This window comes from Microbacterium sp. NPDC079356 (assembly GCF_049545465.1).
GTDB lineage: Bacteria > Actinomycetota > Actinomycetes > Actinomycetales > Microbacteriaceae > Microbacterium > Microbacterium gawkjiense.
In genome coordinates, this window is sequence record NZ_JBMWDN010000006.1 from 1 (window position 1) to 55331 (window position 55331).

Sequence of the window (55331 nt, forward strand, 5' to 3'; positions counted from 1 at the left end):
TCGTTCTGCTGATCACTCGTGAGCGGCACACAAACCTCCGGATCGATCATCGCCGGTGGTGCGTTGACCCGTTGAGATCGCCATCGTTTACGGCACGGCCGGCGCCGACGTGGATCAGCACTCAACACGCCGGGCGATGTAACCGCCGAAACCCCCCGCCGTAACGGCCACTGGCCGAAGCCCTCATCGGACGTTTTCGGTGGGTCGAACGTGAGTTCGGGAAGGGCTGCCATATGTGACCGCAAGGGGATCCCTCTGCGCGCCGCATGAGCTATTCGAGCAGCGTGTCACCCGGGTGGGTGCAAATGTTCGGCTGTACGAGCTCACTGTGGCGGCATGCGGTGGTGTCAGCTCTGGTCGCTCATGCCAGATGGCCGGTGGAGTTCGAGCGGGATCAGGAGAGTTTCTGTCGGCGGGAGGATGAGGCTCGCCGGCTCGACCCCGACGATAGCTCCACTCAGCATTCTCCTGTTTCGGGATTGACGGTCATCTTCCCGCACACCGATCCACCCTCCGGCGCCTCGTTGACAACCGAAGAAGTGACGGTGGTCCATGACACGGCGGTTCCCGCCGGGATTCCATCCTGATCCCGGAGAAGCACCTCGCGATCGCCGATGAAAGTACCGGTGTCGGGGTCGATGATGATGTCTACGCGAGTGCCCCATGCCTCCTCGACCCGCCCGATCGCGATCCCCGTTCGACCCTGAAGGGTGGCTTGATCACTGACGAAGGTCACGCCAGGGATCATGGCCGCGGCCTTATACATCGCAGCGCGCAGATCCGCAGGAACGTTCCCGATTCGGAGCCGGTCCGCCATATAGACGAGCGCTTCGGTGTCGGGTGAAGGGCCAGCGCCGAGGGTGACACGGTAGATGTAGTTGAGCAGACGGTACGGGTCTCGCGGAAGCTCGTCCAAGTCCGCGAATCCCGCCCCGGATGAGCCCCCGTAGAACGCGCCGCCCGGCGCTCGAAGGAGATCTCCAGCCTCGAACGTGTCCGACGACGACACCCCGTCCCACCACTCGTTCGCGATCTCCTCCGATTCTGGACCGAAGGTCGCCGCGATGGACTGCGGACCGCGCACCCATACCCAGTCGTCGGACGGATCCGCGGGACGGTAGAGGGTGTCATCGGACGCGTACTGGTACGAGGCCACGACGTCACCATTGCCCCCGCTTGACAGGTGCACTCCCACCGTCCTGACCTTTAGGTATTGACCGGGCTGCACCACCGGGTCAATCGAGGCGATCGCAGCGGAGCTGGCTTCATCGAGGACGGCTGCGGCAGCTGCATCCGCGCCCCCGCGCCACCCCGCAAAACCGACCACGTCCGTCAACACGAGCCCCGCCACGAGCGCCGCGGCGCCGACAGCGCTGAGCCCGCTGATCGCGAAACGCCGAGCGCGTTTCGGTCGGCGTGGCGTGCTGGTGTGCGGCTGGGCGTAGCCGGCGGCTGCGGCTAGGAGCGCGCCGCGCCCCCGGTTCAGCGCCGCTTCCGGTGGTGCGGCCTCGCTACGCGTGTTGCGCAGCAGCGTCAACTCGTCCATGTTCCTTCTCCATCTCGGGATCGGTCGTGCCGGCCGCGGTCCGCAGGATGCGGCGGGCACGGTTGAGTCGTGAGCGAACGGTGCCAATCGGCACGTCGAGAGCGCGTGCGACGCCCGCGTAGTCGAGGTCGCCCCATGCGTACAGCAGCAGGGTGTCGCGGTCGGACGCAGGCAGACCACGCAGCGCCGAAGCCAAGCGCCGCGTGAGCCGCGCAGCGTCCAACCGCGCACCCGCCTGCTCGATCACGTCGGGCGAGAGCTGCGCCGCGAGATCCGCAACCATGCCCTTCCACGCCCGCGCTTCCAGCCGCACATGCTTATGCATCAAGCGGGTGGCGATCCCGAACAGCCAGGGGCGAGCATCGACGACCGCGAGGTCGTACGCTGCTCTCTTCTCGAAGGCGACGAGGAACGTCTCCGACATCACGTCCTCGGCGCTGCCCTCTCCCAGCCGCTGCGCCGCGTAGCGGTAGATCACTGGCGCATGTCGATCGAAGAGCAGCGCGAACGCACCCGGCTCATCGGCCGAGCGTTCGATCACCTCGTTGTCTGTGCTCACGTCTGTATTGCTCATTTGTCCCGTTCGAGTTCACGATCCAGTACACGCGCTCGATCGGACGTCACGACGTGCCGGTAAGCACAGCAACGACAACAGCGACGCCACGAAGGCAAGCGCGCGAGAGCGTGGGCCCGAAAGTGAATCCGGAAGGCCGTGAATCCCGCGAATTCCGGTGATGAGTGCGCCGGACAGGGTCCGATGACACCGATCAGCACCGCCCGAAAGCCGGTCCATCAGCGTGCTTCGCGCGCATGCGGCACGTCGAGCAAACGGCTGGGCGCGTGCGACTCGTGCTCGGCCTCCGCGCGACGCGGGTCTCAACGTCGCGATGGGCGTCGTGATGGAGGATGTAACGGATCGGGAGGGTGTGGACAGTACAGGGCATGGATGCGACTGATCGGGCGCAGGGGACGCTGTGGGAGCGTGGTGCTGCCGGTGATGGTGGCGCGTTCGGTCTGATCTTCGATCTACATCGCGACCGTGTGTTCCGTCACGCCTACCGGATCCTGCAGGACGTCCACGATGCCGAGGATGCGTCCGCGGTCGCGTTCCTCGAACTGTGGCGGCGCCGCCGGCAGGTGCGATTGGTGGACGGGTCGCCGTTGCCGTGGCTGCTCGCGACGACCACGAATACGTGCCGGAACCTCGCCCGCGCGAAGCGCCGCTATCGGACCCTGCTCGACACGCTGCCCCACAGCGCAACCGCACCTTCGGCCGAGGACGCGGCCCTCGACGGGCTCGTCGCCGACGGCGAGCTCGCAGCCGCGCTGACCACGCTGAGCCGGGCGGATGCGGAGCTGTTCGCCCTGGTCGCGGTGGAGGGCTACTCGATCACGGACGCCGCCGTCGCGGTTGGAGTGTCGCCAGGGGCGGCGCGCACGCGGATGCACCGGATCCGGCACAGCCTGCAGCACCGGTTGGGTCACCACACCCTTGCCGGGTACCTCTCGAAGGAGGCGACATGAACACCATCCAGATGAGCCCCGAGTTCGCGACCGCGTTCCGTGCCCGACTCGTCGAGCACGTGAACACCACCGCCCGACCGAAGCGGCGCCGCGCGCTCCTCGCGGGCGGGATCACGCTGGCCCTGGTTCTCGGCGGCACGGCCGCGGCCGCCGCGACCGGGCTGATCCCCCTCCCCGGCGGAACCGAGATCACCGAGCTGGCTGAGACCACCTCCGGCACCTTCACCGGCACCGACGCGCTCGAACTCGGGGAGCGGCCGGCGGATACGACCGGGGTCGCGGTCTCGCTGACCTGCCTCACTCCTGGGACATTCACGTTCGACGACGGAGCATCCGTGACGTGCAGCACTGCGTCCGACAGTGCCAACCCGACCACGTACGTCGTCCCGGCAGACGCGGTCACCGGCAACCAGGTCGGCATGGTCACCGGACCGGACTCGGTGTGGTCGATGACCGCGACCTGGATGCTGGCGGAGACGACCGAATGGGCGGTCAACGTCGACGGGTACACCTACGGCGTCATCAACGAGAACGGTGAACCCGACCTGATCGCGGTCATGACCACCGACAACCAGCCGGGGTACGTCTGGCGGATGGACCTGGACGACGCCAACGGCACCACCGCCGCGGAATCGTTCACCTCACCCGAAGACGCCCTGCGATGGCAGGAAGAGAACGCCGGCACCGTCCATTACATCCCCGTCTACGAACCCGACGGCACCACACAGATCGGCGAATTCCAGGTCGGCGGCAACTAAGGGCACCCGCGCGACTGCGAACGGGGAAGCCCGACAACCGGTCGGCCCACGCATGCCCTCAGATATCGACTACGCCCGAACCCATCGAAGCGCGATGCGCACGTTTAGCCCGCCCGGTGAATTGAACGTCCATGGTGCCCTAACTGCCGCATCGGAACTGTCCGTATGAGGATCCTCTTGCGGGCAATGCGCGATCCAGGGAGGTCGCGTACGCGCGGAGACGCGCGCGATTAGGGCCCCGTTGCTACCTGCGCCGATCCATTCGGCGAGCTGATGGCTGACGAGGAGACGCGTGCGACAGCGGGGAACTGGAAGCCCGTTCGGAGGGAGCGTTGACGTGCCAGGGCCCGGGACCTTGGTCCCGCATCCCCGCCACAGCGAGACGTAGCTTGGAATTGTAGATACCCGCCGGGGGTATAGGTGGTGATCATGCAGGGGAGGGGCACGGTCCCCGTGAGGAAGAAGTGGTGTGCTGATGATGTGGGATGACGGTGATGGCGGCTACGACATGGGCTTCGGAATGGGCTGGGGTTGGGGTTGGCTGTGGGCTGTTCTCATCCTGATCGGGATCGGGCTGCTGGTGTACGTGGCGGTCCGGCTGAGCACTCGCAGTACGACATCGCCTGCAGCTTCCGCCCCTCCGACGACCGGTGAGGCGTCGCCTGGTCCTGCGGTGTCGTCGGCTCAGCGGATCCTCGAGGAGCGCTACGCGCGCGGCGAGATCGACACGGACGAGTTCAACGAGCGCTCGCGTGTTCTCAGAGGCGGATGAGACGCGCTGCCCGGTCATCACCGGGTCCACGGCGTTCTGAGACCCGCCGGATCATGCGTTGGCCGTGGGCCAGCGGTTGGTCGGCCGAGCGAGGCTATGATGACGACATGCCGAACGGGCAGCAGATGAGCGCGACGTCGAACGCGGCGGGGGCCGGCCAGTCCTGGTCACCCATCGCGTACACGAGCGAGAAGGACTTCCACGCCCTGACCGCCGGACCCGACGGCACCCTGTACGGGCTCTCCACAGATGAGCCTGCTGTGCTGACCAGCACCGACGGCGGTTCGACCTGGACGGCAGCGGGCGCGAACATCTCCGCGTACGCGCTCACTGTCGACGACACCGGCACCGTCTACGCCACCACCCCCGGCGGGGTTCTGTTCAGCGTGGACGGGGCGGCCACCTTCGCGCCCGTGACCGATGCGCCGGCGCTGTATCTGCTGTCGGCATCCCCCGACCACTCGACCCTGGTCGGAGTCGACGCCGAGGGCACCATCTGGACGAGCGCGGACGCCGCCGTATCGTGGACCGAAGTCGGCAGTGCGGACGGCCAGGCGCAGGCGGTCGCTCTCACCTCGTCGGGAGAGATCGCCGTGGCCGACGACAGCGGGCTCCGGCTCCTCGGCGGCGACCAGTGACCCGGGACCTGCGAGTCGGGAGGCGCACGTGAGCGAGCAGTCCGCGAAGATCAGCCTCGTCGGCTCGGTGGCGCTGGGCACCGGGGTGATGATCGGCGCGGGGATCTTCGCACTCGTCGGGCAGGTCGCCGGACTCGCCGGCGACTGGTTCCCGGTCGCGTTCATCGCCGGCGCCGCCGTCGCAGGTGTCAGCTCCTACGCCTACGCACGGTACTCGAGCGTGAACCCGTCGGCGGGCGGCATCGCGATGCTGCTGAAGGACGCGTATGGCCCGGGCGTGGTCGCTGGGTCGTTCTCGCTGTTCATGTACGTGTCGATGGTGGTCGCCGAGAGCCTCCTCGCCCGCACGTTCGGCACCTACCTGCTGCGACCCTTCGGGCTCCAGGACTCCGCCGTGCTGGTGCCGCTGCTGGGCATCATCGCGATCGCGGCCGCGGCTGTAGTGAACCTCGTCGGCAACCAGCTCGTGGAACGCTCCGCGCTGGTCACCGCGGTCCTGAAGATCGTCGGGATCGCGGTCCTCGCAGCGGCCGGTCTCATCGGTGCGGCCGCCACCGGCGCCGGGTTCTTCTCACACAGCTCCGACAGCGGCGACGGCATCCTCGGCGCCATCGCCGCTGTCGCGCTGTGCGTGCTCGCGTACAAGGGCTTCACGACGATCACAAACCAGGGCGATGACCTGGCACACCCCAAGCGGAACATCGCCCGGTCCATCACGATCTCGATCGTGATCTGCGCGGTGCTGTATCTGCTGATCACTCTGTCGGTGGGTGCGAGCATCGGGGCGTCCGGCGCGATCGATGCCCGCGACTACGCCCTCGCTGAAGCAGCAGACCCGGTGTTCGGCGCGTGGGGCGTGGGCATCACTGTCGCGATCGCGGTGATCGCGACCCTCTCCGGACTGCTCGCCAGCCTGTTCTCGGTGTCGCGCCTGTACGGGATGCTGCAGGAGATGAAGCAAGCCCCCTCCCTGCCGGCGCGGGTGCCGCACCAGCCGCTGCTGATCACTGCCGGGGCCGCGATCATCCTCACCGCGGTACTCGACCTGAGCCGCATCGCGGCACTGGGGGTCTTCCTCTATCTCACGATGGACATCGCCGTGCAGTGGGGAGTGCTTCGCCGGCTGCGCGACAAGATCAACGCGCAGCGCTGGCTACCCATCGCCACGATCGTGCTGGACGTCGCGATCCTCGCCGCGTTCACGATCAGCAAGGCGCAATCCGATCTGCCCACCGTCGCCGTCGCAGCAGGTCTCCCAGCAGTGATCTTCGCCGCGCAGGCCTGGGTCGTAGCCCGCCGAACTCGAAGGGAGACCAGCGATCGCTGACCCCGCACCCGATTAGACCGAGCCGATCGGCACGCGAGAAGGCCCGGATCCCGTGGACGAGTCTGGGACCGTGGATTCGAGGTCGGATGGCCGCCGTTGCGCCGCGTATCGAGATCCTCGCCGACACGCGCGGTCGCGCGTACACTGACGGCGCGCGGCACCCGAGCCCCAGCATCCCCCCATCTGGGGGCCATACACCTCGACTGCTGGTGTGATGTCGCGTGATGGTACCTTCGCCGACCGGATCCCTGACCCGCGAGACGAGGGGACCGCCTCACCCTGCCAACACCCCCGGGATACGCGCGGGGACAGAGTCACGTCCCGATCCTTCAGCGAACGGCTTGACGGGCTGGCGCCGTCCGTGGCGCCCCATTGGGGTCACATCATGGGCCGCCCAATTCTCCGAACCACGGTGATCGCGGTTGTCGTGTTCGGCTTCCTGTTGCTGTGGGCGTCGGTCGCGTTCAACTGGCCGGCGGCGCAGTGGATCGTGCTGATCGGGTATGTGTTGCTCGCGATCCTCATCACTATTGGGTTCATCCGCCGGAGGCGGCGGCCGCGCCATGCTGCTTCCGAGCTTTCGGCATCCGACGCATACTCGGATATCCAACTCGGGCGAAGCCCGATCACGCACTATCCGCGCGATGAAGCCAGCACCTCCCAGATCGGCGATCCTCCAGGAGATCGCTAGTCACCCGAGCGCGCAGTAGCCGGTCGTCATGCGTGCCAGTCCCGCTTCACGCGCCCGCGCCCGTCGCCCGCGGACGCGGTGTTTTCAGATAGCCCGCCCGATGCGATGCACGGGCAAGGTCCGCCGCGCGGGCCAAGCGACTGTCGGCGTGAGCATCACCCAGTCGAGCAGATTCGGTGCGTGGCGCGGCTCGCAGGGACCAAACTCCGACGCTGCCATAGAGGTGGGCCCCGTGGGGCTCGAACCCACGACCCGCGGATTAAAAGTCCGATGCTCTACCGACTGAGCTAGAGGCCCTCAGCATCCCAGCCTAACGGGGGAGCGGCGCGGCATCCGTCACTCGGTGCTCTTCGAACTGCCGAAGACGACCCCGAGCATGATGCCGAACGACAGGCCGAACCCGACGCCGAGCCCGATGTTGTCGAGGAACAGCAGTCCGACCATCATCCCGCCGAGCATTCCGAAACCGATCCAGAGGCCGAACGACATCCCGTTCATGTTCTTGTTCGCCATGCCTCGACGCTACGGACGGCGCCGAGCCGCGGCATCCCCCACACGAGGGAAAAGAAGGCGGCGCCGCCGGAGCCCGCAGAGCTTCGACGACGCCGCCGGTCGAGAAGACCGTGATCACATCGGGGGCATCAGCACCGTGTCGATGAGGTAGACGGTCGCGTTCGCGGTCTGGACGCCACCGCAGATGACGTTGGCGTCGTTGACCATCAGCTCGTCGCCCGAGCCGGTGACCTCGAGGTCAGCGCCCTGAACGGTCGCGTGCGTGCCGACGATTTCGTCGGGTGCGATCTGGCCGGGGACCACGTGGTAGGTGAGGATCGACGTCAGCGTCTCGGAGTCCGTCTTCAGACCCTCGATGGTCTCGGCGGGGATCTTGGCGAACGCCTCGTCGACCGGGGCGAAGACGGTGAACTCGTCACCGTTCAGCGTGTCGACCAGGTTGACGTCGGGGTTCAGCTGGCCGCTGACGGCAGCGGTCAGCGTCTTGAGCAGCGGGTTGTTGGATGCCGCGGTGGCCACCGGGTCCTGCGCCATGCCGGAGACCGATCCGGCGCCGTCCGGAACGGCCTCGGCGTAGTCCGCGCAGCCCGGGCCGACGAGGTTGGCGGCGGGGTCCATCGTGTCCTCGGTCATCTCGGGCGAGGGCGACTCCATCGGCTCCTGCGACTCCATGCCCTCGCTGCTGGTGCCACCCTCGGGGGCGGTGCTCGACGAGCAGCCGGCGAGAGCGAACGCACCGACCAGCGTCAGAGAGAGTGCTGCGGTCATCTTCTTCTTCGTGCTGAACATGTTGTCCTCCATGTGTTGGGACCGCCCTCTGCGGCGGCGATGTCTGGTCTTCGGAACCACGAGGCAAACGGATTGCACATTTCCCGAGATTCTTTTTCGCGGGTTCTCGCTGGCCCGATGCCGACGGTCACGAAACGCTCTCGATCCCGCGTCCAGCCGGGGTTTCGGGCCCCGGCATCCGAGTTCCTCGTCTCCGGGGTGGCATGCTGAGAGGCGATGGTTATCGACGGTGTTGACGTTCCCGACGACGGGCAGGCGGCAGATCACGCCGGCGACCTCCTCGTCCGCATCACCGACGGCGACCAGGCGGCCTTCGCAGAGCTCTACGACATGCTCTCCTCACGGGTGTTCGGACTGATCCGACGCGTCCTCGTCGACCCGTCGCAGAGCGAAGAGGTGCTGCAGGAGGTTTTCCTCGAGGTCTGGCAATCCGCTTCCTCGTTCGCTCCGAACAAAGGGCAAGGAAGAAGCTGGATCCTGACGATGGCTCATCGTCGGGCCGTCGACCGGGTGCGCTCGTCACAATCGAGCGTGGACCGGGATATGCGTGTCGGAGCCCGGGACGCGTACACACAAGAAGAAGGCATCGCCGAACAGGTCGAGATGAAGATCGAAGGACGTCGCGTCGTCCGCGCACTCCGGTCTCTGCCCGACCCGCAACGCGAAGCCCTGACCCTCGCGTACTTCGGGGGATACAGCCAAAGTGAGATTGCGACGCTCCTCGGAGCACCGCTGGGAACGATCAAGACACGCATGCGCGACGGACTGAACCGCCTACGACAGGAGATGGGGGTGACACTGTGAACGAGATGGAGTTCGCCGAACTCTCCGCAGGGCACGCGCTCGACGCGCTGTCGCCGGAGGACGAACGCGCCTACCAGGACGCACTGGCCGCCCACCCCGAGTGGCAGGACCAGGTCGACGCCGACGCACAGGTCGCCGGATTCCTCGCCGAAGGCGGGGGCGAAGAAGCCCCTCCCGCCGATCTGCGGGCCCGGTTGCTCGAGCAGATCAGTGGGATGCCGCAGGCCCCGGCGCGTGCTGCTGCCGCTGAGCCTGTCGCCGCGGAGCCTGCGGCCGAGTCCGCTCCGGCGGACGAGCCCGTCGTCGCCGGACCGCCGACCGAAGCGATCCAGGCCGTGCAGCGACGCAACTGGACCCGCGGACTCTTCGCGCTCGTCGCATCCGCCGCACTTCTCGTCGGCATCGGCTGGGGCGTCGGATCCCTCGTCGAACAGGCCCGCACGCCCCTCGAGGTGCAGGCGCTGGAGCAGATCGAGGCCGCGCCCGACGCGCAGACCGTGACCGGTCAGTTCACCGACGGCGGCGAGGCCGTGCTGCACTGGTCGGACGAGCTCGACAAGGTCGTGCTGACGACGGATGACGCACCCGAGATCCCCTCGGACCGTTCCTTCGAGCTGTGGTTCATCCGCGGCGACCAGCCGATCTCGGCCGGCGTGTTCGACCCGTCCGACGAGGTCACGGCGCTGCTGTCCGGCGAGTTCGAGCCCGGCGACATCGTGGCGGTCACGGTCGAGCAGAAGGGCGGATCGCCCGACGGCTCGCCCACGACCGACCCGATCATCACGATCCCCACGGCCTGAGCCTCTCGGGTCTCGTCCCCGCCCTGCGGGGTAGCCTGGAGCGATGTTTGACGCGTCCCGCGACTTCCACAAGCCGGTCCGCCGTTCCCCCGACTCGTTCGATCGCAACTTCGCCGCCGACGATCCCGCTGAAGCCAGCCGCGTGGCGCACGCCACGGCATCCGCTCTGCTCTCGCGGGTGCGCGAGGCGCCGCACGACGAGGTCATCGACCGGCTCGTGACCTTCACCGACGCGCACGGCATCGCGACCATCGCCGAGCTGTGGGCGCAGTCGCCCGCCCGGTCGCTGCCGGGCGCGCTGTGGCGGCTGTACCTGCTGCAGCTGATGATCCACGACGACCCGGCGACGTCCGCGCTGCTCTACGAGCGGGGACGCACGCGGCTCGCATCGGCCGATGTCGTCATCGCGGGGGCGCCGACACCGGCAAGCCCCGACGAGCTCGTCTCGCTCATCGACCTCATCATGCGCGGGGTGTTCGCAGGCGACTTCGCGCTCGCCCTCGAGCGGGCGGCGGCGTTCTCGCGCGTCGTCTCGGCCGGCGCGACCGACCTCGCCGACGACTACGACGCGAGCGAACCCGGCCGGGCGTCGCAGTTCACGACCCGCGCGCTGCGCCTCGACACCTACGCCGGCGACCTCACGGCGGCCGCGGCCCTGTGGCGCCGCGACGGCCTCACCTGAGTCGGGGGCCGCGTCGCGGTCGCGGGGAGGAAAGTGCCGGGCCGCAGAACGCCTCTCGGCGCGTGGCCGCTCGCAGCGGCTGAAGATGGAGCCCGGGGTTACTGCGGCCCGGCTAGAAAAGTGTAACGGAGGGGCTCCGCGGGTATTCCAGCCCGCGGGGGATTTCGTTCGGGCCGGGCGTGTCGCGGCGCGGGCGTCGTGCGCGTTCACGGGTGCAACGGATGCCGGGTGACACGCGGCATCCCGTCGCTCTTCAGCGGCGTGTCGCGCACGATCCGTGGCATCCGTCGACACCGCCGCGGACGGATGCCGCCGCGTAGGCTCGTCGCATGGCTTGGCGCTTCGCTCTCATGATCGACCCCGCGGCATCCGACGATGCGCGCACCGACTTCGCCGACACGTTCACCGAGGTGGACCCGTCGGCCCCCGCGCTCACCGTGGGCGAGCTGAGCACGCAGCGCGGCGACGGGATCTTCGAGTCGATCGGCGTCGTCGACGGGCACGCGCAGGAGGTCGAGCCGCACCTCGAGCGACTCGCGCACTCCGCCGAGATCTGCGAGCTGCCCGCGCCGAACCTGGGGCAGTGGCGCGAGGCGATCCGGCGCGCGCAGGCCGCGTCGGGGGAGGGCGAGGCGGTCATCAAACTGATCCTGAGCCGCGGTGTCGAGCACGGACCGACGCCGACCGCGTGGGTCACGGTGGCGCCGGCCGCGGATTTCACGAAGGCGCGCACCGAGGGCATCGCGGTGGCGGTGCTCGACCGCGGGTACAGCATCGATCTGCCGGGGCGGGCGCCGTGGCTGCTGCTGGGCGCGAAGACGCTGTCGTACGCGGTGAACATGGCGGCGATCCGCGAGGCGAAGCGCCGCGGAGCCGACGACGCCGTGTTCGTGAGCTCCGACGGATTCGTGCTCGAGGCGCCGACCGCGTCGCTGATCATCCGCCGCGGCGACGCGTTCGTGACGCCGGCGCCGAACGGCGGCATCCTGCACGGCACGACCCAGCTGAGCCTGTTCGAGCACCTCGCCGCGCAGGGCTTCGAGACCGCGTACGAGACGCTGCCCGCCTCGGCCCTGTACGAAGCGGATGCTGCCTGGCTCGTCTCGAGCGTGCGTCTGGCCGCCCCGATCACCGCCGTCGACGGTCGCCCGCTGGCCGTGGACGCCGAGCTCACCGCATCCTTCAACCGCTACCTCCTCAGCCCCCGCGACTGACCCGGTCGCGCACGATGTCGGATCCCGCGCGCGACACGCCGAGCGGATGCCGCGACGCGCCGCAACTGGCCCATTCCCGTCCGACGACGTGTCAGGGCATTTCGGCGACGGCGGCGAGGATGGCCCGCTCCACGAGGTCCCAGTCGTGGATGACCATTGCATAGTCGAAGCGCAGCGTGCGATGACCCCACAGGGCGGATGACCCCACAGGGCGGCGTTGGCGTCGCGGACGAGGTCTTTGTGCCGCTGGGACGGCCCGTCGTGGTTCTCGCGCCCGTCGACCTCCACGATCAGGCGGTCGCCGATGAGCAGATCGACCCGGCCGACGGCGACCACCGACACCTGGGTGCGGATCCGAAGTCCACGTCCTCGCAGGCGGAACCGCACGAGCGATTCCAACCCGCTGTCGGCATCGCTCTGGGCGAAGGCGACGACATCGCGTGCCTCCTGGTCGAGGAGGTCGACGAGCTCGGCGCGATCGCGCGCACGCAGCAAACCCTTCCTGAGCGCGGACTCCAGTGCGACGAAGAACGACTCGAGTCCACGACAGCGCCGGATCTGCCACAGCACGATCGCAAGGGGCGGGATGCCGAAGTCCCGGCGGCGGCCGCCGTCCCAGTGCACGACGCATCCACAGTCCGCGCCGTGGTGCGCACGCCCGTCGCGGCCCATCCACACGTGCGTGGTGCGGTCGTCCTCCAGCACCCACAGGCCCAGGTGGCGCGCGGCCGTGATGCAGGCCAGTGCCCCGCCGTGCTGCGCAGCGACGACGGCCCCGGTGCAGGCCTCGCGGGTCGCGTAGACACCGTTGCGCACGCGGTGCAGCACACCGCGCGTCACCGAGCGATCGATCGCCGATCTGGGAACGCCCGCGGTGCGAAGAGCGGCGAAGGTCACGATCGAGGCGTCCCCACACATGACCTCAGGCTGGGCCCGTCTGCCGTCCCCCGAGCACCCTCCTCACCATTCTTCGCATAGTCGGTCAGGTCGGCCGGATGAGGAGGAGGCTGCGATCCGAGCAGGATGTCGGATGCCGGGCCGCAACACGCCGTGCGGCGCGGCGACACGCCGCACGGCGCGGTCCGACGTCCGACCCTGGTTCCACACACAAAAGAACGCGCCGGCACGGAACCCGAATCCGTGCCGGCGCGTGGCCTCAGGGAGGAGGACTCACCCGAAGCGACCCGAGACGTAGTCCTCGGTGGCCTGGACGGACGGCTTGGTGAAGATCGTGCCGGTCTCGTCGTACTCGATGAGCTTGCCGGGCTTGCCGGTGCCGGCGATGTTGAAGAACGCGGTCTTGTCCGAGACGCGCGAGGCCTGCTGCATGTTGTGCGTCACGATGACGATCGTGTACTCGCTCTTGAGCTCCTGGATGAGCTCCTCGATCGCGAACGTCGAGATCGGGTCGAGGGCAGAGCACGGCTCGTCCATCAGCAGCACGTCGGGGGAGACGGCGATCGCGCGCGCGATGCAGAGGCGTTGCTGCTGACCACCCGACAGACCCGATCCGGGCTTCTCGAGACGGTCCTTGACCTCGTTCCAGAGGTTCGCGCCGCGCAGCGACTTCTCGACGAGGGCGTCGGCGTCGGACTTCGAGATGCGCGAGTTGTTGAGCTTCACACCGGCCAGCACGTTGTCGCGGATCGACATCGTGGGGAACGGGTTCGGCCGCTGGAAGACCATGCCGATCTGACGGCGCACCAGCACCGGGTCGACGCCGGGGCCGTAGAGGTCCTCGCCGTCGAGCAGGACCTCGCCCTCGACGCGCGCGCCGGGAATGACCTCGTGCATGCGGTTGAGTGTGCGCAGGAAGGTGGACTTGCCGCATCCGGACGGGCCGATGAAGGCCGTCACGCTGCGGGGCTCGATGTCGAGGGACACGCCCTCCACGGCGAGGAAGTCGCTGTAGTAGACGTTGAGGTCGTTGACTTCGATGCTCTTGGACACTTCGGGTGCTTTCTGTCGGATGCCGCGGGTCAGCGGCCGAACTTGGGGGCGAACTTCTTCGCGACGAAGCGTGCGATGAGGTTCAGCGCCATGACGATGATGATGAGGGTGAGCGCGCCGGCCCAGGCCCGCTCGAGAGCGGCGGGGATGTTCGTGCCGGGGTTCTGGAACTGGTCGTAGACGAACACCGGGAGCGTCATCATCGGGTTGTCGAACGCGTTCACGTTGAGCGACTGGGTGAAGCCGGCCGTCAGCAGCAGCGGCGCGGTCTCGCCGATGACGCGGGAGATCGACAGCATGATGCCCGTCGTGATGCCCGCGACGGATGTCGGGAGCACGACCTTGACGATCGTCAGCCACTTCGGCACACCGAGCGCGTAGCTCGCCTCGCGCAGCTCATTCGGCACGAGCCGCAGCATCTCCTCGCTCGACCGCACGACGACGGGGATCATCAGCACCGAAAGCGCTAGCGAACCCATGAAGCCGGTGTTGAGACCGGGCCCGTAGATGAGCGCGCAGACGGCGACGATGAACAGACCCGCCACGATCGAGGGGATGCCGGTCATGACGTCGACGAAGAACGTGATCGCCTTCGCGAGACGGCCGCGTCCGTACTCGACGAGGTAGATCGACGTCATGAGGCCGATCGGCACGGAGATGAGCGTCGCCCACCCGGTGACGATGAGCGTGCCGTAGATGGCGTGGATCGCTCCACCGCCCTCGCCGACGATGTTCCGCATCGAGTACGAGAAGAACATCGGGTCGAATCGTGCGATGCCGTTGACGACGACCGTGAACAGCAGCGAGATCAGCGGCAGCAGCGCGATCGTGAAGGCGATCGACACCAGCACGGTCGCCAGCCGGTCAGCGGCGCGGCGCCGGGTCTCGACGACGCTCGAGAGGATGACGAGGACGATCGCGAACAGCACCACCCCGACGAAGACCGCCGCGGCGATGTTGAAGTCCGCGACGTCACCGCCGCCGTTCATGATGGCGAACACGATGCTCGAGAGGGCGAGGGCACCGGCCAGCAGCACCCACGGCATCCACTTCGGCAGCTGACCGGCGGTGAGCGAGTTGCCGACGGGCGTCCGGGCCGTGGAGCGGGTGAGGGTCGTCGTCATCAGTTCGCTCCAGAGAACTCGGCGCGACGGTTCACGATCCACCGCGCGAGCGCGTTGACGGCGAAGGTCACGAGGAAGAGGATGAGGCCGGTCGCGATGAGGACGTTGACGCCGTCCCCGTACGCCTCACCGAAGTTGAGGGCGATGTTCGCCGGGATCGGCGTCGGGTTGTTCGAGTTGAGCACCTGGAAGGTGACCGCACCCGTGGCCGAGAGCACCATCGTGACGGCCATCGTCTCGCCGAGGGCGCGACCCAGCCCGAGCATCGCACCCGAGACCATGCCGCCCCGGGCAAAGGGGAACACGGCCATGCGGATCATCTCCCAGCGCGTCGCGCCGAGGGCCAGCGCCGCCTCCTCGTGGAGGACGGGCGTCTGCAGGAAGACCTCGCGCGTGATCGCGGTCATGATCGGCAGGATCATCACCGCGAGGACGAGGGATGCCGTGAGGATCGTGCGCCCGGTGGGGGAGACGGCGCCGGCGAAGAAGGGGATCCAGCCGAGGTTCTCGTTCAGCCACACGTAGAAGGGCTGCAGGATCTGCGAGAAGACGAGGGCGCCCCACAGGCCGTAGACGACCGAGGGGATCGCGGCGAGCAGGTCGATGATGTAGCCGAGGGCGGAGGCGAGCCGGCGCGGGGCGTAGTGCGAGATGAAGAGCGCGATGCCGATGGCGAGCGGGGTCGCCACGACCAGGGCGATGATCGACGCCCAGAGCGTGCCGAAGACGAAGGGCCAGACGTACTGCCAGAACGGCTCGCCGCTCAGGAACTGCGTCTCGTCGGGGTTCGCGGTGAAGGCGGGGACGCTCTCGACGATGAGGAACAGCGTCACCGCGGCGAGCACGATGAGGATGATGATGCCCGCGCCGAGCGCGGTGCTGGAGAAGACGAGGTCGCCGCGGCGACGCATCGGTCGTCTCGTGGGCGCCTGGTCGGTGGCCAGGTCGGAGGTGGGGGGCATCGCAGTCCTCGGGTCGGAAGCGGGCGGACGTGGGGCTGCGGGTGACCCTCCGTGGAGGGCCACCCGCAGCAGGGGTGTTACTGCTTGGCGCCGATCAGGTCGATGGCGGCCTGGGCCTCGCTGGCGACCTCGGTCGACAGCGGCGCGGAGCCGGCGGCCTCGTTGGCGACCTTCTGGCCCTCTTCGCTGACGATGTACGAGAAGTACGCCTTCACGATGGCGGCGGTGTCGGCATCCTCGTACTGCTGGCAGCCGATGAGGTAGCTCACGAGTGCGATCGGGTACGAGCCGGCGGGAGCCTTGGCGGGGTCGACGTCGTAGACGAGGTCACCGTCGGCACGGCCCTCCTCGAGCGGCGACGACGCGACGAGCTCCGCGGCGGCCTCGGAGGAGAACGGCACGAAGTCGTCGCCGACCTTGACGGCGGCCGAGCCCAGGTCACCGACGCGCGAGGCGTCGATGTAGCCGATGGTGCCGTTGCCGGCCTTGACGGCGGCCTCGACGCCGGAGGTCTGCTGGGCAGCCTCGGAGCGCGTGGTCTCGACGGGCCAGGCGTCGTCGTCCTCGTACGGCCACGCGTCGGGCGCGACGGAGGCGAGGTAGGCGGTGAAGGTGCCGGTCGTGCCCGACTCGTCGCCGCGGAAGACGGGCGTGATCGCCAGGTCGGGCAGCTCGACGCCCTCGTTGATCTCCGCGATCTTCGGGTCGTTCCACTTCTCGATCTTCTCGTTGAAGATCTCGCCGATGACCTCGGGCGTGAGGTTCAGCTCGGTGATGCCCTCGAGGTTGAAGACGACGGCGACGGGCGAGATGTAAGCGGGGACCTCGACGATGTCGGGCGTCGCGCAGGCGCCGAACTTCCCGGCGGCGATCTCGTCGGTCTTGTAGGCGCGGTCCGAGCCGATGAAGTCGCTGGAGCCGGCGATGAAGTTGTCACGGCCGGTGCCCGAGCCGGTCGGCTGGTAGTTGACCGTGACGTCCGGGTTGGCAATCTGGAAGGCCGCAGTCCACGCCTGCTGGGCGGCGCCCTGCGAGGAGGCACCGGTCGCCTTGACGGTGCCCGACAGCGAGCTGCCGCCGTCGGAGGGCTGGCCGGCGCCAGCGGGGGTGCCCTCGTTGGCGGCGCAGGCCGACAGGGAGAGGGCGGCGACGGCGGCGACAGCGCCCACGCGGGCGATGCGGTTGAGCTTCACGTGTGAATCCTTCGGGTGATCGGGACACCCCGGTGCGGGGCTGGCTCGACGCTAAGAGTCGCCGGTGACCAGGTTCCGCTCCGCAGGTGAACGACAGGTGAACGGGTCGGGTCCGAACGCCTCTCGCTCAGCCGATTCACACCTTCGGGGGATGCGTCTCGATCGCCACGATGCCCGAGCCGGGGTTCGTCGCCGACAGGTGCGCGACGGAGAACCCGCCGACCTCGAGGTCGGCGGCGCTCTCGATGTACGAGCCCTTCAGGCTCCCGGTCGCCAGCGCCAGCTCGCTCATGATCGTGGGGATCACCGGTCGGTGCGAGCACAGCACAGCGGCCTTCCGCGACCTCACGCGTTTGCCGACGACGGCGCGCACATCCGCATGTCCTTCCTCCCAGGCATCCTGCGAGATCAGCTCGGTCCGACGGATGTCGCGGCCCAGCGCCTTCGCGAGCGGTGCCACGGTGTCGACGCAGCGGACTGCGTCGCTCGAGACGACCCGACGGATGCCGAACGCCCGCAACGGCCCGACGGCCGCCTTCGCCTGGCGCTTGCCGCGGTCGGTGAGGGGGCGGGCGGAATCCTTCCCCTTCCAGTCCTCGCGGGGAGTCGCCTTGCCGTGACGCAGCACGACGACGGGGAAGGTCGCGAGCACGCCGTCGTCGACGAGGCGCAGGAAGTTCTCGAGGATCTCGACGTCGACCGGATAGCTCAGCCGTTCGAGCGCCTTCTTCGGGGTGAGCCATTCGATCGCGGCGATCTCGCGGTTCGGCACGAAGGACGACCCGCGGATCGCCTCCTCGGTCGCCTCGGTGCTCCAGTAGTGGACGATCTTCGTCCGCTTGCTCGGGAGGCGGTACTTCGAGATTCCGACGGGCACCCCGAGGTGGACACGGATGCCGGTCTCCTCGAAGATCTCGCGCACGGCCGTCTCGGCGAGGGTCTCACCGGGATCGACCTTGCCTTTGGGCAGGGTGATGTCGCGGTACTTCGTGCGGTGGATCGCCAGCACGAGCAGCTTGCCGTCCACCATCCGCCAGACGACGCCGCCCGCGGCGTAGACCGCGGTCTCCGTCATCGCACCGCCCGCGCCCGCCGGCGGCGGAGCACCTGCGACATCGTCTTCTCCTGCAGATCGACGAGCGGGTGGCCCTCGGCATCCAGATGCTGCCGCGTCCACTCGCCCTCGGCGCCGAGGTGCCACGAGCTCGTGGTGTCGGACATCGCCAGCTCGAACAGCGAGATCAACTCGTTCACGTGCGCGGGCTCGGTCACCCGCACGAGCGCCTCGACGCGGCGGTCGAGGTTGCGGTGCATCATGTCGGCACTGCCGATGAAGACCTGCGGGTCGCCGTTGTTGTGGAACGTGAAGATGCGGGAGTGCTCGAGGTAGCGCCCCAGGATCGAGCGCACCGTGATGTTGTCGCTGACCCCCGGCAGGTCCGAGCGCAGCGAGCAGATGCCGCGCACCCAGACGTCGACCTTCACCCCGGCCTGGCTGGCGCGGTAGAGGGCGTCGATGATCTGCTCGTCGACCATCGAGTTGACCTTGATGCGCACGTGGGCGGGCTTGCCGGCCAGCGCGTTGCGGCGCTCGCCGTCGATGTGACGGAGGAGGCCCTTGCGCAGGTGGAGCGGGGCCACGAGAAGCCGCTTGAACTTCTTCTCGATCGCGTAGCCGCTCAGCTCGTTGAAGAGGCGGGTCAGGTCGCGACCGACCTGCTCGTTCGCGGTGAACAGGCCGTAGTCCTCGTAGATGCGGCTCGTCTTCGGGTTGTAGTTGCCCGTCCCGATGTGGCTGTAGCTGCGGAGGACGCCGTCCTCCTCGCGGATCACGTGAAGGAGCTTGCAGTGGGTCTTCAGGCCCACGAGCCCGTAGACGACGTGCACGCCCGCCTTCTCGAGCTTGCGCGCCCACACGATGTTGGCCGCCTCGTCGAAGCGGGCCTTCACCTCGACGAGCGCGAGGACCTGCTTGCCGTTCTCGGCCGCGTCGATGAGCGCCTCGACGATGGGGCTGTCGCCCGAGGTGCGGTACAGCGTCTGCTTGATCGCGAGCACGTGCGGGTCGCGCGCGGCCTGCTGCAGGAACGACACGACGCTCGTCGTGAACGATTCGTACGGGTGGTGGACGAGGACGTCCTCCTTGCGGATGGCCGCGAAGATGTCGGCGCGCCCGTTCTGCTCCGCCGGCTGGAACGGCGTCGAGGTCTTCGGCACGTGCGCGGGGTAGCGCAGATCGGGCCGCTCGATCTGCGACAGGGAGAAGAGTCCCCGCAGGTCGAGGGGGGCGGGCAGGCGGTAGACGTCGTTCTCGGTGATGTCGAGCTCGTCGAGCAGCAGCGAGAGGGTCACCTCGTCCATGTCCTCGGTGATCTCGAGGCGGATCGGCGGGCCGAAGCGGCGGCGCAGGAGCTCGGCCTCCAGCGCTTGGATGAGGTTCTCGGTCTCGTCCTCCTCGATCACGACGTCCTCGTTGCGCGTGAGGCGGAACGTGTGATGCTCGAGGATCTCCATCCCCGGGAACAGGTCGGCGAGGTTCTCGGAGATCAGTTCCTCGATCGGCAGGTACCGCACGGTGGAGCCGTTCTTCGCCACCTCGATGAGGCGGGGGAGCATGGGCGGCACCTTCAGACGGGCGAACTCCTGACGGCCGGTGCGCGCGTTGCGGATGCGCACGGCGAGGTTCAGCGACAGACCCGAGATGTAGGGGAACGGGTGGGCGGGGTCCACGGCGAGCGGCATGAGTACCGGGAAGACCTGCGCCGAGAAGTAGTCGTAGAGCGTGCTCCGCTCGGGGTCCGACAGCTCAGCCCAGGAGACGACCTCGATGCCCGCGTCGGCGAGGGCCGGGCGGACCTGCTCGGACCACACCGTTGCGTGACGCTCCTGGAGTGCGTGCGCCGCTGTTGCGAGGTCGGTCAGCACATCGAGGGGAGCGCGGCCGACGTTGGTCGGCACGGCGAGGCCGGTGAGGATGCGGCGCTTGAGGCCGGCGACCCGCACCATGAAGAACTCGTCGAGGTTGCTGGCGAAGATCGCGAGGAAGTTCGCGCGCTCCAGCGTCGGCAGGTTCGGATCCTCCGCGAGCTCGAGCACGCGCTGATTGAATGCGAGCCAGCTGAGCTCGCGGTCGAGGTAGCGGTTGTCGGGCAGCTGCGAGTCGTACGCTTCGACGACGTCGTCGAAGTCGTCGTCGTCCGCGTCGCCCAGTCCGGAGTCGTGAACCTGGGTGTCGATCATCTCCACATCATTGCAGGGGACGGTGACGTGTGCGTGAACACGGTCTCGGATGCCGCGGCATCCGACTCAGGCGGAGGAGCCCGGCAGCTGCTCGTCCTCGTAGACGTTGAAGCGGTAGCCGACGTTTCGCACGGTGCCGATGAGCTGCTCGAGGTCCCCGAGCTTCGCGCGCAGCCGGCGCACGTGCACGTCGACCGTGCGGGTGCCGCCGAAGTAGTCGTAACCCCACACCTCGCTCAACAGCTGTTCGCGGGTGAACACCCGCGAGGGGTGCGTTGCGAAGAAGTGCAGGAGCTGGAACTCCTTGTAGGTGAGGTCGAGCGGGCGACCGTGCACCTTCGCCGAGTAGGAGGATTCGTCGATCGTGATGCCGGAGGTCTGGATGCGGGTGGAGACCTGCTCCTTCGACACGCGTCCGATGGCGAGGCGGATGCGGGCATCGACCTCGGCGGGGCCTGCGCCGACGAGGACGACGTCGTCGATACCCCAGTCGGGGGAGACCGCGGTGAGTCCGCCCTCGGTGACGACCAGCAGAAGCGGCGCGTCGAGACCCGTCGTCGTCAGGATCTTGCAGAGCGACTTCGCGGCGACGAGGTCCTTACGGGCGTCGACGAACACGATGTCCGCATTGGGGGCGTTCACCAGCTGTGCCGCCTCGGCGGGGATCTGGCGGACCCGGTGGCTGAGCAGTTCGAGGGAGGGCAGGACGGAGTCGCCGCCGGCGGCGGAGCTCAGGACGAGCAACTGTGCCAAGGGGGACCCTCCGGTGCGGACTCGGAACCGGTCTCATCTTAGGGGCTCGCCCCGCGGCCGCCGCGACGCGGGCTCGCCGCCGTGCGGGCCCCGCGCCGGTGCGTCACAATAGGGATCATGACCGCGCCCGAGATCCTCCCTCGTCGACGGGCCGCCGGAGTGATCGCGGTCTGGGTGGCCGCCGCTCTCGTCGCCCTCGCCGTCGGCGTGTTCGTCGAGCCCGACTGGCGCGGTGCGTGGCTGCTGGTCGGTCTCGGATTCTGCTTCTTCCTCGCCTTCGCAGTGCAGCTGGCGTCGGGGCGGTCGCAGGGGTTCATCATGCGCATCTCGGCGAGCGTCCTCGGCGCGATGCTGGTGATGGGACTCATCGGCGCCGGCTTCGCGCTCGCCGAACTCTTCGCGAGCTGATCCACCGGCATCCGCCGACCGGGAGCCCGCTCCCGGCCGCTAAAGTGGACGGCATGGATCTCGTCGCACTCGAACTCTTCTTCGTCGGGCTGCTCGGCCTCGCATCGCTCGCGATCGCGTTCGTGTCCGGCGTCGTCGTCTGGAACCTCTACCGCGGTCAGCGCTGACATCGTGATCGATCTGCCGACCGACCTTCCGGCTGATCTGGTCCCGCTCTCCTGGCTCCTCGGCGTGTGGGAGGGCACCGGTGTCCTCGAGTACGACGCGCAGGGTCGCACGATGTCGGGCGAGTTCTCCCACCGCGTGAGCTTCAGCCATGACGGTGGCGACGCCCTGAACTACGCGGCGACCGCCTGGTTCGAGGATGCCGAGGGCCGCCGCCGCGACCTCGTCGCCGAGACCGGGTACTGGCGGCTGTCCCGCCCCGCGACCGAGCAGGATCCCGGGCCCGCGCTGCTGCCGGCCCTCGCACCTCGCGTCGACGCGCGCACGGTGCACGACGTCGAGGCTCTCCGCACGGCGGAGGACGGCTTCGAGATCGAGGTCGCGCTCGTGCACTCCGACGGCATCAGCGAGCTCTACCTCGGCCAGGTGCGCGGTCCGCGCATCGACATCGCCACCGACGCGATCGTCCGCCCCGCGGGCGCCAAGGAGTACGGCGCCGCGACCCGGATGTACGGGCTCGTCGACGGGCACCTGCTGTGGGCGTGGGACATCGCCGCGCTCGGCTCGGACCTGTCGTCCCACGCCTCCGCTCGACTCGCGAGGATCCAATGACCGCCGACGCCTTCGCGGCCGTGCCCGGTGCTGTCCTCGATGACCGCGGGCTCGCCCACCTCGGCAACCCGGTGCGGGAGCAGCGCGACCTCGCGAGCGGGGCCGCGGTCGCGCCCCTTGCGGACCGCGCCGTCCTCACCGTCTCCGGCGAGGACCGGCTCTCGTGGCTCGACTCCATCACCTCGCAGGCATTGACGACCCTCGCGCCCGGAGTCGGCACCGAGTTGCTCGTCCTCGACCCGCAGGGGCACGTCGAGCACGCGGCATCCGTCGTGGACGACGGGGAGCGCACGTGGCTCATCGTCGACCGCGACCGCGCCGACGCGCTGCTGACCTGGCTGACGCGGATGAGGTTCCGCCTGCGCGTCGACCCGCAGGACGCCACCGACCACGCGGTCGTCGGCGGGACCGCCGCCGCTGTCGACGCCCTGGGCGCCGCCGTCGTGTGGCGCGACCCGTGGCCCTGCGTGAGCCCCGGTGGGTGGGGATACTCCCCGGTCGAACCGCACCCCGGTGCCGAGCGCGACTGGGCCGAGGCGATCGTGCCGCGGGCCACCCTCGACGAGCTCGCCGCCGCCGCCGTCCGCGGCGATGTCCGCCTGGCCGGTCACCTCGCCGTCGACGCGCTGCGCGTCGCCGCGTGGCGTCCCCGCGCCGCCGCGGAGGCCGACGGCCGGACCCTCCCGCACGAGGTCGACTGGCTGCGCACGGCCGTCCACCTCGACAAGGGCTGCTACCGCGGCCAGGAGACCGTCGCCAAGGTGCACAACCTCGGGCACCCGCCGCGTCGCCTCGTCGCGCTGCAGCTCGACGGTTCGGATGCCGAGCTGCCCGACCCGGGCGCACCGGTCCGCCTCGACGGCGCCGAGGTCGGAGCGATCACCTCCGTCGCCCGCCACCACGAGGAGGGCCCCATCGCCCTCGCGATCGTGAAGCGGTCCGTCCCCGTCGACGCGGCGCTGACCGTGGCCGTCGCGGACGGCGAGATCGCCGCGGCGCAGGAGGTCGTCGTTCCGCCGGATGCCGGGCGTGCGGCATCCGTCCCGCGTCTGCCGCGTCTGTCGCAGCGCCGCTGACGATGGCGCCCGAACCGACCACCACGGTTCCGGTGCCCACCGCCCGGAGGTATCCGCGCGAGGGCTGGGCGCGACTGCGCGGGTCCGCCGTCGCGATCGTGCAGCTCGTGGTCGCTGCGAGCGCCGCGTTCTCGATCGCGCACTACGGACTGGGGCACCCGGCTCCGCTGATCGCGGCGACCGTCACCATCTCGAGCCTCGGTCTCGTCCGCGACGCCCGACCGTGGCGGGTGCTCGAGACCGTCATCGGCATGGTGCTGGGCGTCTTCGTCGCCGAGCTGGTCGTCTTCGTGGCCGGCAGCGGGTGGTGGCAGCTCGCCCTCACCCTCGGGGTGAGCCTGTCGATCGCGCGGTTCGTCTCGCCGCAGGCGGGCTTCGCGATCGCCGCGGCGATCCAGTCGATCATCGTGGTCGTCGTCCCCTCGCAGACGCCGTTCCTGCGACTGCTCGACGCCCTCACCGGCGGCGCGATGGCGTTGCTCGTCACCGCCCTCATCCCGCGCAGCCCGCTCCGCACCGCCCTCGCCGACGCGACGCGCCTGTTCGCTGCCTTCGAGGGCGCCGCCGGCACCGTCGCGCAGGGCCTGCGTCGCGGCAGCCGCGTCCGCGCCGAGCGCGGGCTCGAGAAGGCGCGCGAGCTGCAGGGCCGCGTCGACGACTGGCGGGTCTCGGTCGAGTCGGGCGCGGCGATCGCCCGCATCTCGCCGTTCCTCCGCCGCCAGCGCTTCGAGCTCGATCGTTTCGAGCGGATGCGGCAGGCCATGGACCTCGCGGTGCGCAACCTGCGCGTCGTCGCCCGGCGCGCCGTCTACCTGAGCGACGACGGTCGCGAGCGCGACGTCGCCGCCGATCTGCTCCTCGAGCTCGTACGCGGCGCGAACCTCGTGGCCTCGTCGCTGACCGACATCTCGTACGAGCCGGCGGCGCGCGAGGTACTCACTGCGGTGGCGGCCCGCCTCGACCCGATCGCCCTCGTCCCCGACGGATCGCTCGGCGACCAGACCCTCATCACGGCGCTGCGGCCGCTCGCGACCGACCTGCTATGCGCGACGGGCCTGCGCCCCGACGAAGCCCGCGCGCTGCTCCCGCGGGTGTGACGCGCCCCGCTCATCGGGGCGCGACGGCCTCCCACGGCACCGTGAACTCGCCCAGTCGCCACCGGCTCCGCCCGCCGATCGGCCACCCCGCCGCGACGAGCGCGTCGAGGGCGGCGCGCCACCGCTGGACCGGGCCGAACGACGACGCGGCGACCGCCCGCGTCCACTCCCGATCGAGGGCGTCGAGGACCTCGTGCACCCGCTCGCCCGGGATGTTGCGGTGGATGAGCGCCTTCGGCAGCCGCTCGGCGGCGACGGCGGGGGAGTCGAGCCCCGCGAGCCGCAACGAGATCGTGAGCGTGCGGGGCGCGGCATCCGGTCCGATCTCGATCCAGGTCGAGATCCGGCCGAGCTCATCGCACGTGCCCTCGACGAGCATGCCGTCCGGGCGCAGGCGCGACGCCATCCGTTCCCACGCCGCGGGCACGTCGGCCTCGTCGTACTGACGCAGGACGTTGAACGCGCGGATCACCGCCGGGCGGCGCCCGTCCGGCACCGGCACCTCGAACCCGCCGCGCGCGAACGACACGCGCGCATCCGCGGCGAACACCCCCGCCCCCGCACGGATCAGCGCGAGCTGCGCGCGGGCGCGCTCCACGCGGGCCGGCTCGATCTCCAGCCCCAGCACCTCGACGTCCGGGCGCGCCCGCCGCAGCCGGGCTTCGAGCTCGAACGCGGTCACCCCGCTCGCGCCGTAGCCGAGATCCACCACGAGCGGATCGGCGGTCCGGCGCAGCACCGGATGCCGCGCGATCCAGCGGTCGACGCGGCGCAGGCGGTTGGTGTTCGTCGTCCCCCGGGTCACCTGTCCGACGACAGGATCGGAGCGCGTCATGCCCCCATGATCGCACCCGCCGCGCCGGTAGGATTGCGGGCATGACAGCCCCCTACACCTTGATCCTCCTCCGGCACGGCCAGAGCGAGTGGAACAAGTCGAACCAGTTCACCGGGTGGGTGGACGTCCGTCTCACCGATCAGGGCAAGGCCGAGGCCCAGCGCGGCGGCGAGCTGATCAAGGAGTCGGGTCTGCTGCCCGACATCCTGCACACTTCGCTCCTGTCCCGCGCCATCCAGACCGCGAACATCGCCCTCGACGCGGCCGACCGCCTGTGGGTGCCGGTCAAGCGGTCGTGGCGCCTCAACGAGCGCCACTACGGCGCCCTGCAGGGCAAGGACAAGGCGCAGACCCTCGAGGAGTTCGGCGAGGAGCAGTTCATGCTCTGGCGTCGCTCGTTCGACGTCCCGCCGCCGGACATCTCCGACGACGACCCGTACACGCAGGTCGGCGACGTGCGTTACGAGGGCATCGACGGCGAGGTGCCCCGCACCGAGTCGCTGAAGATCGTCATCGACCGCCTGCTGCCCTACTGGGAGGGCGAGATCGTCCCCGACCTGAAGACGGGCAAGACCGTCATGGTGACCGCGCACGGCAACTCGCTGCGCGCGCTCGTGAAGCACCTCGACGGCATCAGCGACGACGACATCGCCGAGCTCAACATCCCCACCGGCATCCCGCTCGTGTACCGCCTCGACGAGAACCTCGTCCCGATCGGACCGGGCGAGTACCTCGACCCCGACGCCGCCGCTGCCGGCGCCGCCGCGGTCGCCTCGCAGGGCAAGAAGTAACCCGCCTTACGCCGGGAACACGAAGAGCGGATGCCTCCCGGCATCCGCTCTTCGTCGTTGCGGCGGCTCAGACCTCGAGGTCGACGCCCTCGGAGTCGGCGGCCCAGGTTCCGGTCGCGAGGTACGACACCTTCTTGGCGACCGACAGGGCGTGGTCGCCGAAGCGCTCGTGGTAGCGGGAGGCCAGCGTGGCGTCGACGGTGGCGGATGCCTCGCCCTGCCAGTTGTCGCTCAGGACCTTCTCGAACACCGCGAGGTGCAGTGCGTCGAGCTGGTCGTCGAGCTCATGCAGGCGGCTCACCAGCGACAGGTCCTCGGTGCGCAGCAGGTCGGCCAGGGTGCGGGCGACCTCGGTGTCGATCTCGCCCATCTTCGTGAACGTGTTCTTCAGTCCCTTCGGGACCGCCCGCTCGGGGAAGCGCATCCGCGTCAGCTGGGCGATGTGCTCGGCGATGTCGCCCATGCGCTCGAGCGAGGCGCTCACGCGCAGCGCCGCGACGACGATGCGCAGGTCGCGCGCGACGGGCTGCTGGCGCGCGAGGATCTCGATGGCGAGCTCGTCGAGCTCGATGGCCTTGTCATCGATGACCTGGTCGTTGTCGATGACGTCCTCGGCGAGGGCGACGTCGCTCGTGGCGAAGGCCCGGGTGGCCTTCTCGATGGCGACGGTGACGAGTTCGGAGATCTCGACGAGACGGGTCTGCACGTCCTCGAGGGACTGGTGGAAAACTTCGCGCATGGAGCACCTTCTCTTCGTGCGGGCGGGTGAGGGGCGCGACTGTCGCGCAGAGACCTCGGCCATCCTCCCGCGCTCAGGTTAACGGTCGGTGCCGACACGGTGAACAGTCGGCGGTGACCGACCTACGGGCCGATTTCCGTCCGATGGCGGGGGCGTGCCCACCCTACGCTGGGGTCATGGATTCGACGCAGCTCGAGCTGCTGGCGCTCGTCGTGGGGCTCCTGGTCGGCGGTGGTGCGGCCGCACTCGTGTTCTATGCGGCGCGATCGCGGGAGCGCACCCGGCTGGTTACCTCGACCGAGCTCCCCGAGGGCACGGCATCCGTTCTGCAGGCCATGGACGACGCGGCTGTCGTCGTCGATCCGTCGATGCTCGTCCTCGCCGCCTCCGCGACGGCAGAGGTCTTCTCGCTGCGGGTGAACGAGAGCCTCGACGCCGAGCGGCTGCGCGTCCTCGTGCGCGGCGCCCGCCAAACGGGGCTCCCCGCGACCGAGAACATGACGCTCAACCGCGGCGTCGAGCCGCGCGTCGTGGCCGCGCGGGCGAGCGTCATCACCCCGCGTCTCACCCTCATCGTCATCCGCGACATCACCGAGCGCGAGCGCGTCGAGCAGATGCGGCGCGACTTCGTCTCGAACACCTCGCACGAGCTCAAGACCCCCGTCGGCGCCGTCACCCTCCTCGCGGAGGCGATCGAGTCCGCCGCCGACGACCCCGAGCAGGTGCGTCACTTCGTCAAGCGCCTGAGCGCCGAGGCGACGCGCCTCGGGCAGCTGACCTCCCGCATCATGAACCTCTCCCGCCTGCAGTCCGCCGACGAGATCTCCGAGATGCGCGACGTCTCGGTGGACGAGGTGGTCCGCGCGGCGATCGAGTCGCTCGCAGTGTCGGCGGAGTCCGCCGAGATCAGCGTCGCCCGCGGGGGCGACCGCGGCCTGTTCGTCCGCGGCGACCGCCAGATCCTCACCGAGGCGGTCGGCAACCTGCTCGCCAACGCCATCGCCTACTCGCCGCCCGGAGCGCAGGTGGGGGTCGGTGTGCGGGAGGCCGACGGCGCGGTCGAGATCGCCGTGGCCGACCATGGCATCGGCATCCCCGAAGAGGACCAGCAGCGCATCTTCGAGCGCTTCTACCGCGCCGACCAGGCCCGGTCCCGGCGCACCGGTGGCACGGGACTCGGGCTCGCGATCGTCAAGCACGCCGTCCAGCGCCACGGCGGGTCGGTCGACCTCTGGTCGCGCCCCGGCCGCGGGTCGACCTTCACGATCCGCCTGCCCCTCGCCGCCGTCGACACGTCCACCACCCGCAAGCCCAAGAAGAAGAAGATCGGCGCGAAGGCGCCCAGCAGAAGGAAAGCCTCATGACCCGAGTCCTGATCGTCGAAGACGAGCCCGACCTCGCAGACCCCCTCGCCTACCTCCTGCGACGGGAGGGGTTCGAGGTAGAGATCGCCGAGGACGGCGGCCTGGCCCTCGACGCGTTCACGTCGCGCGGCGCCGACATCGTCCTGCTCGACCTCATGCTGCCGGGGATGCCGGGCACCGAGGTGTGCCGCGTCATCCGGCAGACCTCCAAGGTGCCGATCATCATGCTGACCGCGAAGGACAGCGAGGTCGACATCGTCGTGGGGCTCGAGCTCGGCGCCGACGACTACATCACGAAGCCCTACTCCTCGCGTGAGCTGCTCGCCCGCATGCGCGCCGTGCTGCGCCGTGCGGACAGCGACGAGCTCGACGTCGACGACCGCATCATCCAGGGCGGTCGCGTGACCCTCGACATCGACCGGCACACGGTCGCCGTCGACGGTAAGGAGATCTCGATGCCGCTCAAGGAGTTCGAGCTCCTCGAACTGCTCATGCGCAACGCCGGCCGCGTGCTGACGCGCGGGCAGCTGATCGACCGGGTGTGGGGGAGTGACTACTTCGGCGACACGAAGACGCTCGACGTCCACATCAAGCGCATCCGCTCGCGCATCGAGACGAACCCGAGCGACCCCGTCATGCTGCTGACCGTCCGCGGACTCGGCTACCGCTTCGAGGCCTGAGCGCCCCCTCGACGACGAAGGCCCCCACCTCGCGGTGGGGGCCTTCGTGACGGGGGTGTCAGCCGGTGGTCGTCGCCGTCGCGGCGGGCGTCGGGACGAATTCGGTGTAGTAGGGGAGCGTGCCGTCGAGGATCGGGACGGCGACGCGGACGCCCTCGCCCTCGCCCGACTGGAACGAGACGTCGACGTCGGAGCCGGGCTTGCCGGTGTCGTCGAACAGGAGCGGAGCCTGCGTCACGCCGAGGCTGACGGTGCTGTTCGCCGGGACGTCGACGCGCTGCGGCTGGTCGCCGACGGTGACGTTGAGGACCAGGTCCTCATCGGTGTCGTTGACGATGCCGGCGATGAGGTTGCCCAGCGAGCCGTCCTCGTTGGCGATGATCATGGCGTTCCGGACCTTCAGCGGCCCGGACTCGGGGATGTTGACGCCGTCGGACGCCGAGTACTGGATGGTCGTCGCCTGCGGGGCCAGCATGTTGCAGCCCGTGGTTCCCAGAACGACGGCGGCGCCCAGGGCGAGGGACGCGATGAGACGCGATTTCACGGATCCTCCAGATGACACGAACGGCGGCCCTCTCATCCTATGGGGTCACGACGGCGGGACCGGGCGGAGGGGGCGGCGAACTCTAGCGTATGTCGCCTGTGGTATTCTGGAGGTTGCCGAAAGGACACAACTGCATGCTTTTTGAGGTTGGCGAAACCGTCGTCTATCCGCACCATGGCGCTGCGACCATCATCGAGGTCAAGGATCGCGTCATCAAGGGAGAGACGAAGAAATACCTGAAGCTCAACGTCACCCAGGGCGACCTCATCATCGAGGTCCCTGCGGACAACGTCGATCTCGTGGGCGTCCGCGACGTGATCGGCAAGGACGGGCTCGAGAAGGTCTTCGACGTCCTGCGCGCACCCTTCACCGAGGAGCCGACCAACTGGTCGCGTCGCTACAAGGCGAACCTCGAGAAGCTCGCGTCGGGTGACGTCATCAAGGTGAGCGAGGTCGTGCGCGACCTGTGGCGCCGCGACCAGGACCGCGGGCTCTCCGCGGGTGAGAAGCGGATGCTGGCGAAGGCGCGGCAGATCCTCATCTCCGAGATCGCGCTGGCACTGAAGGCCGACGAGGAGAAAGCGTCCAGCGTCCTCGACGAGGTCCTCGCCTCCTGAGACCACGAAAGAACGGCCGGCTGCTCAGCCGGCCGTTCTTCGTTTGCCGCGGGACGGCATGCGTGCGTTCGGGCGATGCGCGCGCCATGATGAGGCCGTGACCACCCGCGCCGCGCCCGCCGCCGTCGACCTCTCGCGGCGGGACCTCACCCTCGACCTCGCCCGGGTCGTCTGCGTCCTGTTCGTCATCGTCGTACACCTCGTGCAGGTCGGCATCGGACCCGGACCCGACGGCGGTCTCGTCGCATCCCGCCCCGCCGAACAGCAGCCGTGGTTCGATGCGGCAACGTGGATCGGGCAGATCATGCCGCTCTTCTTCGTCGTCGGCGGATTCGCCGCGGCCACCGGCTGGCGGTCATGGACGGCGAAGGGCGGGGATGCCGCCGGCTTCATCCGCACGCGCACGCTCCGTCTCGCGCAGCCCGCCCTGCCCCTCTTCGTCTTCTTCGCGGTCGTCCTCGGCGTCGCCACGGCGGCCGGTCTGCCGGCGCAGCTCGTGTCGGATGCCGCCGTGGGCGCCGGGTCGCCGCTGTGGTTCCTCGCGGCGTATCTCCTGTGCCAGGCGGCGGTCCCGTTCCTCGCGGCCTGCCACGCCCGCCGTCCGCTGGCGACGCTCGTCGTCCTCGCGCTGGGTGTCGTCGTGGTCGACCTGGTGCGATTCTCGTCGGGTGTCGAAGAGGTCGGCCTGCTGAACCTGCTGTTCGTCTGGCCTCTCGTGCAGCAGTTCGGGTTCTGGTACGCCGACGGATGGTTCGACCGGCGGCATCCGCTCACCCTCGCCGGCATCGCGGCCGCCTGCTATCTGCTCCTGTGGTCGTTGACGGCGGTCGGACCGTACTCGACCAGCATGCTCGGTAACCTCAATCCGCCGACGGTGCCGCTCGTGGTCCTCGGGATCGCCCAGGCGTGCCTGCTGCGACTGCTCAAGCCGGCGCTCGCGCGCCTCATGTCGCTCCGCGCGATGCAGGGGGCCGTCTTCGTCCTCGGGTCCCGGCTCATGACGATCTACCTCTGGCACCTGCCGGTGATGCTGGCCCTCACCGGCGTCAGCCTGCTCATCCCCGGGGCGGCGCCGACACCGGCGTCCGAGGCCTGGTGGTGGTCGCGGCCGATCCTCTTCGTCGTCGTGCTGGCCGTCCTGCTCGTGCTCTCTCTCGCCATCGCACGGTGGGAGGCCCTCGGCACGCTCGGGTCGACACCGCCCCGGGCGGTCGTGGCCCTCGCCTGGGTGTGCGCGTTCGTCCCGCCGTTCGCGGTGATGGAGTGGTTCCTCGACCTGCCGATCGCGGTCGGGGGTGCCGTGCTGCTGGCGGTCGCCGTGTTCCTCCTGCGGCGCCGCCCGCGCGCACACGCGTCGGTACGCTCGGAGGCATGAGCATCATCCCCGTTCCCCGTGTGGCCGTCATCGTCGTCGCCGCGGGGTCGGGCACCCGGCTCGGGGCCGACGCGCCCAAGGCGTTCGTGGGGATCGATGCGCACACGATCCTGCGTCGCGCGCTGCGCGGCGTGTTCGCGGCACCCCAGGCGCAGGTCGTCGTCGTCGCACCCGCCGACCGCGTCGGCGACGCCACGACCGAGGCCCACGAGGCCGCCGGTGATCGGGGTGACCTGGTCTCGGTCGTCGCCGGCGGCGCGACCCGGCAGGCGTCGGTCGCGGCGGGACTGGCCGCGGTCTGGCCCGACGTCGAGATCGTCCTCGTCCACGACGCCGCCCGCGCGCTCACCCCGCCCGAGGTCTTCGCCCGCGTGATCGACGCGGTCGCCGCGGGGTCGGATGCGGTCATCCCCGTGCTGCCCGTCGTCGACACCCTGAAGCGGATCGACGCCGACACGGTCGTCGAGCCGGTGGACCGGTCGGTCCTCGCCGCGGCGCAGACCCCGCAGGGTTTCCGTCGCGCCGTCCTCGACGACGCGTATCGGGATGCCGCCGCCGACCACACCGACGACGCCGCCCTGCTGCAGGCCGCCGGCACGGTCGTGCGCACCGTCCCCGGCGACGAGCGGGCGTTCAAGATCACGACGTCGGCCGACCTCGACCGGGCACGCGGGCTCGTCTCGCCGATCCCGCCGGTCGTCCCCGCGGCGCCGGTCGCGATCCCGCGGGTCGGGATCGGTACCGATGTCCACGCCTTCGGCGGCGACGGCACGCTGTGGCTCGCCGGCCTGGAGTGGCCGGGGGCGCCGGGACTCCACGGGCACTCCGACGGGGATGCCGTCGCGCACGCGATCGTCGACGCGGTGCTGGCCGCCGCAGGGCTCGGCGACATCGGCACGCACTTCGGCACGGACCAGCCCGAGTACGCCGGTGCTCATGCCGCAGCGTTCCTCGCCCGCACCCGCGCCCTCGCAGGCGAGGCGGGATGGCGCATCGGCAACGTCAGCGTGCAGGTGCAGGCGAACCGGCCGCGGTTCGCCGCGCGGCGCGCGGAGGCGGAACGGGTGCTGTCCGAGGCGCTGGGCGCCCCCGTCGCGGTCTCGGCGACGACGACGGACGGGCTCGGATTCACCGGTACCGGAGAGGGCGTCGCGGCGTTCGCGGTGGCCGTCGTCATGCCGGCGTGACCTCGCGGCTCAGAGCTCTCGCGTCATGAAGGTCGAGGCGGGATCCGGGCGGTAGTCGCCGAACGGTTCGCACTCGACGAACCCCTCACTCGCGTACAGCGTGCGCGCGGCGAGGAACGCGGCATCCGACCCCGTCTCCAACCAGACCCGGGTGAGGCGGTCGGCGCGGGCCGCGGCGAGGATGTGACGCAGGATCGCGCGGCCGACGCCGGTGCCGAGATGGGCGTCGGCGACCCGCATCGACTTCAGCTCGCCATCCGTCGCGCTGAGACGGGCGAGGGCTCCGATCCCGGCGATCTCGCCCTCCCGCCACGCCGACCAGACGGTGACGGACGAATGCCGCAGCGCGCCGACGTCGAGGGCGTGCACGCTCTCGGCGGGGGACTGCGCGTGCATGCCGGCGAGGTGCTGCCGCACGAGGGCGGTGCTGGCCGGCCCGGTGAGGTCGTCGAGGCGGATGTCGAGGGGAGCGGGCACGTCAGGCCTCCACGGCGAACGGGGCGGGGTCGCGGGGTCGCCGCGACCCCCAGGCGAGCGTCACGAGACCGGCAGCCAGGACGACGAGGCCCGTCACCGCGAGAGGGGAGAGCCCCTCGCCGAGCACCGTCACGCCGAGCACCGTCGCCGTGAGGGGTTCGCCGAGGGTCAGCGTCGCCGCCGTCGCCGCCGTCAGCCCCTGGAGGCCCCACGTGAAGAGCACATAGGCGAGGGAGATCGTCGCGAGACCGAGCCAGAGCGCCATCGCGAGCCCGGACGGCGTCGCCGCCCAGCTCAGGTCGACGAAGGGGATCGCCGCGGCGCACAGGACGGCCGACCCGACACCCATCGATCCCACGACGGTGAAGGCGTCCCATCCCGCGTCGAGCAGGCGCCGCTGCGCGTTGGCGATCACGGCGAAGCAGGCGCCGGCGCCGACGGCGGCGGCGAGACCCGCGCCGTCGACACCACCCGTGCCCGACCCGCCGCCGATCCCCAGCAGCACGACACCCACCGCGGCGAGGGCGGTGGCCGCCATCCACAATCCGGAGGGCACCCGGCGCGAGATCGCCCATTCGAGGATGCCGGCGAGCACGGGAGCGGACCCGAGCGCGATCACGGTGCTGACGGCGACGCCGTTGGTCTCGGTGCCGAGGAAGAAGAGCGGCTGGTAGAGGCTGATCGCGACCCCCGTGGCCGCCATGAGCGCGAGCGGGCGCCAGGTGAGCGCGGGCCGCGGCCGGTCGGGCGTCCGCCGGCGGAACCGGGCGGCGAGGAGGAACGCGAGGGCAGCGAGCCCGATGCCGCCGACCACCATCCGCGCGACGCCGACCGAGAGCGTCGAGGCGTCGTCCGGACCGAGGGCGTTGGCGGTTCCCGTCGTCCCGAACAGCAGCGCGGCGGCGAGGACGGCGAGCAGATGCAGCACCCTCCTTTTCTATCGTCTCGACGCGGGTGCCTCCGCCACCCGCCGGTAGCATGGACCGGTGACGGTTCGGCTCTACGACTCCCAGGCTCAGGCGCTGCGCGACTTCGCGCCCGCCGACCCCGGAAACGTCACGATGTATGTCTGCGGGCCGACCGTCCAGTCGGGGCCGCACATCGGCCACGTCCGCGCGGCGCTGAGCTTCGACGTCCTCCGTCGGTGGCTCGTCCACCGTTTCGGTCGCGTCACGTTCGTCCGCAACGTCACCGACATCGACGACAAGGTCCTCGCGAACGCGACCGACGACGAGCCCTGGTGGGCGCTGGCGTACCGGATGGAACTCGAGTTCTCGCGCGCGTATGCCGCGGTCGGCATCCTGCCCCCGACGTACGAGCCCCGGGCGACGGCATCCATCCCGCAGATGCAGGAACTCATCGAACGCCTCATCGAGGCCGGCCACGCGTACGCCGCTGCAGGTGACGTGTACTTCGACGTGCGGTCCTGGCCGCAGTACGGGTCGCTCACCCGCCAGTCCGTCGACGCGATGGAGTCCGCCGCCGACGCCGATCCGCGCGGCAAGCGCGATCCGCGCGACTTCGCCCTGTGGAAGGGCGCGAAGGAGGGCGAACCGGCGGATGCCGCATGGGCATCGCCCTGGGGATCGGGCCGTCCCGGCTGGCACATCGAGTGCTCGGCGATGAGCCGGCGCTACCTCGGGCCCGAGTTCGACATCCACGGCGGGGGTCTCGACCTGCGCTTCCCGCACCACGAGAACGAACTCGCGCAGTCGGCCGCCGCCGGTGATCCGTTCGCCCGGTACTGGGTGCACAACGGCCTCGTCACCGTCGGCGATCAGAAGATGTCGAAGTCGCTCGGCAACTTCCTGCTCGCCGAGGACGTCCTGGAGGAGAACGACCCCGTCGTGGTGCGGTACGCGCTTCTCGCCGCCCACTACCGCTCGAATCTGGATCTCTCCGCCTCGACGTTCGCCGAGGCCGAGGCGGCGCTCGGTCGGATCGACTCGTTCCTGCAGCGCGTCCTCCGGGCGACCGAACATCCCGCGACGGCACTGCGACCGGGATGGATCCCGGACGCGTTCGCGGCGGCGATGGATGACGACCTCGGCGTGCCGCAGGCGCTCGCCGTGCTTCACGACACGGTGCGCCGTGGCAACACGGCGGTCGATGCGGGGGACCTGGCGACCGCCATCACGCACCGGGGGAGCGTCGTCGCCATGTTGCAGGTCCTCGGACTTCCCGCAGACGATTCCGCGACAGCGGTCGGTTACGGCGCCGCCACGGACGCCGCCCTCGACGCCCTCATCACCACCATGATCGACCAGCGCGCGGAGGCCCGCGCGGCGAAAGACTGGGCGGCAGCCGACCGCATCCGCGACGCGATCGCGGCGGCCGGCGTCGTCCTCGAAGACGGTCCCGAAGGGACCCATTGGAGTTTGAACAATGGCTAAGCCAGGCAACCCGTCCGCCGGACGCGGCAAGAAGGGTCCTACGAAGGGATCCGGCGGCAAGAACAAGCGCTCGCTCGAAGGGCGCGGCCCGACCCCCAAGGCCGAGGACCGCGCCTGGCACCCCGCCGGGAAGCGCAAGGCCGCCAAGGAGCGGTTCGTCGCCGCCGGTGGCAAACCGCAGATCCGTCAGACCACGGGCGGTCGCGCGCCCAAGGCGAAGTCCGGTGACGACACCGAGACCGTGACCGGGCGCAACAGCGTGCTCGAGGCGCTCCGCGCCAAGATCCCCGCGACCGCGTTCTACATCGCGCAGCGCGTCGAGATGGACGACCGCGTCAAGGAGATGCTCTCGATCGCGACCAACCGCGACATCCCCGTCCTCGAGGTCACCCGTCAGGAGCTCGACCGGATGGCCGGGTTCGACGGTGTGCACCAGGGCGTCGCGCTCAAGGTTCCGCCGTACGAGTACGCCCACCCGCAGGACCTGCTCGAGCAGGTCATCGACCGCGGCCAGCTGCCCCTGTTCGTCGCCCTCGACGGCGTCACCGATCCCCGCAACCTGGGTGCCATCATCCGCTCCACCGCCGCGTTCGGCGGGCAGGCGATCATCCTGCCGCAGCGCCGCTCGGCGGGCGTGAACTCCGCCGCGTGGAAGACGAGCGCGGGGGCGGCCGCCCGCATCCCCGTCTCCATCGCGCCGAACCTCACGACGACGCTCAAGGAGTTCAAGAAGCAGGGTGTCTTCATCCTGGGTCTGGACGGCGGCGGGGATGTCTCCCTGCCCGCGCTCGAGCTCGCCGACCGCCCCGTCGTGATCGTCGTGGGCTCCGAGGGCAAGGGTCTCTCGCGCCTGGTCACCGAGACGTGCGATCAGATCGTGTCGATCCCGATCAACGCGGCGACCGAATCCCTGAACGCCGGCATCGCGGCATCCGTCGCGCTCTACCAGGTCGCCACGCTGCGCGCGGCGTCCGAGTGAGAGCCCAGGCGGAGCAACGCGCGCCAGACTGACGTCACCGACTGCGAAAGGACGCATCCCATGACCCGTATCGCTGTGATCGGTGGCACCGGCTACGCCGGCGGCCACATCGTCGCCGAGGCCGCCGAGCGCGGCCACACGGTCGTCTCCGTGGCCCGCAAGCTCCCCGCCGAACGCGTCGACGGCGCGACCTACGTCGAGGGCACGCTCCTCGACGCGCCCGCGCTCGTCGCCGAGCTGGAGGGCGTCGAGGTCGTCGTGTTCGCGACGTCGCCGCGCGGTGACATGGCCGGCAAGATGCGGGATGCCGTCACCGAGCTGATCCGCGAGCTTCCGCTGTCCGTGCGGGTCGGTGTCGTCGGCGGCGCCGGAGGGAGCCTCGTCGCCCCGGGTGGGCCCCGCGTGATCGACAGCGGCTTTCCCGAGGAGATCAAGCCCGAAGCGATGGAGGCCATCGGCATCCTCGAAGACCTGCAGGCCGACACGACCGGCCGCGAGTGGTTCTACATCCACCCGGCCGGCGGATTCGGCGCCTGGGCGCCGGGGGAGCGCACCGGTTCGTACCGCGACGGCGGCGACGTCATTGTCACCGACGACAAAGGCGAGTCCTTCATCTCCGGTGCCGACTTCGCGATCGCCGTCCTCGACGAGATCGAGTCGCCGAAGCACCGCAACGAGCGGTTCACCGTCGGGTACTGACCCCGCTCAGACGAGGTCGCGCCAGTCGACCTGCTCCTCGTCGTCCTCGTCGGGGAGGGGCAGATCGGCGGTGACGACCGGAACGGCCATCGTCTCGGTCGGCGGCCCCATCACGGTCGCCTCGTCGCGGCGGTGACGGAGGACGTCGTCGATGTACGACGACAGGACCTCCGCGATCGGGATCGACGTACCGCGCGCCTGCGACATGTACCACCGGTGCTCCAGCACTTGGTGGAACACCTCGGCGGGCTCGAGCTTGCTCCGCAGCTCCCACGGGATCGCCTTGACCACCGGCTCGAACACCCGCGTGAGCCACTCGTGCGCGACCATCTCCTCGTCGCTGCCGAGGCGCGAGACTCGGGCGGCGAACTCGTCCATGTCGTTGAGCAGACGGCGCGCCTGGTTCTCTTCGACGTCGAGACCCGTCAGGCGCAGGAGGCGGCGCTGGTGGTGGCCGGCATCCACCACCTTCGGCTGGATGAGGACCTTCGTGCCGTCGGCGGTCTCGTCGATCGACATCTCGCCGATGTCGAAGCCGAGGCCGTTCAACCGCTGCACCCGCTCGGTGATGCGCCAGGTCTCGTTCGCGGCGAACGTCTCGGTCTCCGTCAGGGCGCTCCACAGGGAGCGGTACGAGGACATGATGCCGTCGGCGATGGCGACGGCATCCACACCGCCCTCTAGGCGGCCACCGGCTTCGAGGTCCATGATCTCGCCGGCGATGTTCGTGCGGGCGACGTCGAGGTCGTGCTCGCGCTGACCCCGCGTGAGGCCGCCCTCGTGCAGTTCGCCCGTCTCGGCATCCACCAGGTACGCGGCGAAGGCCCCGGCATCCCGTCGGAACAGCGTGTTCGACAGCGACACGTCGCCCCAGAAGAAGCCGACGTTGTGCAGGCGCACGAGCAGGGCCGCCAGTGCGTCGACCAGCCGCGTCGCCGTGTCGGGACGCAGCACCTGGGTGAACAGGGCGCGGTAGGGGAGGGAGAAGCGCAGGTGCGCGGTGACGAGCGCGGCCGGGAGCGGCTCGCCCTTGGGTGTCCGCCGCCCGTCGATGACCGCCACCCGACTCACGCAGGGCACGTCGAGCCGGCCGAGCGAGCCGAGCATCTCGTACTCCCGGCGCGCCATCTCGGCGGTCGTCTCCTTCACCGCGATCACCCGCCCCGACAGGCTCGCGAATCGCACGAGGTGGCGGGAGAGGCCTTTGGGGAGCGAGACGATCGCGTCGCTCGGCCACTCGCCGAGCGGGGTCGACCAGGGCAGGGCGAGGAGCCCTGCGTCGACGCTGCTGGCGGTGATGCTCAGGGAATGGACCACGCGGTGACCTCCGGCTGACGCGCCGCGGCGCGGGAGGTCCGGAGACCTTCCCGCGCCGCGGTCCTGCTGATGATGACGATCAGGCCGAGACGACCGGCTTGTCGTTGAGGCGGTCGCCCGACTCGATGTCGAACGCGTGGACGTGGCCCGGCTTGGCGGCCAGCGTGACCGTCTCGCCCGCGTTCGGGTGGTTGCGGCCGTCGACACGGGCGACGACGTCGGTGCGCTTGCCGTCGATGTCGACGTGACCGTACAGGTAGCCGTCGGCGCCGAGCTCCTCGACGAGGTCGACCTGAACCGCGAGGCCGCGACCGTCGGCGGGGCCGACCTCGAGGTCCTCGGGGCGCACACCCACGGTGACCTGGCTGCCGGTGGCGCGGCCGACGGTGTCGCGGTCGAGGGGGACGACCTCGGTGCCGAACTGGATGCCGCCGTCGGCGAGGCTCGCCGGGAACAGGTTCATGGCAGGCGAGCCGATGAAGCCGGCGACGAAGACGTTGTTCGGCTTCTCGTAGAGGTCGCGCGGGGTGCCGACCTGCTGGAGCAGACCGTCCTTGAGGACCGCGATGCGGTCACCCATCGTGAGGGCCTCGGTCTGGTCGTGCGTGACGTAGACCGTGGTGACGCCGAGGCGACGCTGCAGCGACGCGATCTGCGTGCGCGTCTGGACGCGGAGCTTGGCGTCGAGGTTCGACAGCGGCTCGTCCATGAGGAAGACCTGGGGCTGGCGGACGATGGCGCGACCCATGGCGACACGCTGACGCTGACCACCCGAGAGGGCCTTCGGCTTGCGGGTCAGGTACTGCTCGAGGTCGAGGAGCTTGGCGGCCTCGAGGACGCGGGCGGCGCGCTCCTCCTTGCCGACGCCGGCGATCTTGAGCGCGAAGCCCATGTTCTCGGCGACGGTCATGTGCGGGTACAGCGCGTAGTTCTGGAAGACCATCGCGATGTCGCGGTCCTTCGGCGGGACGTCGGTGACGTCGCGGTCGCCGATGCGGATCGAGCCGGAGTTGACCTCCTCGAGACCCGCGAGCATGCGCAGGGAGGTGGACTTACCGCAGCCGGACGGGCCGACGAGGACGAGGAATTCGCCGTCGGCGACCTCGAGGTTGAGCTTGTCGACCGCGGGGCGGGTTCCACCGGGGTACAGACGGGTTGCGTTGTCGAACGTGACGGACGCCATTGTTTCTTCTCCTTCACCGGCAGGTACGTGCCGGACGATCCGTAGTGAAGCGAGCGGGGACGACCCCGCACACCCGCCATCGGGTGCGTCTTCAGTATGGCACGGGAGGGCCGCGAGAGGGGATGCGGTCTCGTCAGCCTTTTTCCAGCGCGTCTGACTAACATCGACCGTGCGCCACCCCCGAGCGCCGGGCCCTACGGCCACCACAGATCTTCCCGAGGTTTCATGTCCACCGATTCCGGCGACACTCCGTCATCCGCGACCGACCGCCGCGAGGCCGTGCGAGAGAAGGCGCAGCGCGTCCACATCCGCCAATCGCGCGCGCGGATCGCTCGTCGCATCTCGCTCGGCGTCCTGGCGACCGCGGCCGTCGCCGCCGTCGCGACCGTCGTCGTGTGGTCGGTCACGTCGACAATGGGCGGACGCGACCTGACCCCGAGCACCGCATCATCGGACGGCTTCGCGGTCAGCGACGTCACGGGCGTCGCGGCGGACCAGGGCGCGATCGACGAGAGCGCCGTCGAGGCGACCCCGGGGTCGGACAAGGCGGCGACGCCGGCACCGACGGCATCCCCGACCGCTGCTCCCGTCGACATCCGCGTCTACGTCGACTACCTCTCGCCGGGTGCGCGCGAATGGCAGCTCGCCAATGTCGACCAGCTCACCACGTGGGTCGACCAGGGAGCCGCGACCCTCAGCTACCATCCGGTGTCGATGCTCACGGCCAAGTCCAACGGCACGAAGTACTCGCTGCGCGCCGCCGCGGCGGCGGCCTGCGTCGCGACCCACGACGAGAGCGTCTTCTTCGCGTACAACACCGAGCTGCTCACGCGTCAGCCGGCGATGGACACGGACGGATTCTCCGACGTCGAGCTCGCCGACCTGGCGCAGGCCGTCGGCGCGAGCGACCCCGAGAAGCTGCGGTCGTGCATCGAGGACGGCGACTTCATCGAGTGGGCGAAGGATGCCACGGAGCGCGCGATCGCGGGCATCCCCGACACCGACGGTCTGGAGCTCACCGGCACGCCGATGATCCTCGTCAACGGCCAGCCCTACATGGGTGCACTGTCGGACGCCGCGGAGTTCTCCCAGTTCGTGCTGACGAGCGCGAGCGACGCGTTCTACACCGAGCAGACCCCGACCCCCACGCCGACGGCACGGGCGGATACGCCGACGCCCACCGCGCCTGCGGAGTGACCGGCGCGGCCCGGATAGACTGGGCCACCTGCCGGCTTGGCGCAATTGGTAGCGCACCGTACTTGTAATACGGGGGTTGCAGGTTCAAGTCCTGTAGCCGGCACCATCGTTCTGCGTCGACCCGTACTTGTCATACGGGGGTTGCAGGTTCACGTCCTGTAGCCGGCACCATCGCTGTGCGTCGACCCGTACTTGTCATACGGGGGTTGCAGGTTCACGTCCTGTAGCCGGCATGCCTCATGCGCTGTCAGGCGGCAGGTGCGGGCTCACTCGGCTTCTGCGCTGAGCCGCTCCGCGTCGCGCTCGACGAGCCACGACCACAGTTGTTTGCGGAGCTGTGAGAGAGCGCCCTGTGATCCCCACGGAACCCGCAGGAGCATGTGGGCGGTGGCGACGTCGATCCAGAATCCGACCGTCCCCGGTTCCCAGATGCTGTGCTCGATAGGCCGCGGGCGTGTAGCGACATCGAAGGCAGCGGCTTCCGTGGTGGCCGTGAAGGTCCACAGTGCGACGGGTAGGAACGAGGCAGGCTCCACGTGTACGACGTCAGCATGAGGCTGAGGACGGCCGTTCGAAAGCTCTCGCAGATCCGCCGGCCAGTCGCGCAGATCGTCTTCATCGGTGACATCCGTCCAGCGCTCGATCGCCTCGGCGAGAGCGACTGCAGTCCGCGCGCTCAGGCGGAAACCGAACCAGCCCACAGTCGCCTGCGGGCCTGCGACGAACCAGGCTCGACGGGCGTGCGCCCAAACCTCGGCCGCCTCGTCGTCAGGCCACGGCTGTTGCGCCGCCGCCGGGACGAAGAGGTGGATCTGCCAACCCTCGGTCATGACCGCGCGGCGATCCTGCTCATGTCACGACGAGAACGCGTGCGGGTATGCGCGGGCGGCGGGTGGATGCGGAACATCGGCGCTCACGCCACGGGCGTCTCGGCCTCACGAGGCGTGACGCGGACCTCCGCGATGCGCTGGCGGTCCATGGCGGTCACCTGGATCGTCGCGCCGTCGACGTCAATCGTGTCGCCCACGACCGCGAGGCGACCGAGCCGCTCGGTCACGAATCCGGCGACCGTGTCCGAGGCGCCGCGGGGGAGCGTGATCCCCGTCGCCTCGGAGAAGTCCTGCAGGTTGAGGCGCCCGTCGATGATCTCGCGATCACCCACGGGGGCGACGGCGTCGTCGTACTCGTCGAAGATCTCACCGACGACCTCCTCCACGAGGTCCTCGAGGGTCACGATGCCGTCCGTACCGCCGTACTCGTCGACGACGACCGCGATCTGGTGCCCCTCCGCCCGCATCTTCGTCAGCGTCGGGAGGGCGCGCGCCGTCGACGGGAAGTAGGGGATCGGCCGGACGATGCTGGACAGGGGGGCCGCCGCATCCGCAGCCGCCTCGAACAGATCCCGGACGTGCACGAAGCCGACGATGTCGTCGATGGACGTGTCGGCCACGGGGTACCGCGAGAACGGCAGTTCGTGCACGGCGGAGATGGCCTCGCCGATCGTCGCGCTGTCGTCGAGGGAGGTGACGTCGGGACGCGGTCGCATGACTTCGCTCAGCTGTCGCTCCCGCAGCGAGAGGACGTCCTCCAGGATGCGGCGCTCGTCCTCGGGCAGACCCTCGTGGCTCGCGACGATGTCGCGGACCTCCTCATCCGTCATCTCCTCACCCGTCTTGTGCGGGTCTCCGCCGAGGAGGCGCACGAGGGCGTTCGTCGATACCGACAGCAGCCAGATGACCGGCCTCATCACCTTGGCGAACCCGTCGAGGACGGGCGCGACGACGTAGGCGAACTGGGCGTTCCGCTGGATGGCGAGACGCTTCGGCACGAGCTCGCCGAGCACGAGCGACAGGTAAGCGATGAGCAGCGTGAGGATCAGCGTCGCGATCGTCAGAGCCAAGCCCGGGTCTGCGCCCCACGACTCGATGAGCGGCGCCACCGACGGGGCGATCGAGGTCGCGCCGTACGCGGCGGACGCGAAGCCTGCCACCGTGACGCCGATCTGCACCGCCGAGAGGAACGTGTTGGGGTTGCGGGCGAGGCCCGCCACCTTCTGCCCACGTTTGCCGCGCGCGGCGATCGCGTTGATCTGGCTCTCCCGCAGGGTCACCAGCGCCATCTCGGTCGCCGCGAATACCCCGCCCACCAGGACGAACACCACGACGAGGGCGATGTTGAGGGCCAGATCGTTCATCGAGTCACCTCGATGCCGTCGGTCTCAGTGATGGGCGGGATCGTATGATCGCTGTCCATCGGTCAGCGGTGCTCCTTCGTTTCTGCGGGGGAGGGGGTCGAGGTCGGTGCGCCGGCGTCCAGCTCGCGGTCGCGGTCGCGACGTGTCTTGGCGAGGCTCGCCACCGTCGCGACGACGATCGTGGCGGCGATGAACAGGAGCGAGAACCAGATCGGGATCTCGGGAACCCAGAGCATCGGCTCGCCGCCGTTGATGAACGGCAGCTCGTTGACGTGCATGGCGTGCAGGACGAGCTTCACACCGATGAAGGCGAGGATGACGGCCAGGCCCTGTGCGAGGTACACGAGGCGCTCGAGCAGACCGCCGATGAGGAAGTACAGCTGACGCAGACCCATGAGGGCGAACGCGTTGGCCGTGAACACGATGTACGCCTCGTTGGTGAGACCGTAGATCGCGGGGATCGAGTCGACCGCGAAGATGAGGTCGACGAAGCCGATCGCGATGATCACCAGCAGCATCGGGGTGACGAAGCGCTTACCGGCCTTCTTGACCGTGAGCTTGTCGCCGTTGTACTCGTCGCTGACGGGCAGGATGCGGCGGACGAACTGCATGAACTTGCCGTTGGCCGGGTCGGACTCACCGTGTGCGAACGCCTGACGGTAGGCGAGGAACAGCAGCAGCGCGCCGAAGACGTAGAAGATCCACGAGAAGTTCTCGATGAGCGCGGCGCCGACGGCGATGAACGCGCCCCGCATGATGAGCGCGATGACGATGCCGATCATCAGCACCTTCTGCTGGTACTTCTTCGGCACCGCGAACCCGGTCATGACGATGAGGAAGACGAAGAGGTTGTCGATCGACAGCGCCTTCTCGGTCAGGTACCCGGCGAAGTACTCGCCCGAGTACACCCAGCCCCAGCCCGGGATGAGGCCGATGACGACACCGAAGATCAGCGCGAGACCGATGTAGAACGCGGACCAGCGCGCCGACTCGCCGATCGACGGTTCATGCGGCTTGCGGACGTGCGCGAAGAATTCGTAGACGAAGAAGGCGATCGTGACGGCGATCGTGATGCCCCAGACGAGAGGGGTGATTTCCACAGGAGTCTCCTCAATGGCGTGATGAAAGGACGCCAGAGTCTTCTCCATCCCGAGTGATCGGGACCGGTGGTCCGGGATGCACCTTCACATCCGTAATGACGAACCGACCGTCGTGGAGTACTCCCCCTGGGACTGAAAATGTTACGGGATCGGCGCGGGCAAAACTGACAATTGCCTGACGCGGCCGAGCCTGCTAGCCGCGGGAGGGTTCCTTGAGATCGTCGCTCGCGTACGGCGCCGGCGCCGGCGCGTGCGCGTACGGGATGAACCAGCTGGCGAAGTCCAGCGGAGGTGTCGCGGCGGCGGCATCCCGCTTGCTGATCGCATCCTGCTCGACGAAGAGGGATTCCGCATCGAGGTCCTGGAACAGCACGGTGTCCAGGTGCTCGCGCCAGCCCTCCGGCAGGTCGCCGGTGAGGCGTTCGGCGCTGCGCGCCGCCTCGTCGAGCACGAGCTTCAGCGCCAGCTCGTGGGCGACGGTGGGAGGGTACACGGGTGAGGCGCTGAGCCGGGAGGTGACCTCGATCGTGGCGGCGAGGAACTTCTGCGCGAACGCCCGGTCGTAGTGCGTCGCGTACTGCGGGGGCAGTTGCGAGATCACGTGCGTCTCTCGCCAGGCGGATCGCGTGTCGGCCGCGTCCGCCAGCTGGCGGACATCGTCGAAAAGGCAGTCGACGACCAGGACGGAGGCGTTCCAGACGAGCCCCTTGATGATCGTCCGCTGGCGCAGCTCGGATGCCGTCGCCTCGGTCGTCGGTCCGCCGAAGAGTTCGTCCAGTGCCCAGTCGATCCCCGCCAGGCGCGCACCCGCCCGGGCGACCCGCGCGGTGTCGGAGGATCCTTCCGGAACCTCGCCCGACGTGCCCTCCCACTCCGAGTCGACGATCGAGGAGTTGGTGGATTCGATGCGCACCAGCTGCTGCGCGCCGTCGGCCACCGACACCTCGATCAGCGACAGCAGCGCGTCCTCGGCATCCATCGACGACGCGGACATCCGTGACGCGTCATCCATGCCGCCGACGAGATCGTCGGGGTGCGCGCAGACGAGGTCGAGGTCGATGCGGACCGCCGCGCGGTAGCGGGGAACGGGTGCCATGGGGGCATCGTACCCACGGCCCCGCTTACAGTGTCAGTCCGCGTCGGCCAGTCCCAGGACGTCGAGGAGCCAGGCGAGCTCGAACGCGCGCTCGCGCCACGAGTTGTACCGCCCGCTGACGCCACCGTGCCCCGCCACCATCTCGCATTTGAGCAGGGCGTCCGCACCGACCTCGCGCAGCCGCGCGACCCACTTCGCCGGCTCGACGTAGAGCACCCGGGTGTCGTTGAGCGAGGTGACGGCGAGGATGCGGGGGTACCGGACGCCCTCCTGCACGTTCTCGTAAGGGGTGTACGACTTCATGTAGGCGTACACGTCGGCGTCGCGGAGCGGGTCGCCCCACTCGTCCCACTCGATCACGGTGAGCGGGAGGGACGGGTCGAGGATCGTCGTCAGCGCGTCGACGAACGGGACGCCGGCGAGGATGCCCGCGAACAGGTCCGGGGCGAGGTTCGCCACGGCGCCCATGAGCAGACCGCCGGCGGAGCCGCCCTCCGCGACCAGGCCGTCGGGGGAGGTGTACCCCTCGGCGACGAGGTGACGGCCGACGGCGACGAAGTCCGTGAAGGTGTTCCGCTTGTGCAGCAGCTTGCCCTCCTCGTACCACTGGCGCCCCATCTCGCCACCGCCGCGGACGTGGGCGATCGCGAAGATCACGCCGCGGTCCAGCATCGACAGGCGGGCGACCGAGAATCCGGGCTCGATGGAGTGCTCGTACGAGCCGTAGCCGTAGAGGTGCACGGGGCGGGGCGCCGCTCCCGGTTCGCCGAACGACCGCTTCCACACGAGAGAAACGGGGACGCGCGTGCCGTCGTCGGCGGTCGCCCAGACCCGTTCCTGACCGTAGTCGGCCGGGTCGTACCCGCCGAGGACCGGCTGGCTCTTGCGCAGCAGGAGCTCGCCCGTCGCCACGACGTAGTCGTACACCGTGCCGGGCGTCACGAACGAGGCGTAACCGAGACGGATGACCGGGGGCGCCCACTCCGACGATCCGCTCGCGCCGGCGGCGTACAGCGGCTCGTCGAAGGCGATCTCGGTGACCTCATCGGTGGCGTAGTCGAGGATCCCGACGCGCGCGAGGCCCTCGCGGCGGTACTCGACGACCGCCCAGTCGCGGTAGGCGGACGCGTCGAGCAACCGCCGACCCGGCTGGTGCGGCAGCACGACGTGCCGCTGCCCGGTGGGGTCGGATGCCGCTACCCGCACCAGCTCGAAGTCCAGCGCGCCGTCGTTGTGGAGGATGTAGAGCACGTCCTCCCCGTCGATCACCGCGTGGGTCAGCGAGTACTCGACGCCCTCGCGGCGAGGCCACACCGATCGGGGCTCCGCCGTGAGGTCGTCGGCCGGGACGAGGAACTCCTCCGAGGTGATGGAGGACCCCACCCCGATGACGAGGAAGCGGTCGCTGCGCGTGAAGCCGGCGCCGACCCAGTACCGCTCGTCGGGTTCGGTGAAGATGACGCGGTCGGATGCGGCATCCGTCCCCACTTCGTGCAGCCAGACGGTGTCGGGTCGCCAGGCGTCGTCGACGGTCGTGTAGACGACGTGACGACCGTCGGGGGAGAAGACCGCGCCGGAGAAGGTGTTCTCGATGACGTCGGCGAGGTCGTCGCCGGTCACCAGGTCGCGGATGCGGAGGGTGTAGCGCTCGTCACCGGCGACGTCGACGGCGTACAGCATCCGGGTGCCGTCGTTCGAGACGTCGAGGCTGCCGAGGGAGAAGAAGTCGTGGCCCTCGGCCTCGACGTTGCCGTCCAGGAGCACCTGCTCGCCGGGGACGTCGGTGTCGGGGGAGAGCACGGGCGGCGTCCAGTCCGCGACGTCCGCGATGGGGGCGCGGCAGTTGATGCCGTACTGCTTGCCCTCGACGGTGCGGCCGTAGTACCACCACCGCCCGCGGCGCGAGGGGACGGAGAGGTCGGTTTCGAGCGTGCGGCCCTTGATCTCCTCGAAGATCCGCTCGCGGAGGCCGGCGAGGTGCGCCGTACGGCTGTCGGTGTAGTCGTTCTCCGCCTCGAGGTGGCCGATGACGGTCTCGTCGTCCTTCGCGCGCAGCCACTCGTAGGGGTCCGAGACGGCGTCTCCGTGGTGCGTGCGGGTGAACGGGCGGCGGTCGGCGACGGGCGGTGTCACGGCTACGGAGGTCACCCGACCACGCTAACCGACCCTCGCGGGCGCGCGCGGGTTATGCCATGGCGGATCGTGTGCGAGGATTTCCCAGGCCCGATTGAACCCCTGGTGACGTCTGGGTGAACTTTTCGTTCGCAACGCCGATCGCCGCGGCACCCGTTCCCCCGATTCCCGACGGAAAGCGAACTGTGGAGACCGCAGCACTCATCGTCGTCCTGGTCATCGCACTGGCACTCTTCTTCGACTTCACCAACGGCTTCCACGACACGGCGAACGCGATGGCGACGCCGATCGCGACGGGCGCACTCAAGCCCAAGGTCGCGGTGCTGCTGGCTGCCATCCTCAACCTCGTCGGCGCATTCCTGTCGACGGAGGTCGCCAAGACGATCTCGGGCGGCATGATCCGCGAGGATCAGCTCTCCCCCTCGATCTTCCCCGCGATCATCTTCGCCGGGCTGATCGGCGCCATCACGTGGAACATGCTCACCTGGCTGCTCGGCCTTCCCTCGAGCTCCTCGCACGCACTCTTCGGCGGCCTCATCGGGGCGACGATCGTCGGCGCGTCCGTCAGCGCGATCAACGTCGGTGTCGTCCTGTCGAAGGTCGTGCTCCCCGCCCTCATCGCCCCCCTCACGGCCGGCATCATCGCCTTCGCCGCCACGAAGATCGCTTACGCCGTCACCCGCCGCTACGACAACAAGCCGGACGGCCGCGACGGCTTCCGCTGGGGTCAGATCTTCACGTCGTCGCTCGTCGCCCTCGCGCACGGCACCAACGACGCGCAGAAGACGATGGGCGTCATCACCCTCGCCCTCATCACGGTCGGCTGGCAGACGCAGTCCGAGCCCGAGCTCTGGGTCATCTTCGCGTGCGCGTTCACGATCGCTCTCGGCACGTACATGGGCGGGTGGCGCATCATCCGCACGCTCGGCAAGGGCCTCACCGACGTCAAGCCCGCACAGGGCTTCTCGGCGGAGGCATCCACCGCGTCGACGATCCTCGCCTCGAGCGCGCTCGGCTTCGCCCTGTCGACGACGCAGGTCGCCTCGGGGTCCGTCATCGGGTCGGGCCTCGGTCGCCGCGGGTCGAGCGTGCGCTGGCGCACCGTCGGGCGCATCACGGTCGGGTGGGTCCTCACGCTTCCGGCCGCCGGCATCGTCGGTGCACTGGCCGCCCTCCTCATCGTCGGACTCGAGAACCTCTTCGGCGAGGGACCGGGTGAGCTGATCGGCGTCATCATCGGCGCCGTCGTGGCCGTCGCCGTCGTGCTCGCGATCTTCCTGCGGTCCCGGCGCAACGAGGTCACCGCGGCGAACGCGATGAGCAGCGAGGTGGCCGACTCGGGTGCCGCCGTCGGTCTCACGGAGGAACCGCCCCCCACACGCCGTCAGCAGCGCGTCGCGCAGTCCGCCGCCGCATCCGACGAGGAGGGAACCCGATGAGCGTCGACGTCAACTGGCTCGCCTTCGTCCAGGTCTTCGTCGCGGCGCTCCTCGCCGCCGCGACCGTGGTCGCCTTCTACGCGATCGGTCTGCGTCTGCTCGTTCGGGCGGGACGGGTGCCGGTGGTCATCCCGGCCACCTTCACCGACGCGCTGACCGTGATGACGCCCAAGGAGCAGAAGCGGGCCGCCAAGGCCGCCAGGAAGGCCGCCAAGAAGAACCCGCTGAGCCCGGCGCAGAAGCGCATCGCCCTCGTCGGGGCGTACGCCGCGTTCGCGGTCTGCGGCCTGGTCGTGCTGGGCGGGCTCCTGCTCATCCTGTTCAACCACTGATCGCCGCGCGTCCGGGGGCGTCAATAGGCTGGGTGGCATGCAGCCCGTCTCCTTCGGCCGCCATGCGCCCGCCGTCCGCACGATCGTCCATCTGAGCGACACCCATCTGCTCGCCGGCGATCGCCCGCTCGGCGGCGCCTACGACGCCACGGGAGGTGTCGCGGCGGCCCTCGCAGCCGTCGAGCGCACCGGCATCCGCCCCGACGCGATCGTCGTGACGGGCGATCTCACCGACCTGGGAGAGCCCGCCGCCTACCGCCGGCTGCGCGAGCTCGTGGAACCGATGGCCGAGCAGCTGGATGCGCCGGTCGTGTGGGTCGCGGGCAATCACGACGAGCGACCCGCCCTGCGGGAGGGGCTCTTCGATGAGCCGGGCTCCGAAGCGCCGCTCACCGCGGTCCACGACCTGGGCGGGCTGCGACTGGTCGTCCTCGACTCCACCGTCCCCGGCTGGCATCACGGCCTCGTCGATGCGGCGCAGCGCGAGTGGCTCCGGGAGGTGCTCGCCGAGCCGGCGCCGCTCGGCACGCTACTCGCGTTGCACCATCCGCCTATCCCGAGCCACATCCCGTTCTTCGACATCCTCGAGCTCCGGGAGCAGGACGAGCTGGCGGCCGTGCTCGCCGGCACCGACGTGCGCGGCATCCTGGGCGGTCACCTGCACTACTCGACCTCGGGCACCTTCGCCGGCATCCCCGTGAGCGTCGCCTCCGCGACCTGCTACACGATGAACCTGCAGCGACCGGCGAGCGAGGTGAACGGGATGGATGCCGGACAGTCCTTCCACCTCGTCCACGTGTACGACGACACGATCACGCACACGGTCGTCCCCGTGGTCGAGGCGCCGACGGGGGACTACTTCTCGGCCGAGTGGGTGGAGCGGATGGCCGCCCTCACGCCCGACGAGCGCCTCGAGGCCTTCTCCCGCAAGCCCGCCTGAGCCTCTTGACTTCGCGCGCACTCGAAGTCCTACCGTGAGGGCATGTCCCTCCTCTCCACCTCTGCCGGCGCCTCCATCGCCGAAGCGGCGGACGCGACCGGCGTCAGCGCGCACGCCCTCCGCTACGACGAACGTGCGGGCCTGATGCTGCATCCCGTGGACCGGACATCCTCGACCCACCGGCGCTACTCGGACGCGGACCTCGCCTGGATCCGCTTCCTCACGCGGCTCCGCTGGACCGGGATGCCGATCGCCACCATGCGTCGCTACACCGAGCTCGTGCGCGAGGGGGACGCGACGATCGCGGAACGGCGTCGACTGCTCGTCGAGCACCGGGAGGTCGTCCGCCGCCGGCTCGAGGAGGTCACGCTGAGTCTCGCCGTCATCGACCACAAGATCGACATCTACGACAAGGAGATCACCGCATCATGAAGACCACCGCACTCGGCCAGAACGGTTCCCGGGTCGGCCGCATCGGCCTCGGACTCATGGGGATCCCGAGGCCGAGCTGCTGCCCGCGCTGCGCGAGCTCGGCATCGGGTTCGTGCCGTACTCGCCGCTCGGTCGCGGCTTCCTGACAGGTCGGATCCGCTTGGTCGACCAGCTCGACGAGAACGACTTCCGTCGGAACAACCCGCGGTTCGAGGACGAGGCGCTCGCCGCCAACCTGCGGATCGTGGACGTCATCGAAGGCGTCGCGGGTGAGGTGGACGCGACCCCCGCTCAGGTCGCGCTCGCCTGGCTGCTCGCGCAGGGCGAGGACATCGTGCCCATCCCGGGTACGCGCAAGCTCGAGCGCGTCGACGAGAACATCGGCGCCACCGAGCTCGCGCTCTCGGACGACCAGCTGCGCCGGCTGAGCGAGGTCGCGCCGGCGGCCGGCGACCGCTACGCCGACATGTCGAGCGTCAACCGCTGAGGTCGGCGGGGTGCGGGGATAGGCTCGTCCTATCCCCGCACCCTGTGACCCACAAGGACACCGCAATGGCACCTGACGCGATGACGCGTACCGAGACCGACTCCCTGGGATCGATGGAGATCCCCGCCGACGCCTACTGGGGCATCCACACTGCGAGAGCGCTCGAGAACTTCCCGATCTCGATGCGGCCCATCTCCGTCTACCGCGACCTCGTCGTCGCCCTCGCGATGGTCAAGCAGGCCTCCGCGCGCGCCAACAAGGAGATCGGCGTGCTGGAGGCATCCCGCGCCGACCTCATCGACCGTGCGGCGCAGCGCGTCATCGACGGCGAGTTCCACGACCAGTTCGTCGTGGGCGTCATCCAGGGCGGGGCCGGCACCTCGACCAACATGAACGCGAACGAGGTCATCACCAACGTCGCGCTCGAGATGGCCGGCCGTGAGAAAGGCGACTACGCGTTCCTCTCGCCGATCGACCACACGAACCGCAGTCAGTCGACGAACGACGTCTACCCGACGGCGATCAAGGTCGGCCTCGGCCTCGACCTGCAGTCCCTCCTCGAGGAGCTCGACCTGCTGCGGCAGGCCTTCCTGAAGAAGGCCGACGAGTTCCACGACGTGCTCAAGGTCGGCCGCACCCAGTTGCAGGATGCCGTGCCCATGACGCTCGGGCAGGAGTTCCACGGCTTCGCGACGACGCTGGGGGAGGACTACCACCGGCTCCGCGAGAACGCGTACCTGCTCTACGAGATCAACATGGGTGCGACGGCCATCGGCACCGGTATCACGACGCACCCCGACTACTCCGGCTCGGTGCTCCGCCACCTGCGCGGGATCAGCGGTCTCGACCTCGAGACCGCCGAGGACCTCGTGGAGTCGACGAGCGACACCGGCGCCTTCATGTCGTTCTCGTCGTCGCTCAAGCGCAACGCCATCAAGCTCTCCAAGATCAGTAACGACCTGCGGCTCCTCTCGAGCGGCCCGCAGGCGGGCTTCGGCGAGATCAACCTCCCGCCCCGACAGGCCGGCTCGAGCATCATGCCCGGCAAGGTGAACCCGGTCATCCCCGAGGTCGTCAACCAGGTCGCCTTCGCCGTCGCGGGCGCCGACCTGACGGTGACGATGGCCGTCGAGGGCGGGCAGCTGCAGCTGAACGCGTTCGAGCCGGTGATCGCGCACTCGATCTTCCAGTCGATCACCTGGATGCGTCGCGGTATGCGCACGCTGCGGGTCAACTGCGTCGACGGCATCACGGCCAACCGCGAACGCCTCGGGACGATGGTCGGGTCGTCGGTCGGCGTCATCACGGCACTGACGCCCTTCATCGGCTACACCGCCGCCGCGGCCCTGGCCAAGACTGCGCTGCTCACCAAGCGGAACGTCGGCGACCTCGTCGTCGAGGCCGGCCTGATGTCGCGCGACGAGGTGGACAAGCAGCTGTCGCCGGCACGCCTGTCGGGGCTGCAGGCGGTCACGCGGGCCATCCCCGTTATCACGAAACCGGGTGACGTGGAGCAGCACTGATTGCCGGTTGTCTGGGAGAACGGTGAACGCTAGCGTCGGGGTCGTAATCCCGGCCGATGACCGACCAGAAGGACACTTCCATGACTGATCCCAACCAGCCGAACTCCCAGAACGTCCCCCCGGCACCGCCGGCCTACGAAGCGCCCGCCTACAGCAACGCGCCGCAGTACAACGCCGCCCCCTCGGGCGGATCGACCCCCGGCCGCACCATGGCGATCGTCGCGCTGATCCTCGCCATCATCCCTGGCACCCAGGTGATCGGTCTCATCCTCGGCATCGTGGCTCTCGTGCAGAGCCGCAAGGCCGGCGTGAAGAACGGTCTGGCGATCGCGGCGATTATCGTGAGCGTCGTCATCATGATCCTGGTGGTTGTAGTGATCATCATTGCAGTTGCCGCATTCCAGGCCAGTGGGGGTGGCGATCTCGTCAGTCAGGTGAACGCTTGCTTGGACGACCCCTCCGGCACCGTCACCTTCCAAGGCGTCACGATGACCTGCCAGGAACTGCTCGAGAACAGCGGGTACTGAGTCGTACGACGAGAGCCCTGGATGCGCGGCATCCGGGGCTCTTCGTCGTTGCGGGTCAGTCGGTGATCCGGCAGAACGTCGTCAGCTCACCGATGCCGTCGATGCCGACCGTGACCGTCGAGCGGTCGCGGAGGAAGATCTGCGGATCGCGGGAGTAGCCCGCGCCACCGGGGGAGCCGGTCGAGATGAGGGTGCCGGGGAGCAGGGTCGCCGACCGCGAAAGGTAGGAGACGAGCTTGGCGACGGGGTGGATCATCTGGCCCGTCGAGGCATCCTGCACCGTCTGCCCGTCGACGACGGCCCAGATGTGCAGATCCTGCGGGTCGGAGATCTCGTCCGCCGTCACGACGAAGGGGCCCGTCGGGGTGAAGCCGTCGAACGACTTGCACCGCGACCACTGCGCCTCGGAGAACTGGATGTCGCGGGCCGTGATGTCGTTGACGACCGTGTAGCCCCAGACGTGGTCGAGTGCGTGCTCGAGCGCGACGTCGCGGGCCGCTGGGCCGATCACGACACCGAGCTCGGCCTCGTAGTCGACCGACTGACTCAGCGAACGTGGCCAGGTGGTCGTCTGGCGGTGCCCGCCCAGGGAGCCCGGCCACAGCGTGAAGATGGTCGGAGCGGCGTCCGCTTTCAGCCCCAGCTCGCTCGAGTGCGCGGCGTAGTTCAAGCCCACGGCGATCGTGACGGGCGTGTCGAGGATCGCGGACGCGAACACGGGGGAGCCCAGCGGCATCCACTCGACCTCGGGGTCGGCGGCCGCGTCCCGGACGCGGGCGAGGAGGGCGTCACCTCCTTCGATGAGCCGCTGCAGGCGCGAGGGCGCACCGTCGAAGAGGCGCGACACCACCGTCGCGCGATCCTCCTCGACCAGGACCAGCTGCGGCTCGTCGACTCCGTCGGGGACAACGTGGGCGAAGCGCATGGTCCCAGGCTATCGTTCCCGTGCGCGGCGGCGGCTCGTGCGCGCCCGCCCCTAGGCTGAGCGCATGTCGTTCCCGTCGCCGCTCGCGCAGCCGACCCATTCGATGCCGGCGACGCCCCCGCCGGCTCCGCCGCGCCGGGACCTGCCCGTGCCCACGCCGGGAGCCGGGCGGACGATCCTCTGGATCGTGGGCATCGTGCTCGTCTTGGTGGCGCTCGGCCTCGCGGCCTACTTCCTGACCTTCCTCGGCCCCGTCGCCGCGGTCGTCGCGGGGGTCCTGGCGCTCGTCCCGCTCGCGCTCGTCCTGGTCGCGGTCCGGATCATCGACCGCTGGGAGCCGGAGCCCCGCGGCCTGGTGGTGTTCGCGCTCGCGTGGGGGGCGGTGGCATCCGTCGCCCTCACCCTGGCGGTCGACCTCGTCATCGGTCTCGTCGTCCCGCAGGTGCCGGAGACGTTGTCGGCTGTCGTGCAGGCGCCGATCGTGGAGGAGCTCGCCAAGGGCGCGGGGGTGCTGCTCGTCTTCGTCGCCGCGCGCCGCGCCTTCGACGGACCGGTGGACGGTGTCGTCTACGGCGCCCTCGTCGGGGCGGGGTTCGCCTTCACGGAGAACATCCTCTACTTCGCCGACAGCCTCATCACCGAGGGTGTCGAGAGCGCCGCCTACACGTTCTTCCTCCGTGGGGTCCTGTCGCCGTTCGCGCACGTGATGTTCACGGCAGTGACGGGGTACGCGCTCGGCCGGGCCGCGCGGATCGGGCTCCGCGGCTCCGCGGCGGCACCGCGGTGGCTCCTCGGAATCGTCGGGGCCATCGCTCTGCACGCCCTCTGGAACGGTTCCGCCGTGTTCGCCGACTTCTTCGCCCTCTACACGACACTCCAGGTACCGCTGTTCGTGCTGTTCATCGTCGGTGTCGTCCTGCTGCGACGCGAGGAGGCACGGTTGACCCGCGCGCGACTCGGCGACTACGCCGCGGCGGGGTGGTTCTCGCCCGGCGAGGTCGACATGCTGGCGACCCGCGCCGGTCGCGCGCGTGCGGTCGCCTGGGCGCGGACGCTGCCGGGGGACCGGTCCGCGGCGATGCGGCGCTTCATCGCCGAGGCGACCTCGCTGGCCGCCGCGCGGCAGCGCGTGGTGACCGGCCGCGACCCTGCGGCCGCCGTCGACGAGCGTGTTTACCTCGAGCGCGC

Annotated in this window: 57 protein-coding genes and 2 tRNA genes (1 of these 59 running past the window's edge); 34 read left to right on the top strand and 25 right to left on the bottom strand. The window is 69.6% G+C overall.

Going from position 1 to position 55331, the window contains the following annotated elements:
* Positions 1 to 457: 457 nt before the first annotated feature.
* Together ACPEH0_RS12595 and ACPEH0_RS12600 are read right to left on the bottom strand one after the other, a co-directional pair.
* Positions 458 to 1546, bottom strand: coding sequence for a CU044_5270 family protein (locus ACPEH0_RS12595; RefSeq protein ID WP_359921445.1), 1089 nt, complete (start codon positions 1544 to 1546; stop codon positions 458 to 460).
* Positions 1512 to 2105, bottom strand: coding sequence for an RNA polymerase sigma factor (locus tag ACPEH0_RS12600; RefSeq protein WP_359921442.1), 594 nt, complete (start codon positions 2103 to 2105; stop codon positions 1512 to 1514). The genes ACPEH0_RS12595 and ACPEH0_RS12600 overlap by 35 nt, the downstream gene beginning before the upstream one ends.
* 383 nt (positions 2106 to 2488) lie before the next feature.
* Here ACPEH0_RS12600 and ACPEH0_RS12605 point away from each other — a divergent pair, with 383 nt between their 5' ends.
* From ACPEH0_RS12605 to ACPEH0_RS12630, 6 genes are all read left to right on the top strand, one after another.
* Positions 2489 to 3070 carry an RNA polymerase sigma factor gene (locus ACPEH0_RS12605; RefSeq protein WP_366214327.1) on the top strand — a complete coding sequence of 194 codons (582 nt, stop codon included), beginning with the start codon at positions 2489 to 2491 and terminating at the stop codon, positions 3068 to 3070.
* Positions 3067 to 3828 carry a hypothetical protein gene (locus ACPEH0_RS12610; protein ID WP_366214328.1) on the top strand — a complete coding sequence of 254 codons (762 nt, stop codon included), beginning with the start codon at positions 3067 to 3069 and terminating at the stop codon, positions 3826 to 3828. Before ACPEH0_RS12605 ends, ACPEH0_RS12610 begins: the two co-directional genes overlap by 4 nt.
* 475 nt (positions 3829 to 4303) lie before the next feature.
* Positions 4304 to 4600, top strand: coding sequence for an SHOCT domain-containing protein (locus ACPEH0_RS12615; RefSeq protein WP_217532636.1), 297 nt, complete (start codon positions 4304 to 4306; stop codon positions 4598 to 4600).
* A 107-nt stretch (positions 4601 to 4707) separates the two neighbouring features.
* Positions 4708 to 5238 (top strand): WD40/YVTN/BNR-like repeat-containing protein, encoded by a 531-nt coding sequence (locus ACPEH0_RS12620; protein WP_217532632.1) that lies wholly within the window; start codon positions 4708 to 4710, stop codon positions 5236 to 5238.
* A gap of 28 nt (positions 5239 to 5266) precedes the next feature.
* A complete protein-coding gene (locus tag ACPEH0_RS12625) occupies positions 5267 to 6565 on the top strand; it encodes an APC family permease (protein ID WP_217532630.1) in 1299 nt (432 codons plus the stop codon).
* Positions 6566 to 6950: 385 nt separating this feature from the next.
* A complete protein-coding gene (locus ACPEH0_RS12630) occupies positions 6951 to 7256 on the top strand; it encodes a hypothetical protein (protein WP_215487871.1) in 306 nt (101 codons plus the stop codon).
* Positions 7257 to 7480: 224 nt separating this feature from the next.
* Here the strand turns inward: ACPEH0_RS12630 and ACPEH0_RS12635 are convergent.
* From ACPEH0_RS12635 to ACPEH0_RS12645, 3 genes are all read right to left on the bottom strand, one after another.
* Positions 7481 to 7553: transfer RNA gene (locus ACPEH0_RS12635), tRNA-Lys, on the bottom strand.
* Between the two features lie 39 nt (positions 7554 to 7592).
* Positions 7593 to 7769: a hypothetical protein gene (locus ACPEH0_RS12640; RefSeq protein ID WP_217531440.1), complete on the bottom strand. Its 177-nt coding sequence runs from the start codon at positions 7767 to 7769 to the stop codon at positions 7593 to 7595.
* Positions 7770 to 7883: 114 nt separating this feature from the next.
* Positions 7884 to 8558 carry a fasciclin domain-containing protein gene (locus ACPEH0_RS12645; RefSeq protein ID WP_366214329.1) on the bottom strand — a complete coding sequence of 225 codons (675 nt, stop codon included), beginning with the start codon at positions 8556 to 8558 and terminating at the stop codon, positions 7884 to 7886.
* Between the two features lie 216 nt (positions 8559 to 8774).
* Between ACPEH0_RS12645 and sigK the strand changes: the two genes are divergently transcribed.
* The 5 genes from sigK to ACPEH0_RS12670 all read left to right on the top strand — a co-directional run bounded on the left by sigK (position 8775) and on the right by ACPEH0_RS12670 (position 13036).
* Entirely contained in the window at positions 8775 to 9362 is a 588-nt protein-coding gene (gene sigK, locus ACPEH0_RS12650) for an ECF RNA polymerase sigma factor SigK (RefSeq protein WP_366214330.1), read from the top strand.
* 5 nt (positions 9363 to 9367) lie between these two features.
* Positions 9368 to 10162, top strand: a complete 795-nt coding sequence (locus ACPEH0_RS12655) for an anti-sigma factor (RefSeq protein ID WP_366214391.1) — start codon at positions 9368 to 9370, stop codon at positions 10160 to 10162.
* A 43-nt stretch (positions 10163 to 10205) separates the two neighbouring features.
* On the top strand, positions 10206 to 10844 hold the full coding sequence (locus tag ACPEH0_RS12660) for a DNA-directed RNA polymerase subunit beta (protein ID WP_366214331.1): 639 nt from the start codon (positions 10206 to 10208) through the stop codon (positions 10842 to 10844).
* Positions 10845 to 11173: 329 nt separating this feature from the next.
* Positions 11174 to 12058: an aminodeoxychorismate lyase gene (locus tag ACPEH0_RS12665; protein ID WP_366214332.1), complete on the top strand. Its 885-nt coding sequence runs from the start codon at positions 11174 to 11176 to the stop codon at positions 12056 to 12058.
* Positions 12059 to 12256: 198 nt separating this feature from the next.
* Positions 12257 to 13036 carry a hypothetical protein gene (locus tag ACPEH0_RS12670; protein ID WP_423719479.1) on the top strand — a complete coding sequence of 260 codons (780 nt, stop codon included), beginning with the start codon at positions 12257 to 12259 and terminating at the stop codon, positions 13034 to 13036.
* A 192-nt stretch (positions 13037 to 13228) separates the two neighbouring features.
* On the opposite strand, the gene pstB is transcribed toward ACPEH0_RS12670, so the two are convergent.
* The 7 genes from pstB to ACPEH0_RS12705 form a co-directional block, all read right to left on the bottom strand.
* Positions 13229 to 14008 (bottom strand): phosphate ABC transporter ATP-binding protein PstB, encoded by a 780-nt coding sequence (gene pstB, locus ACPEH0_RS12675; protein WP_064003118.1) that lies wholly within the window; start codon positions 14006 to 14008, stop codon positions 13229 to 13231.
* Between the two features lie 29 nt (positions 14009 to 14037).
* Positions 14038 to 15132, bottom strand: coding sequence for a phosphate ABC transporter permease PstA (gene pstA / locus ACPEH0_RS12680; protein ID WP_064003119.1), 1095 nt, complete (start codon positions 15130 to 15132; stop codon positions 14038 to 14040).
* On the bottom strand, positions 15132 to 16094 hold the full coding sequence (pstC, locus tag ACPEH0_RS12685) for a phosphate ABC transporter permease subunit PstC (protein ID WP_064003120.1): 963 nt from the start codon (positions 16092 to 16094) through the stop codon (positions 15132 to 15134). Before pstC ends, pstA begins: the two co-directional genes overlap by 1 nt.
* A 77-nt stretch (positions 16095 to 16171) precedes the next feature.
* Positions 16172 to 17287: a phosphate ABC transporter substrate-binding protein PstS gene (locus ACPEH0_RS12690; RefSeq protein ID WP_366214333.1), complete on the bottom strand. Its 1116-nt coding sequence runs from the start codon at positions 17285 to 17287 to the stop codon at positions 16172 to 16174.
* A 136-nt stretch (positions 17288 to 17423) separates the two neighbouring features.
* Positions 17424 to 18362, bottom strand: coding sequence for an NUDIX hydrolase (locus ACPEH0_RS12695; RefSeq protein WP_366214334.1), 939 nt, complete (start codon positions 18360 to 18362; stop codon positions 17424 to 17426).
* Entirely contained in the window at positions 18359 to 20527 is a 2169-nt protein-coding gene (locus tag ACPEH0_RS12700) for an RNA degradosome polyphosphate kinase (RefSeq protein WP_366214335.1), read from the bottom strand. Before ACPEH0_RS12700 ends, ACPEH0_RS12695 begins: the two co-directional genes overlap by 4 nt.
* A 66-nt stretch (positions 20528 to 20593) precedes the next feature.
* On the bottom strand, positions 20594 to 21280 hold the full coding sequence (locus ACPEH0_RS12705) for a response regulator transcription factor (RefSeq protein WP_064003124.1): 687 nt from the start codon (positions 21278 to 21280) through the stop codon (positions 20594 to 20596).
* Positions 21281 to 21397: 117 nt separating this feature from the next.
* Between ACPEH0_RS12705 and ACPEH0_RS12710 the strand changes: the two genes are divergently transcribed.
* The 4 genes from ACPEH0_RS12710 (at position 21398) to ACPEH0_RS12725 (ending at position 24638) form a co-directional block, all read left to right on the top strand.
* A complete protein-coding gene (locus ACPEH0_RS12710; RefSeq protein WP_064003125.1) occupies positions 21398 to 21688 on the top strand; it encodes a hypothetical protein in 291 nt (96 codons plus the stop codon).
* A 171-nt stretch (positions 21689 to 21859) separates the two neighbouring features.
* Entirely contained in the window at positions 21860 to 22465 is a 606-nt protein-coding gene (locus tag ACPEH0_RS12715) for an FABP family protein (protein WP_366214336.1), read from the top strand.
* A complete protein-coding gene (locus ACPEH0_RS12720; RefSeq protein ID WP_366214338.1) occupies positions 22462 to 23541 on the top strand; it encodes a YgfZ/GcvT domain-containing protein in 1080 nt (359 codons plus the stop codon). The genes ACPEH0_RS12715 and ACPEH0_RS12720 overlap by 4 nt, the downstream gene beginning before the upstream one ends.
* Before the next feature lie 32 nt (positions 23542 to 23573).
* On the top strand, positions 23574 to 24638 hold the full coding sequence (locus ACPEH0_RS12725; protein WP_366214339.1) for an FUSC family protein: 1065 nt from the start codon (positions 23574 to 23576) through the stop codon (positions 24636 to 24638).
* A 10-nt stretch (positions 24639 to 24648) separates the two neighbouring features.
* On the opposite strand, the gene ACPEH0_RS12730 is transcribed toward ACPEH0_RS12725, so the two are convergent.
* Positions 24649 to 25473: a class I SAM-dependent methyltransferase gene (locus ACPEH0_RS12730; RefSeq protein ID WP_359921115.1), complete on the bottom strand. Its 825-nt coding sequence runs from the start codon at positions 25471 to 25473 to the stop codon at positions 24649 to 24651.
* Between the two features lie 41 nt (positions 25474 to 25514).
* On the opposite strand from ACPEH0_RS12730, the gene ACPEH0_RS12735 reads away from it, so the two are divergent.
* On the top strand, positions 25515 to 26264 hold the full coding sequence (locus ACPEH0_RS12735) for a phosphoglyceromutase (RefSeq protein WP_359921112.1): 750 nt from the start codon (positions 25515 to 25517) through the stop codon (positions 26262 to 26264).
* A gap of 67 nt (positions 26265 to 26331) precedes the next feature.
* Here ACPEH0_RS12735 and phoU read toward each other — a convergent pair whose 3' ends face one another.
* Complete coding sequence (phoU, locus tag ACPEH0_RS12740; RefSeq protein WP_359921109.1) at positions 26332 to 27003, bottom strand: phosphate signaling complex protein PhoU; 672 nt, start codon at positions 27001 to 27003, stop codon at positions 26332 to 26334.
* A 176-nt stretch (positions 27004 to 27179) separates the two neighbouring features.
* On the opposite strand from phoU, the gene ACPEH0_RS12745 reads away from it, so the two are divergent.
* Together ACPEH0_RS12745 and ACPEH0_RS12750 are read left to right on the top strand one after the other, a co-directional pair.
* On the top strand, positions 27180 to 28367 hold the full coding sequence (locus tag ACPEH0_RS12745) for a sensor histidine kinase (RefSeq protein WP_217531423.1): 1188 nt from the start codon (positions 27180 to 27182) through the stop codon (positions 28365 to 28367).
* Complete coding sequence (locus ACPEH0_RS12750; protein ID WP_064003132.1) at positions 28364 to 29047, top strand: response regulator transcription factor; 684 nt, start codon at positions 28364 to 28366, stop codon at positions 29045 to 29047. Before ACPEH0_RS12745 ends, ACPEH0_RS12750 begins: the two co-directional genes overlap by 4 nt.
* Before the next feature lie 58 nt (positions 29048 to 29105).
* Here the strand turns inward: ACPEH0_RS12750 and ACPEH0_RS12755 are convergent, their stop codons facing one another.
* Entirely contained in the window at positions 29106 to 29591 is a 486-nt protein-coding gene (locus tag ACPEH0_RS12755) for a DNA modification methylase (RefSeq protein ID WP_366214340.1), read from the bottom strand.
* 134 nt (positions 29592 to 29725) lie between these two features.
* On the opposite strand from ACPEH0_RS12755, the gene ACPEH0_RS12760 reads away from it, so the two are divergent.
* The 3 genes from ACPEH0_RS12760 to ispD all read left to right on the top strand — a co-directional run bounded on the left by ACPEH0_RS12760 (position 29726) and on the right by ispD (position 32770).
* On the top strand, positions 29726 to 30208 hold the full coding sequence (locus ACPEH0_RS12760; RefSeq protein ID WP_036313590.1) for a CarD family transcriptional regulator: 483 nt from the start codon (positions 29726 to 29728) through the stop codon (positions 30206 to 30208).
* Positions 30209 to 30305: 97 nt separating this feature from the next.
* Complete coding sequence (locus ACPEH0_RS12765) at positions 30306 to 31583, top strand: acyltransferase family protein (protein ID WP_366214341.1); 1278 nt, start codon at positions 30306 to 30308, stop codon at positions 31581 to 31583.
* Entirely contained in the window at positions 31580 to 32770 is a 1191-nt protein-coding gene (gene ispD / locus ACPEH0_RS12770; RefSeq protein ID WP_366214342.1) for a 2-C-methyl-D-erythritol 4-phosphate cytidylyltransferase, read from the top strand. The genes ACPEH0_RS12765 and ispD overlap by 4 nt, the downstream gene beginning before the upstream one ends.
* 9 nt (positions 32771 to 32779) lie before the next feature.
* On the opposite strand, the gene ACPEH0_RS12775 is transcribed toward ispD, so the two are convergent.
* Both ACPEH0_RS12775 and ACPEH0_RS12780 read right to left on the bottom strand, forming a co-directional pair.
* Positions 32780 to 33247: a GNAT family N-acetyltransferase gene (locus ACPEH0_RS12775; protein WP_366214343.1), complete on the bottom strand. Its 468-nt coding sequence runs from the start codon at positions 33245 to 33247 to the stop codon at positions 32780 to 32782.
* A gap of 1 nt (position 33248) precedes the next feature.
* Positions 33249 to 34175, bottom strand: a complete 927-nt coding sequence (locus ACPEH0_RS12780) for an EamA family transporter (RefSeq protein ID WP_366214344.1) — start codon at positions 34173 to 34175, stop codon at positions 33249 to 33251.
* 58 nt (positions 34176 to 34233) lie between these two features.
* On the opposite strand from ACPEH0_RS12780, the gene cysS reads away from it, so the two are divergent.
* Genes cysS through ACPEH0_RS12795 form a run of 3 tightly spaced genes read left to right on the top strand, consistent with a single transcriptional unit; the run spans position 34234 to position 37318 of the window.
* Positions 34234 to 35640 carry a cysteine--tRNA ligase gene (gene cysS / locus ACPEH0_RS12785; RefSeq protein WP_217531418.1) on the top strand — a complete coding sequence of 469 codons (1407 nt, stop codon included), beginning with the start codon at positions 34234 to 34236 and terminating at the stop codon, positions 35638 to 35640.
* Positions 35633 to 36619 (top strand): 23S rRNA (guanosine(2251)-2'-O)-methyltransferase RlmB, encoded by a 987-nt coding sequence (gene rlmB, locus ACPEH0_RS12790; RefSeq protein WP_217531417.1) that lies wholly within the window; start codon positions 35633 to 35635, stop codon positions 36617 to 36619. The genes cysS and rlmB overlap by 8 nt, the downstream gene beginning before the upstream one ends.
* 60 nt (positions 36620 to 36679) lie before the next feature.
* Positions 36680 to 37318 carry an NAD(P)-dependent oxidoreductase gene (locus ACPEH0_RS12795; protein WP_217531416.1) on the top strand — a complete coding sequence of 213 codons (639 nt, stop codon included), beginning with the start codon at positions 36680 to 36682 and terminating at the stop codon, positions 37316 to 37318.
* A 6-nt stretch (positions 37319 to 37324) separates the two neighbouring features.
* Here the strand turns inward: ACPEH0_RS12795 and ACPEH0_RS12800 are convergent, their stop codons facing one another.
* Positions 37325 to 38635, bottom strand: a complete 1311-nt coding sequence (locus tag ACPEH0_RS12800; protein ID WP_217531415.1) for a DUF4032 domain-containing protein — start codon at positions 38633 to 38635, stop codon at positions 37325 to 37327.
* 79 nt (positions 38636 to 38714) lie between these two features.
* Positions 38715 to 39818 (bottom strand): ABC transporter ATP-binding protein, encoded by a 1104-nt coding sequence (locus ACPEH0_RS12805; protein WP_217531414.1) that lies wholly within the window; start codon positions 39816 to 39818, stop codon positions 38715 to 38717.
* A 225-nt stretch (positions 39819 to 40043) separates the two neighbouring features.
* On the opposite strand from ACPEH0_RS12805, the gene ACPEH0_RS12810 reads away from it, so the two are divergent.
* Together ACPEH0_RS12810 and ACPEH0_RS12815 are read left to right on the top strand one after the other, a co-directional pair.
* Positions 40044 to 41015 (top strand): DsbA family protein, encoded by a 972-nt coding sequence (locus tag ACPEH0_RS12810; protein WP_366214345.1) that lies wholly within the window; start codon positions 40044 to 40046, stop codon positions 41013 to 41015.
* Positions 41016 to 41045: 30 nt separating this feature from the next.
* Positions 41046 to 41121: transfer RNA gene (locus ACPEH0_RS12815), tRNA-Thr, on the top strand.
* Between the two features lie 160 nt (positions 41122 to 41281).
* Here ACPEH0_RS12815 and ACPEH0_RS12820 read toward each other — a convergent pair.
* The 5 genes from ACPEH0_RS12820 to ACPEH0_RS12840 all read right to left on the bottom strand — a co-directional run bounded on the left by ACPEH0_RS12820 (position 41282) and on the right by ACPEH0_RS12840 (position 47538).
* Entirely contained in the window at positions 41282 to 41845 is a 564-nt protein-coding gene (locus tag ACPEH0_RS12820) for a hypothetical protein (RefSeq protein WP_217531412.1), read from the bottom strand.
* A gap of 83 nt (positions 41846 to 41928) precedes the next feature.
* Complete coding sequence (locus ACPEH0_RS12825; protein ID WP_366214346.1) at positions 41929 to 43209, bottom strand: hemolysin family protein; 1281 nt, start codon at positions 43207 to 43209, stop codon at positions 41929 to 41931.
* A gap of 62 nt (positions 43210 to 43271) precedes the next feature.
* Complete coding sequence (locus ACPEH0_RS12830) at positions 43272 to 44309, bottom strand: TerC family protein (RefSeq protein WP_366214347.1); 1038 nt, start codon at positions 44307 to 44309, stop codon at positions 43272 to 43274.
* Between the two features lie 193 nt (positions 44310 to 44502).
* A complete protein-coding gene (locus ACPEH0_RS12835) occupies positions 44503 to 45405 on the bottom strand; it encodes a hypothetical protein (RefSeq protein ID WP_217531409.1) in 903 nt (300 codons plus the stop codon).
* Between the two features lie 33 nt (positions 45406 to 45438).
* Positions 45439 to 47538, bottom strand: coding sequence for a S9 family peptidase (locus tag ACPEH0_RS12840; protein WP_366214392.1), 2100 nt, complete (start codon positions 47536 to 47538; stop codon positions 45439 to 45441).
* Positions 47539 to 47723: 185 nt separating this feature from the next.
* Here ACPEH0_RS12840 and ACPEH0_RS12845 point away from each other — a divergent pair, with 185 nt between their 5' ends.
* From ACPEH0_RS12845 to ACPEH0_RS12875, 7 genes are all read left to right on the top strand, one after another.
* On the top strand, positions 47724 to 48977 hold the full coding sequence (locus tag ACPEH0_RS12845; RefSeq protein WP_217531408.1) for an inorganic phosphate transporter: 1254 nt from the start codon (positions 47724 to 47726) through the stop codon (positions 48975 to 48977).
* Positions 48974 to 49309 (top strand): peptidase, encoded by a 336-nt coding sequence (locus ACPEH0_RS12850; protein WP_217531407.1) that lies wholly within the window; start codon positions 48974 to 48976, stop codon positions 49307 to 49309. The genes ACPEH0_RS12845 and ACPEH0_RS12850 overlap by 4 nt, the downstream gene beginning before the upstream one ends.
* Positions 49310 to 49346: 37 nt before the next feature.
* A complete protein-coding gene (locus ACPEH0_RS12855; protein WP_217531406.1) occupies positions 49347 to 50249 on the top strand; it encodes a phosphodiesterase in 903 nt (300 codons plus the stop codon).
* A 42-nt stretch (positions 50250 to 50291) separates the two neighbouring features.
* Positions 50292 to 50681, top strand: a complete 390-nt coding sequence (locus ACPEH0_RS12860; protein ID WP_217531405.1) for a MerR family transcriptional regulator — start codon at positions 50292 to 50294, stop codon at positions 50679 to 50681.
* 76 nt (positions 50682 to 50757) lie between these two features.
* A complete protein-coding gene (locus tag ACPEH0_RS12865) occupies positions 50758 to 51168 on the top strand; it encodes an aldo/keto reductase (RefSeq protein WP_366214393.1) in 411 nt (136 codons plus the stop codon).
* A 65-nt stretch (positions 51169 to 51233) separates the two neighbouring features.
* Entirely contained in the window at positions 51234 to 52691 is a 1458-nt protein-coding gene (locus tag ACPEH0_RS12870; protein WP_217531404.1) for an aspartate ammonia-lyase, read from the top strand.
* Positions 52692 to 52747: 56 nt separating this feature from the next.
* Complete coding sequence (locus ACPEH0_RS12875) at positions 52748 to 53218, top strand: DUF4190 domain-containing protein (protein WP_366214349.1); 471 nt, start codon at positions 52748 to 52750, stop codon at positions 53216 to 53218.
* A gap of 55 nt (positions 53219 to 53273) precedes the next feature.
* Here the strand turns inward: ACPEH0_RS12875 and ACPEH0_RS12880 are convergent, their stop codons facing one another.
* Positions 53274 to 54143 (bottom strand): fumarylacetoacetate hydrolase family protein, encoded by an 870-nt coding sequence (locus ACPEH0_RS12880; protein ID WP_217531402.1) that lies wholly within the window; start codon positions 54141 to 54143, stop codon positions 53274 to 53276.
* Positions 54144 to 54207: 64 nt separating this feature from the next.
* Here ACPEH0_RS12880 and ACPEH0_RS12885 point away from each other — a divergent pair, with 64 nt between their 5' ends.
* A protein-coding gene (locus ACPEH0_RS12885; RefSeq protein ID WP_217531401.1) for a PrsW family intramembrane metalloprotease crosses the window boundary here: on the top strand, positions 54208 to 55331 show its 5' portion. The gene runs 34 nt beyond the window's last position; 1124 of the gene's 1158 nt are visible here — the first part of the coding sequence; its start codon is at positions 54208 to 54210; its stop codon lies beyond the right edge, outside the window.

Bases quoted from the DNA above. Each gene is read 5' to 3' on its own strand.
- ACPEH0_RS12875 (WP_366214349.1), top strand. From the start codon at position 52,748: ATGACCGACCAGAAGGACACTTCCATGACTGATCCCAACCAGCCGAAC.
- ACPEH0_RS12835 (WP_217531409.1), bottom strand. From the start codon at position 45,405: ATGGCACCCGTTCCCCGCTACCGCGCGGCGGTCCGCATCGACCTCGAC.
- ACPEH0_RS12820 (WP_217531412.1), bottom strand. From the start codon at position 41,845: ATGACCGAGGGTTGGCAGATCCACCTCTTCGTCCCGGCGGCGGCGCAA.
- ACPEH0_RS12640 (WP_217531440.1), bottom strand. From the start codon at position 7,769: ATGGCGAACAAGAACATGAACGGGATGTCGTTCGGCCTCTGGATCGGT.
- ACPEH0_RS12870 (WP_217531404.1), top strand. From the start codon at position 51,234: ATGGCACCTGACGCGATGACGCGTACCGAGACCGACTCCCTGGGATCG.
- rlmB (WP_217531417.1), top strand. From the start codon at position 35,633: ATGGCTAAGCCAGGCAACCCGTCCGCCGGACGCGGCAAGAAGGGTCCT.
- ACPEH0_RS12595 (WP_359921445.1), bottom strand. From the start codon at position 1,546: ATGGACGAGTTGACGCTGCTGCGCAACACGCGTAGCGAGGCCGCACCA.
- ACPEH0_RS12760 (WP_036313590.1), top strand. From the start codon at position 29,726: ATGCTTTTTGAGGTTGGCGAAACCGTCGTCTATCCGCACCATGGCGCT.
- ACPEH0_RS12750 (WP_064003132.1), top strand. From the start codon at position 28,364: ATGACCCGAGTCCTGATCGTCGAAGACGAGCCCGACCTCGCAGACCCC.
- ACPEH0_RS12605 (WP_366214327.1), top strand. From the start codon at position 2,489: ATGGATGCGACTGATCGGGCGCAGGGGACGCTGTGGGAGCGTGGTGCT.
- ACPEH0_RS12730 (WP_359921115.1), bottom strand. From the start codon at position 25,473: ATGACGCGCTCCGATCCTGTCGTCGGACAGGTGACCCGGGGGACGACG.
- ACPEH0_RS12710 (WP_064003125.1), top strand. From the start codon at position 21,398: ATGACCGCGCCCGAGATCCTCCCTCGTCGACGGGCCGCCGGAGTGATC.
- ACPEH0_RS12655 (WP_366214391.1), top strand. From the start codon at position 9,368: ATGGAGTTCGCCGAACTCTCCGCAGGGCACGCGCTCGACGCGCTGTCG.
- ACPEH0_RS12805 (WP_217531414.1), bottom strand. From the start codon at position 39,818: ATGGCGTCCGTCACGTTCGACAACGCAACCCGTCTGTACCCCGGTGGA.
- ACPEH0_RS12745 (WP_217531423.1), top strand. From the start codon at position 27,180: ATGGATTCGACGCAGCTCGAGCTGCTGGCGCTCGTCGTGGGGCTCCTG.
- ACPEH0_RS12810 (WP_366214345.1), top strand. From the start codon at position 40,044: ATGTCCACCGATTCCGGCGACACTCCGTCATCCGCGACCGACCGCCGC.
- ACPEH0_RS12695 (WP_366214334.1), bottom strand. From the start codon at position 18,362: ATGACGGAGACCGCGGTCTACGCCGCGGGCGGCGTCGTCTGGCGGATG.
- ACPEH0_RS12795 (WP_217531416.1), top strand. From the start codon at position 36,680: ATGACCCGTATCGCTGTGATCGGTGGCACCGGCTACGCCGGCGGCCAC.
- ACPEH0_RS12850 (WP_217531407.1), top strand. From the start codon at position 48,974: ATGAGCGTCGACGTCAACTGGCTCGCCTTCGTCCAGGTCTTCGTCGCG.
- ACPEH0_RS12670 (WP_423719479.1), top strand. From the start codon at position 12,257: ATGACCCCACAGGGCGGCGTTGGCGTCGCGGACGAGGTCTTTGTGCCG.
- pstC (WP_064003120.1), bottom strand. From the start codon at position 16,094: ATGCCCCCCACCTCCGACCTGGCCACCGACCAGGCGCCCACGAGACGA.
- ACPEH0_RS12880 (WP_217531402.1), bottom strand. From the start codon at position 54,143: ATGCGCTTCGCCCACGTTGTCCCCGACGGAGTCGACGAGCCGCAGCTG.
- ACPEH0_RS12720 (WP_366214338.1), top strand. From the start codon at position 22,462: ATGACCGCCGACGCCTTCGCGGCCGTGCCCGGTGCTGTCCTCGATGAC.
- pstA (WP_064003119.1), bottom strand. From the start codon at position 15,132: ATGACGACGACCCTCACCCGCTCCACGGCCCGGACGCCCGTCGGCAAC.
- ACPEH0_RS12855 (WP_217531406.1), top strand. From the start codon at position 49,347: ATGCAGCCCGTCTCCTTCGGCCGCCATGCGCCCGCCGTCCGCACGATC.
- ACPEH0_RS12700 (WP_366214335.1), bottom strand. From the start codon at position 20,527: ATGATCGACACCCAGGTTCACGACTCCGGACTGGGCGACGCGGACGAC.
- ACPEH0_RS12735 (WP_359921112.1), top strand. From the start codon at position 25,515: ATGACAGCCCCCTACACCTTGATCCTCCTCCGGCACGGCCAGAGCGAG.
- ACPEH0_RS12630 (WP_215487871.1), top strand. From the start codon at position 6,951: ATGGGCCGCCCAATTCTCCGAACCACGGTGATCGCGGTTGTCGTGTTC.
- ACPEH0_RS12860 (WP_217531405.1), top strand. From the start codon at position 50,292: ATGTCCCTCCTCTCCACCTCTGCCGGCGCCTCCATCGCCGAAGCGGCG.
- ACPEH0_RS12660 (WP_366214331.1), top strand. From the start codon at position 10,206: ATGTTTGACGCGTCCCGCGACTTCCACAAGCCGGTCCGCCGTTCCCCC.
- sigK (WP_366214330.1), top strand. From the start codon at position 8,775: ATGGTTATCGACGGTGTTGACGTTCCCGACGACGGGCAGGCGGCAGAT.
- ACPEH0_RS12665 (WP_366214332.1), top strand. From the start codon at position 11,174: ATGGCTTGGCGCTTCGCTCTCATGATCGACCCCGCGGCATCCGACGAT.
- ACPEH0_RS12620 (WP_217532632.1), top strand. From the start codon at position 4,708: ATGCCGAACGGGCAGCAGATGAGCGCGACGTCGAACGCGGCGGGGGCC.
- ispD (WP_366214342.1), top strand. From the start codon at position 31,580: ATGAGCATCATCCCCGTTCCCCGTGTGGCCGTCATCGTCGTCGCCGCG.
- ACPEH0_RS12610 (WP_366214328.1), top strand. From the start codon at position 3,067: ATGAACACCATCCAGATGAGCCCCGAGTTCGCGACCGCGTTCCGTGCC.
- ACPEH0_RS12645 (WP_366214329.1), bottom strand. From the start codon at position 8,558: ATGTTCAGCACGAAGAAGAAGATGACCGCAGCACTCTCTCTGACGCTG.
- phoU (WP_359921109.1), bottom strand. From the start codon at position 27,003: ATGCGCGAAGTTTTCCACCAGTCCCTCGAGGACGTGCAGACCCGTCTC.
- ACPEH0_RS12615 (WP_217532636.1), top strand. From the start codon at position 4,304: ATGATGTGGGATGACGGTGATGGCGGCTACGACATGGGCTTCGGAATG.
- ACPEH0_RS12825 (WP_366214346.1), bottom strand. From the start codon at position 43,209: ATGAACGATCTGGCCCTCAACATCGCCCTCGTCGTGGTGTTCGTCCTG.